Annotated in this window: 38 protein-coding genes and 2 tRNA genes; 24 read left to right on the plus strand and 16 right to left on the minus strand. The window is 69.8% G+C overall.

Annotated elements, in window-relative coordinates; genetic code table 11:
- Positions 1 to 420: 420 nt before the first annotated feature.
- On the minus strand, positions 421 to 1,044 hold the full coding sequence (locus tag EYW49_RS19205) for a MarC family protein (protein ID WP_131311249.1): 624 nt from the start codon (positions 1,042 to 1,044) through the stop codon (positions 421 to 423).
- Positions 1,045 to 1,294: 250 nt separating this feature from the next.
- Here EYW49_RS19205 and gyrA point away from each other — a divergent pair, with 250 nt between their 5' ends.
- From gyrA to EYW49_RS19220, 3 genes are all read left to right on the plus strand, one after another.
- Complete coding sequence (gene gyrA / locus EYW49_RS19210) at positions 1,295 to 3,943, plus strand: DNA gyrase subunit A (protein WP_407695490.1); 2,649 nt, start codon at positions 1,295 to 1,297, stop codon at positions 3,941 to 3,943.
- Between the two features lie 185 nt (positions 3,944 to 4,128).
- Positions 4,129 to 4,626, plus strand: a complete 498-nt coding sequence (gene coaD, locus EYW49_RS19215) for a pantetheine-phosphate adenylyltransferase (protein ID WP_407695491.1) — start codon at positions 4,129 to 4,131, stop codon at positions 4,624 to 4,626.
- A 95-nt stretch (positions 4,627 to 4,721) separates the two neighbouring features.
- Positions 4,722 to 5,282: a peptidylprolyl isomerase gene (locus tag EYW49_RS19220; RefSeq protein ID WP_131311252.1), complete on the plus strand. Its 561-nt coding sequence runs from the start codon at positions 4,722 to 4,724 to the stop codon at positions 5,280 to 5,282.
- 399 nt (positions 5,283 to 5,681) lie between these two features.
- On the opposite strand, the gene EYW49_RS19225 is transcribed toward EYW49_RS19220, so the two are convergent.
- A complete protein-coding gene (locus EYW49_RS19225; RefSeq protein WP_131311253.1) occupies positions 5,682 to 6,740 on the minus strand; it encodes a GGDEF domain-containing protein in 1,059 nt (352 codons plus the stop codon).
- A gap of 244 nt (positions 6,741 to 6,984) precedes the next feature.
- On the minus strand, positions 6,985 to 8,721 hold the full coding sequence (locus EYW49_RS19230; RefSeq protein ID WP_131311254.1) for a DEAD/DEAH box helicase: 1,737 nt from the start codon (positions 8,719 to 8,721) through the stop codon (positions 6,985 to 6,987).
- A 303-nt stretch (positions 8,722 to 9,024) separates the two neighbouring features.
- On the opposite strand from EYW49_RS19230, the gene EYW49_RS19235 reads away from it, so the two are divergent.
- The 6 genes from EYW49_RS19235 (at position 9,025) to EYW49_RS19260 (ending at position 14,369) form a co-directional block, all read left to right on the plus strand.
- Entirely contained in the window at positions 9,025 to 9,729 is a 705-nt protein-coding gene (locus tag EYW49_RS19235) for an alpha/beta fold hydrolase (RefSeq protein ID WP_131311255.1), read from the plus strand.
- A 243-nt stretch (positions 9,730 to 9,972) separates the two neighbouring features.
- A complete protein-coding gene (locus tag EYW49_RS19240) occupies positions 9,973 to 10,350 on the plus strand; it encodes a hypothetical protein (RefSeq protein ID WP_206365509.1) in 378 nt (125 codons plus the stop codon).
- A 198-nt stretch (positions 10,351 to 10,548) separates the two neighbouring features.
- Positions 10,549 to 10,836 (plus strand): Asp-tRNA(Asn)/Glu-tRNA(Gln) amidotransferase subunit GatC, encoded by a 288-nt coding sequence (gene gatC / locus EYW49_RS19245; RefSeq protein ID WP_131311256.1) that lies wholly within the window; start codon positions 10,549 to 10,551, stop codon positions 10,834 to 10,836.
- A gap of 55 nt (positions 10,837 to 10,891) precedes the next feature.
- Entirely contained in the window at positions 10,892 to 12,382 is a 1,491-nt protein-coding gene (gene gatA / locus EYW49_RS19250) for an Asp-tRNA(Asn)/Glu-tRNA(Gln) amidotransferase subunit GatA (RefSeq protein WP_131311257.1), read from the plus strand.
- Between the two features lie 128 nt (positions 12,383 to 12,510).
- Entirely contained in the window at positions 12,511 to 13,353 is an 843-nt protein-coding gene (locus tag EYW49_RS19255; RefSeq protein ID WP_131311258.1) for a hypothetical protein, read from the plus strand.
- A 293-nt stretch (positions 13,354 to 13,646) separates the two neighbouring features.
- Positions 13,647 to 14,369, plus strand: coding sequence for a response regulator (locus EYW49_RS19260; RefSeq protein WP_131311259.1), 723 nt, complete (start codon positions 13,647 to 13,649; stop codon positions 14,367 to 14,369).
- Here the strand turns inward: EYW49_RS19260 and EYW49_RS19265 are convergent.
- Complete coding sequence (locus EYW49_RS19265; RefSeq protein ID WP_131311260.1) at positions 14,336 to 17,452, minus strand: PAS domain S-box protein; 3,117 nt, start codon at positions 17,450 to 17,452, stop codon at positions 14,336 to 14,338. The two genes, EYW49_RS19260 and EYW49_RS19265, sit on opposite strands and share 34 nt — an antisense overlap.
- A gap of 249 nt (positions 17,453 to 17,701) precedes the next feature.
- Between EYW49_RS19265 and EYW49_RS19270 the strand changes: the two genes are divergently transcribed.
- Together EYW49_RS19270 and EYW49_RS19275 are read left to right on the plus strand one after the other, a co-directional pair.
- Positions 17,702 to 18,265: a MerR family transcriptional regulator gene (locus EYW49_RS19270; RefSeq protein WP_131311261.1), complete on the plus strand. Its 564-nt coding sequence runs from the start codon at positions 17,702 to 17,704 to the stop codon at positions 18,263 to 18,265.
- A 368-nt stretch (positions 18,266 to 18,633) separates the two neighbouring features.
- Entirely contained in the window at positions 18,634 to 22,365 is a 3,732-nt protein-coding gene (locus tag EYW49_RS19275) for a bifunctional diguanylate cyclase/phosphodiesterase (protein ID WP_131311262.1), read from the plus strand.
- A 9-nt stretch (positions 22,366 to 22,374) separates the two neighbouring features.
- Here the strand turns inward: EYW49_RS19275 and EYW49_RS19280 are convergent.
- Positions 22,375 to 22,450 (minus strand) — tRNA-Leu (locus EYW49_RS19280).
- Between the two features lie 322 nt (positions 22,451 to 22,772).
- Between EYW49_RS19280 and EYW49_RS19285 the strand changes: the two genes are divergently transcribed.
- A complete protein-coding gene (locus EYW49_RS19285) occupies positions 22,773 to 23,150 on the plus strand; it encodes an argininosuccinate lyase (RefSeq protein ID WP_131311263.1) in 378 nt (125 codons plus the stop codon).
- A 52-nt stretch (positions 23,151 to 23,202) separates the two neighbouring features.
- Here EYW49_RS19285 and EYW49_RS19290 read toward each other — a convergent pair whose 3' ends face one another.
- The gene (locus EYW49_RS19290; protein WP_131311264.1) at positions 23,203 to 24,066 is read right to left on the minus strand and encodes an SDR family NAD(P)-dependent oxidoreductase; all 864 of its coding nucleotides are present in this window, start codon (positions 24,064 to 24,066) and stop codon (positions 23,203 to 23,205) included.
- Between the two features lie 475 nt (positions 24,067 to 24,541).
- On the opposite strand from EYW49_RS19290, the gene EYW49_RS19295 reads away from it, so the two are divergent.
- From EYW49_RS19295 to EYW49_RS19315, 5 genes are read left to right on the plus strand one after another with little or no spacing between them, the layout of a single operon-like run.
- Positions 24,542 to 24,787 carry an acyl carrier protein gene (locus EYW49_RS19295; RefSeq protein ID WP_131311265.1) on the plus strand — a complete coding sequence of 82 codons (246 nt, stop codon included), beginning with the start codon at positions 24,542 to 24,544 and terminating at the stop codon, positions 24,785 to 24,787.
- Between the two features lie 5 nt (positions 24,788 to 24,792).
- Positions 24,793 to 25,983 (plus strand): acyl-CoA dehydrogenase family protein, encoded by a 1,191-nt coding sequence (locus EYW49_RS19300; RefSeq protein ID WP_131311266.1) that lies wholly within the window; start codon positions 24,793 to 24,795, stop codon positions 25,981 to 25,983.
- Positions 25,984 to 25,987: 4 nt separating this feature from the next.
- Positions 25,988 to 26,965 carry an amino acid--[acyl-carrier-protein] ligase gene (locus tag EYW49_RS19305; RefSeq protein ID WP_131311267.1) on the plus strand — a complete coding sequence of 326 codons (978 nt, stop codon included), beginning with the start codon at positions 25,988 to 25,990 and terminating at the stop codon, positions 26,963 to 26,965.
- A 5-nt stretch (positions 26,966 to 26,970) separates the two neighbouring features.
- Positions 26,971 to 27,960 (plus strand): DUF1839 family protein, encoded by a 990-nt coding sequence (locus tag EYW49_RS19310; RefSeq protein ID WP_131311268.1) that lies wholly within the window; start codon positions 26,971 to 26,973, stop codon positions 27,958 to 27,960.
- A 46-nt stretch (positions 27,961 to 28,006) separates the two neighbouring features.
- Positions 28,007 to 30,466 (plus strand): glycosyl hydrolase 2 galactose-binding domain-containing protein, encoded by a 2,460-nt coding sequence (locus tag EYW49_RS19315; RefSeq protein WP_131311269.1) that lies wholly within the window; start codon positions 28,007 to 28,009, stop codon positions 30,464 to 30,466.
- A 46-nt stretch (positions 30,467 to 30,512) separates the two neighbouring features.
- Here the strand turns inward: EYW49_RS19315 and EYW49_RS19320 are convergent, their stop codons facing one another.
- The 3 genes from EYW49_RS19320 to EYW49_RS19330 form a co-directional block, all read right to left on the minus strand.
- Positions 30,513 to 31,508 carry a CorA family divalent cation transporter gene (locus EYW49_RS19320; protein ID WP_131311270.1) on the minus strand — a complete coding sequence of 332 codons (996 nt, stop codon included), beginning with the start codon at positions 31,506 to 31,508 and terminating at the stop codon, positions 30,513 to 30,515.
- Positions 31,509 to 31,669: 161 nt separating this feature from the next.
- On the minus strand, positions 31,670 to 32,506 hold the full coding sequence (locus tag EYW49_RS19325; protein ID WP_131311271.1) for a glycosyltransferase family 25 protein: 837 nt from the start codon (positions 32,504 to 32,506) through the stop codon (positions 31,670 to 31,672).
- 110 nt (positions 32,507 to 32,616) lie between these two features.
- Positions 32,617 to 32,702 (minus strand) — tRNA-Leu (locus tag EYW49_RS19330).
- Between the two features lie 279 nt (positions 32,703 to 32,981).
- Here EYW49_RS19330 and EYW49_RS19335 point away from each other — a divergent pair.
- Entirely contained in the window at positions 32,982 to 34,145 is a 1,164-nt protein-coding gene (locus EYW49_RS19335) for a vWA domain-containing protein (protein WP_131311272.1), read from the plus strand.
- Between the two features lie 275 nt (positions 34,146 to 34,420).
- Here EYW49_RS19335 and EYW49_RS19340 read toward each other — a convergent pair whose 3' ends face one another.
- From EYW49_RS19340 to EYW49_RS19360, 5 genes are all read right to left on the minus strand, one after another.
- Entirely contained in the window at positions 34,421 to 34,771 is a 351-nt protein-coding gene (locus EYW49_RS19340) for a hypothetical protein (RefSeq protein WP_131311273.1), read from the minus strand.
- Between the two features lie 70 nt (positions 34,772 to 34,841).
- Positions 34,842 to 35,348 carry a xanthine phosphoribosyltransferase gene (gene gpt / locus EYW49_RS19345; protein WP_131311274.1) on the minus strand — a complete coding sequence of 169 codons (507 nt, stop codon included), beginning with the start codon at positions 35,346 to 35,348 and terminating at the stop codon, positions 34,842 to 34,844.
- A 2-nt stretch (positions 35,349 to 35,350) separates the two neighbouring features.
- Positions 35,351 to 36,133 carry a competence/damage-inducible protein A gene (locus EYW49_RS19350; RefSeq protein ID WP_131311275.1) on the minus strand — a complete coding sequence of 261 codons (783 nt, stop codon included), beginning with the start codon at positions 36,131 to 36,133 and terminating at the stop codon, positions 35,351 to 35,353.
- 120 nt (positions 36,134 to 36,253) lie between these two features.
- Positions 36,254 to 37,447, minus strand: a complete 1,194-nt coding sequence (locus tag EYW49_RS19355; protein WP_131311276.1) for an FAD-dependent monooxygenase — start codon at positions 37,445 to 37,447, stop codon at positions 36,254 to 36,256.
- Between the two features lie 72 nt (positions 37,448 to 37,519).
- Positions 37,520 to 37,777 (minus strand): zinc-finger domain-containing protein, encoded by a 258-nt coding sequence (locus tag EYW49_RS19360; protein ID WP_131311277.1) that lies wholly within the window; start codon positions 37,775 to 37,777, stop codon positions 37,520 to 37,522.
- A 253-nt stretch (positions 37,778 to 38,030) separates the two neighbouring features.
- Here EYW49_RS19360 and EYW49_RS19365 point away from each other — a divergent pair, with 253 nt between their 5' ends.
- The gene (locus tag EYW49_RS19365) at positions 38,031 to 38,792 is read left to right on the plus strand and encodes an alpha/beta fold hydrolase (protein WP_131311284.1); all 762 of its coding nucleotides are present in this window, start codon (positions 38,031 to 38,033) and stop codon (positions 38,790 to 38,792) included.
- A 10-nt stretch (positions 38,793 to 38,802) separates the two neighbouring features.
- On the opposite strand, the gene EYW49_RS19370 is transcribed toward EYW49_RS19365, so the two are convergent.
- The gene (locus EYW49_RS19370; RefSeq protein WP_228259686.1) at positions 38,803 to 39,633 is read right to left on the minus strand and encodes an enoyl-CoA hydratase; all 831 of its coding nucleotides are present in this window, start codon (positions 39,631 to 39,633) and stop codon (positions 38,803 to 38,805) included.
- Between the two features lie 152 nt (positions 39,634 to 39,785).
- Here EYW49_RS19370 and cysE point away from each other — a divergent pair, with 152 nt between their 5' ends.
- Together cysE and EYW49_RS19380 are read left to right on the plus strand one after the other, a co-directional pair.
- Entirely contained in the window at positions 39,786 to 40,607 is an 822-nt protein-coding gene (cysE, locus tag EYW49_RS19375; protein ID WP_131311278.1) for a serine O-acetyltransferase, read from the plus strand.
- A gap of 140 nt (positions 40,608 to 40,747) precedes the next feature.
- Entirely contained in the window at positions 40,748 to 40,960 is a 213-nt protein-coding gene (locus tag EYW49_RS19380) for a DUF3126 family protein (RefSeq protein ID WP_131311279.1), read from the plus strand.
- 10 nt (positions 40,961 to 40,970) lie between these two features.
- Here the strand turns inward: EYW49_RS19380 and EYW49_RS19385 are convergent, their stop codons facing one another.
- On the minus strand, positions 40,971 to 41,624 hold the full coding sequence (locus tag EYW49_RS19385; protein WP_131311280.1) for a hypothetical protein: 654 nt from the start codon (positions 41,622 to 41,624) through the stop codon (positions 40,971 to 40,973).
- A gap of 133 nt (positions 41,625 to 41,757) precedes the next feature.
- On the opposite strand from EYW49_RS19385, the gene EYW49_RS19390 reads away from it, so the two are divergent.
- The 3 genes from EYW49_RS19390 to EYW49_RS19400 form a co-directional block, all read left to right on the plus strand.
- Positions 41,758 to 42,087: a DUF6949 family protein gene (locus EYW49_RS19390; protein ID WP_131311281.1), complete on the plus strand. Its 330-nt coding sequence runs from the start codon at positions 41,758 to 41,760 to the stop codon at positions 42,085 to 42,087.
- 98 nt (positions 42,088 to 42,185) lie between these two features.
- Positions 42,186 to 42,713, plus strand: a complete 528-nt coding sequence (locus EYW49_RS19395) for a gamma carbonic anhydrase family protein (protein WP_131311282.1) — start codon at positions 42,186 to 42,188, stop codon at positions 42,711 to 42,713.
- A gap of 283 nt (positions 42,714 to 42,996) precedes the next feature.
- Positions 42,997 to 43,202, plus strand: a 206-nt coding sequence (locus tag EYW49_RS19400) for a transposase (RefSeq protein WP_131310539.1), incomplete at its 3' end; no start/stop codon positions are given.

Consider the following 43,202-nt stretch of genomic DNA (forward strand, 5'->3'; position numbering starts at 1 on the left):
CCGTTCGGCGGGCGGCCGCGGCGGCTACGGCGGCGGTTCGGGCGGCGGCGCGCCGCGCGCCGTCGGCGGTGGCCGGTCGGCCGGTCCGACCCCGCCGCCCTCGGGCGATCTCGACGACGAAATCCCGTTCTGAGCGGGCGGTGCGGCCTTCGCGTCGGCGGATCGAGACGGCGGGTTGAGCCGGCGGGTCGAGACGGAGTCGGAAAACGGATCGATCGTCGCGCGCGGTGATCGATCGAGCGAACGTGAACCGGCGGGCCGACCGATGTCGCGCGGCGCGGGTGAGCGTGGGGCGGTCGGTGTTCTGTGTCCGCCGGGATCTTGCGACTCTGCGGCGGGGGCGGCCCGCGGTCGAGCCACGGCCGTGCCGCGGCCTCGGCTCCGGGCGTCGCTCGCGCGCCGGCTTCCGGCGCGTCGGCCTCAGGCGAGCACGACCGCCTTGATGCCGTCGGCGACGAACTGCACCGCGAGCGCTGCGAGCAGCAGGCCGAGCAGCCGTTCGATCACCACCCGACCGGTCTCGCCGATCCGCCGGTCGATCTGTTCGGCGGCCACGAACACCGCGAAGGCGATGCCCATCACCACGCCGATCAGGCCGAGGAAGGCGCCGAGCGCGGCGAGATTCGGCGCCTTGGAGGCGGCCAGGATGCTCGCCGAGATCGCGCCGGGACCGGCCAGCAAGGGAATCGCCAGCGGGAAGGCGGCGATGTCGCGGATGTGGTCGCGGGTCACCGCCGTCTCGGCGTCGCTGGCATCGCGCGGTCGCTTCTGCGAGAACACCATCTGGAAGGCGATGTGGAACAACAGCAGACCGCCGGCGATACGGAAGGCGGCGAGTGAAATCCCGAGAATCGCCAGCAACTTGCCGCCGATCAGCGCGAAGAACAACAGCACCCCGCTGGCGATCACCGTCGCCCGGACCGCCACGTACATCCGGTCGGCACGGTTCGATCCGGCGGTCAGCCCGATGAACAGCGGCGCCAGGCCGAGCGGGTCGACGGTGACGAACAGCGTGACGAAGGCTTCGAGCAGATAATCGAACATCGACGGCGACCGGGTTGCGGGGCAGGGCGGCGCGACCCTATCACGAAGTCGTGCGCCGAGACCCCCGCGTTCTGGATTCCTTGGGGAAATCGGCCTGCGGATTGGCTTTCCCGAGCGGAATCGCCTATAGAGACGGATCGCGCGAGCGCTCCCGACCACCAGAGAGAGACCGCATTTGTCCGGCCGAGACGAGACCACCCGCGGCGGCGACGACGCCTCCGACATCAAGCCGATTTCCATCGCCGACGAGATGAAGCGCAGCTACCTCGATTACGCCATGAGCGTGATCGTCAGCCGTGCGCTGCCCGACGTCCGCGACGGCCTGAAGCCGGTCCACCGACGCATCCTCTTCTCGATGAACGAGATGGGCTACGATTGGAACAAGGCCTATCGCAAGTCCGCCCGCATCGTCGGCGACGTCATCGGTAAATACCATCCCCACGGCGATCAGTCGGTCTATGACGCGCTGGTGCGTATGGCGCAGGACTTCTCGATGCGCCTGCCGCTGGTCGACGGCCAGGGCAACTTCGGCTCGGTCGACGGCGATTCCGCGGCGGCCATGCGGTACACCGAAGTCCGCCTCGCCAAGGTCTCGCGCCAGTTGCTGGAGAACATCGACGAGGACACCGTCGACTTCCAGGGCAACTACGACAATACCGAACGCGAACCGGTGGTTCTGCCGGCGCGCTTCCCCAATCTCCTGGTCAACGGCGCCGGCGGCATCGCCGTCGGCATGGCCACCAACATCCCGCCGCACAATCTCGGCGAAGTGATCGACGCGACCATCGCGCTGATCGAACGCCCGGAAATGTCGGTCGAAGACCTCACCGAGATCATCCCCGGCCCCGATTTCCCGACGGGCGCGATCATCCTCGGCCGGGCCGGCATCCGCTCGGCCTATGCCACCGGCCGCGGCTCGGTCACCATGCGCGGCCGCGTCCGCGTCGAGACCATCCGCGGCGGCCGCGAGGCGCTGATCATCTCCGAGATTCCCTATCAGGTGAACAAGGCCTCGATGGTGGAACGCATCGGCGAGCTGGTGCGCGAGAAGAAGATCGAAGGCATTTCGGAAGTCCGCGACGAATCCGATCGCGACGGCTACCGGGTGGTCATCGAACTGCGCCGCGACGCCATGTCCGACGTGGTGCTGAACCAGCTCTACCGCTTCACCCAGTTGCAATCGACCTTCGGCGTCAACATGGTGGCCCTCAACGCCGGCCGCCCGTTGCTGATGACCCTGAAGGACATGCTGGTCGCCTTCGTCGCCTTCCGCGAGGAGGTGATCGGCCGCCGCACCCGCTTCCTGCTCAACAAGGCGCGCGACCGCGCCCACGTCTTGGTCGGGCTGGCGATCGCCGTCGCCAACATCGACGAGGTCATCCGGCTGATCCGCGCCGCGCCGGATCCGGCGACCGCCCGGGCCCAGTTGATGGATCGCGCCTGGCCGGCCCACGACATGGCCCCGCTGGTCGAACTGATCGCCGATCCGCGCCACGTGATGGGCGCCGACGGCACCTATCGGCTGTCCGAGGAACAGGCTCGCGCCATCCTCGACCTGCGCCTGCAGCGCCTCACGGCCCTGGGTCGCGACGAGATTTCCGACGAGTTGAACAAGCTCGCCCTGGAGATCGCCGACTATCTCGAGATCCTCGCCTCGCGCGAGCGCATGCTCGAGATCATCAAGACCGAGCTGCAGCAGGTCCGCGACGAATTCGCCACCCCCCGCCGCACCGAGATCCTCGACGTCGACGGCGACGTCGACGACGAGGACCTGATCGCCCGCGAGGACATGGTGGTCACCGTGACCCACGCCGGCTGGATCAAGCGGGTGCCGCTGTCGACCTATCGCGCCCAGCGCCGCGGCGGCAAGGGACGCTCGGGCATGGCGACCAAGGACGAGGATTTCGTCGTCCGGCTGTTCGTCGCCTCGACCCACGCACCGATCCTGTTCTTCTCCTCGCGCGGTCAGGTCTACAAGACCAAGACGTGGCGGCTGCCGCTCGCGGCCCCGCAGGCCCGCGGCAAGGCGCTGGTCAACATGTTCCCGCTCGAGCAGGGCGAGCGCATCACCTCGATCCTGCCCTTGCCCGAGGACGAGGAGAGCTGGGCCGCCCTCGACGTGATGTTCGCCACCACCGGCGGCACCGTCCGGCGCAACAAGCTGTCCGACTTCGTCCAGGTCAACCGCAACGGCAAGATCGCCATGAAGCTCGAAGAGGGCGAAGGCATCGTCGGCGTGGAGACCTGCACCGAGACCGACGACGTGTTGCTGACCACCGCCCTGGGCCAGTGCATCCGCTTCCCCGTCCCCGACGTGCGGGTGTTCAAGGGCCGCGATTCGATGGGCGTGCGCGGCATCGCGCTGGCCGAGGACGATCATCTGATCTCGATGGCGGTGCTGCGCCACTTCGACGCCTCGCCCGAGGAGCGCTCGGTCTATCTCAAGCAGGCGCGTCTGGTGCGCGGCGAGATCGAGGCCGATCCGGCCATCGACGCGCTCGACGAGGAGCCGGTCCAGACCGACGGCCAGCTGCCGCCCGATCGCTACAACACCATGTCGGCCTACGAGCAACTGGTGCTGACGGTGTCGGAGAACGGCTTCGGCAAGCGCACCTCGTCCTTCGAGTATCGGACCACCGGCCGCGGCGGCAAGGGCATCGTCGCGATGTCGACCGGCCCGCGCAACGGCCGTCTGGTCGCCTCGTTCCCGGTGGAGCCGGCCGACCAGATCATGCTGGTCACCGACGGCGGTCAGCTGATCCGCTGCCCGGTCGAAGGCATCCGCATCGCCGGCCGCTCGACCCAAGGGGTGATCGTGTTCGATACCGCCGAGGCCGAGCGCGTCGTGTCGGTCGAGCGCATCCGCGAGGACGACAGCGACGAGGGCGTCGAGGCGTGACGCCCCGCGCGCCGCGGCGCGCGGGGGCGAACGCCGTGGCCGTCCTCGGCTCTTCCCGTTCGGTGGCGGCCCGAGCCTTGTCGCAGCCGGGCCGGGCGGGTAGGGAAGGGCGGTGCCCGAGGTTGCGCGTCCGCGTCGCCCGCGGCGGTTTTCGGGCCGACGGCGGCCCCCGAGGTGACCCGATGATCCGAACCGTCTTCTATCCCGGCTCCTTCGACCCGGTCACCAACGGCCACGTCGACGTGCTGTCCCAGGCCCTCGACCTCGCCGATCGGGTGATCGTGGCGATCGGGGTGCACCCGACCAAGCCGCCGATGTTCGACTTCGACACCCGCGTGGCGATGATCCGCGAGGCGGTGACCACGCTCGGCGTCGCCCAGGACCGGGTCGACGTGATCGCCTTTTCCGATCTTCTGGTCGCCGCCGCCGCCCGACACGAGGCCAAGGCGCTGATCCGCGGCCTGCGCGACGGCACCGATCTCGATTACGAAATGCAGATGGCCGGCATGAACGGCGCCATGGCCCCGACCATCCGGACGGTGTTCCTGCCCGCCTCGCCCCATGTCCGTCACATCACCGCGACGCTGGTCCGCCAGATCGCCGCCATGGGCGGCGACGTCTCGGCCTTCGTGCCGGCGAGCGTCGCCGCGCGCCTCGACGCCCGCTTCCGCCCGGCGTCCTGAGCGCACCCCGTCGCCTCGCTCTCGACACCTTGGCGAGGTCGTACTCACCACGGCGCGGCACCCGCCGAGCGCCGCCACAACCCGGGAGACCGCACTTGCTCCGCAGAACCCTTCTCGCCGCCCTCGCCGGCGCGCCGCTTATCTCCGTCGCCGCCGAAGCCGCCGGGCCGGCCGTCGCCGATCCCGAGAACACCCTGATCCTGCAGCTGAAGGACGGCCCGGTGGTGATCCGCCTGCGGCCGGATCTCGCGCCCAAGCACGTCGAGCGCCTGAAGACCCTGGCCCGCAAGGGCTTCTACGACGGGCTCAAGTTCCACCGGGTGATCGAGGGCTTCATGGCCCAGACCGGCGACCCGCGCGGCGACGGCACCGGCGGCTCGACGCTGCCCAACCTGCCGGCCGAGTTCAACCCGATGCCGTTCACCCGCGGCGTGCTCGGCATGGCCCGTTCGTCGAGCCCCGCCAGCGCCAATTCGCAGTTCTTCATCATGTTCGCGTCGGCGCCGTCGCTGAACAACCAGTACACCGCCTTCGGCGAAGTGGTCTCGGGGATGGAGTTCGTCGACAAGATCAAGCGCGGCTCCTCTGCCGCCAACGGCGCGGTGACGGACCCCGACGTGATCGTCAAACTGCAGGTCGCCGCCGACGCCAAGTGACGGCGGGCGATGCGGCGCGGCGCGAAGGGGGGCGGCGGGAGTGGCAGCCCGGAGCTCGAACCGGGCTGCGCCGAAGACGTCTGAGCGGGAGGGGGACGAGGCCGAGGCCGCCCGCTCCCGTTCCTTCTCCCCTCGCGGGAGAAGGTGGCCGAAGGCCGGATGAGGGGGTTGGGCCTCTCGTCGTCGTCGTGGGAATGGGTGATTTCGAGGGAACGCCGCTGCGCCGCGCCCCCTCATCCGCCCCTGCGGGGCACCTTCTCCCACGAGGGGAGAAGGGAAGGGCGCTGCGCGCCGGGAGAAGGCTCGGAGCGCGGTCGCTTCCGACGATCGGGCGTCGCCCTGACGCGCTCCGTTTCCGCCGATCGCCGGTGCGCCTCGGATCTCCGTCGAATCCGCCGCTCAGGCGACCCGCATCGCGGCGATCACGTCTTCATGGCGTTCGGTGCGCACCAGATTGCGGCCGCCGCGCTTGGCGGCATAGAGGCTCTGGTCGGCCCGCTCGACCAGCGACGAGCCGGTGTCGCCGCGCCGCCATTCCGAGACGCCGATCGAAATGGTGATCCGCCCCAGCACTTCGCCGGTCGAACGCTTGATCAGCTCCTTGGAGAACACCGCCTCGCGGATGTATTCGGCGATCACCGCCGACTGCTCCAGATTGGTGCGCGGCAGCAGCACCGCGAACTCCTCGCCGCCGTAGCGGCAGGCGATGTCCTGGCCCTTGATGTTCTGCTTGACCGCCAGCGCCACCAGCCGCAGCACCTGATCACCGGTCTGGTGGCCGTAGGTGTCGTTGAAGCGCTTGAAATGGTCGATGTCGGTGAACAGCACCGAGAACGGCACGTTGGTGTGCTGCGCTTCGGCGATCAGCCGCTCCAGCGACTGGTCGAAGTGCTTGCGATTGGCGAGCGTCGTCAGTTCGTCGACCAGGCTCTCGTAGCGGATCGCCTCGAGGCTCTCCTGCAGTTCGGCGATCTGGCGGCGCGACACCGCGAGCTGGCTTTCGAGCTGGCGGTTGGTCGCCTCGGTCTTGCGGGTCTCCTCGATCAGATTGCCGACGATCACGTCGACGGCTTCCGTATCGCGGGTGCCGACCAGGGCCTGACGGGCGACGCCGAGGGACGAGGTGTAGTTCGACGCCGTCTTCATCGACGACTCGATCATGCCGCTGACGCCGTTGATCTCTTCGGACAGCCGGCCGCCGACTTCGTCGATCCGCTCGCCGATCCGGGTCGGGGCGATGAACTGGTCGTAGACCTTGTTGACCTCGGCCAGCGTGATCTTGCCGCGCTGGCGGATGATCTCGTTGATGGTCTTGTTCAGCGCATGGTTGAAGCCCGCAGCATACGTGTACCACAACTCGTAGTTGCGCGGATAGGCCGGGATTTCGTTCTTGCGGAGATGGCCCACGGCATTGTCGCCGTAGACGATGGTCCGCTTGAAATCGTCCCGGTCGCTCATCTGACGCCTGCCCCCACCGTTTGGATTTCACGCCCGCCAACCACGGAAACGCGCACCGCGTATTGTTCGACTTTGCGTAAAATGCGCCGGGATCGTTTAACCCTGGGTAAACAAGCGGCGCATCGCCGCACCCCGGGGCTGAAATTCCGAACGGTTCGAAACGCTTGGGGGGCCCGCGAATCGCGAAAACGCGCCCTCCCGAAGGAGGCGCGTTCTCAGGTCGAATCGTAAAAGTCGAAGGCGGTCAGTCGGTGCTGCGAGTGGTGCGGACCGGTCGCAGCAGGAACGCCGGCAGGTGATCGCCGTGCCCGGAGATCGGCCCTTCGTCGCCCGCCTCTTCGCGCCGATCGCGTCCCGGCGAACGATCGCCGGCCCGCACCGGAGCCGCTTCGTCGCCCATCCGCGGGGTCTTGGCGCGCTCGGGTTGCGCCGGACGCTCGTTGCGCTGCGGACGCTCGCTGCGCACCGCGCGTTCACCACGGCCCTCGCGCTCGCCGCGACCCGCCTGGGCCGGCCGTTCGCCGCGGGGTTCCCGCTCGGGCCGTGCTTCGCGTTCCGGACGCTCGCTTCGCGCTTCGCGCTCCGGCCGCGCTTCCCGTTCGGGGGCCGCCACGCGCGGCGTCTCGGTCTCGAGCCGGGTCGGACGCACGCTGCGCACCGCATCGGGTCGCGCGGTGCGTTCGCCACGCGGCGCTTCGCTGCGCGTCGGCCGCTCGGCCGGAGCCTCCTCGCGTCCGCCGCGCGGAGCGCCGCCCGCACCGGAGCCGCGTCGGCGATCACCGCCACGGCCGCCGCCGCGCGAGTCGCGACCCTCTTCACGGGCCGGCCGCGGCCGGTCGTCGTGGGGGAGCTTCGAGACGTGCTCGCCGAGCCACTCGATCTGATCGCCGGTCAGCCGCTCGATCGCCGCGAGGTGCTTGAGATCGAGATCGGTCACCAGGGTGATCGCCAGACCCGAGCGCCCGGCGCGGCCGGTGCGGCCGATGCGATGGACGTAGTCCTCGGCGTGGACCGGGACGTCGTAGTTGTAGACGTGGCTGACGTCGGGAATGTCGAGCCCGCGCGCCGCCACGTCGGAGGCGACGAGCAAGGTCAGCTTGTTGCCGCGGAAGCCCTCGAGCATCGCCGTGCGCGCCCGCTGGTCCATGTCGCCGTGCAGCGCCCCGACCGAGAAGCCGTGCTTCTCGAGGCTGCGGAACACCGTCTGGACGTCGCGCTTGCGGTTGCAGAAGATGATCGCGTTCTTCAGGTCCTCGGCCGAGCGGATCAGGCCGCGCAGCACGTCGCGCTTGTCGCCCGGTTCGCGACCCGAAGCGATCAGGCGCTGGGTCACCGTCTTGACCACCGAGGCGGGCTTGGCCGCCTCGATGCGCACCGGATTGCGCAGGAACAGATCGGCGAGGCGCTGGATCTCGGGCGGCATGGTCGCCGAGAACATCAGGGTCTGACGTCCCGGCGGGATCATCTTGCAGATCTTCTCGATGTCCGGGATGAAGCCCATGTCGAGCATCCGGTCGGCCTCGTCGATGACCAGGATCTCGACCCCGGACATCAGCAGGCGGCCGCGCCCGAACAGATCGAGCAGCCGTCCCGGCGTGGCGATCAGCACGTCGGTGCCGCGATCGAGCTTCTTCAACTGGTCGTCGAAGGACACGCCGCCGATCAGCAGCGCCACGTTGAGCTTGTGGTTGACGCCGTACTCGTTGAACTTTTCCTCGACCTGAGCGGCGAGCTCGCGCGTCGGTTCGAGGATCAGGGTGCGCGGCATGCGCGCCCGAGCCCGGCCCTGCTCGAGGCGGGTCAGCATCGGCAGCACGAAGGACGCGGTCTTGCCGGTCCCGGTCTGGGCGATGCCGCAGACGTCGCGCATTTCCAGAACGATCGGGATCGCCTGTTCCTGGATCGGAGTGGGCGTGGTGTAGCCGGCAGCGGTCACCGCCGCGAGAACTTTGTCGGAGAGTCCGAGTGTGGAGAAGGTCATGTTTTCCGTCACTGCCGCGCAGGTTCCGGAGATCCGCGTCCCACGACGACCACGTTCGGGTCGTCTCCACGGGATGGCGCCGGTCGCGCGCAGAATCTTTTGAGAAATCCGAGTTTTGCGGCTGCAACTTAGTCGACGGGGCCAAAAAGTCAACGCACTTCGCCGTGGGCGAGGTTCTTCCGTCAGATTTGCCCGTGTCGTCGGCGATGTATAGTGGTCCGGTGTTGCGCGGACTTCGCGACGCCGACGTCTCGCGTCAGCATAGCGCATTTCGACCGTCCCGGCTCGCAGAGAGAGAACGTCATGACCGCATCGGCTTTGTTGCTCGTTCCGGGGCTGAATTGCACGGCTGCCTTGTGGCGTTCGCAGATCGCGCCCCTGTCGGCGCTCTGTCCGGTCGGGGTCGCCGATCATCGCGGCGTCGACACGATGGGGGGAATCGCCGCGGCGATCCTCGCCGTCGCGCCGCCGCGCTTCGCGCTCGCCGGCCTGTCGATGGGCGGTTACGTCGCGCTGGAGATCTGGCGCACCGCCCCGGAGCGCGTCGAGCGCCTCGCGCTGCTCGACACCCAGGCCCGCCCCGACGGCCCGGACGCGGCGGAAAACCGTCGCCGCCAGATCGCCATCGCCGAATCCGGGGGCTTCGCGCGAATCGCCGATCTGCAACTGCCGAAGCTCCTGGCGCCCGCCCATCAGGGCGATCCGGACCTCGTCGCCGTGGTCCGCGCCATGGCTGCCGACACCGGTGCGGAAGCCTTCGTGCGCCAGCAGCGGGCGATTCTCGGGCGGATCGACAGTCGGCCGACGCTTGCCACCATCACCTGCCCGACCACCGTGGTGGTCGGCGCCGAGGACGCCCTGACCCCGCCCGACCTCGCCCGCGAGATGGTCGCGGCGATTCCCGGCGCGTCCCTCGAAATCATCGACGGCGCCGGGCATCTGTCGCCGCTCGAGGCCCCCGATGCGGTCACCGCCGTGCTGCGGGCCTGGCTCGCCGCCTCCGAGTAGCGCTCGCGCGGGCCCGTGCGGGTCGTTTCGTGACAGGCTCGCAGGACTTCGTTCATCGCGTCCGTAATTCTACCCCGGCCACGGCCTCGCGCGCTTGACCTCGGGGCATCCGATGCCGCCTCATTCGCCGGTCGGCGACGCAGCGTCGCGGCGAAGGGGGATTCGTGCGTCCGGTTCCTCGGGCCACGGAGGTGTTTTGGGAAGCGATCACCCGAGGGGGGTCGCGAGCAGGGGAGGTTCGGCATGAAGTCGGTTCTTTTGGCGTCGATGATCGTGTTGGGTGCGACGGTCGGTTTCGCGGGCGCGGCGAGCGCGGCGGAAGCCAAGCAGGATTTCACGCTGGTCAACAAGACCGGCTACGACATCGATGCGGTGTTCGTTTCGCCCAGCAAGTCGAACGATTGGGAAGAGGACGTGCTCGGCAAGGATCTGCTCGAGGACGGCGCGGTGTGGGACATCAAGTTCCACCGCTCCAATCGCACCTGCAAGTGGGACCTCAAGGTGGTCTATTCGGTCGATTCCTCCGAAGCGGTGTGGGGCGGCATCGACCTCTGCCAGGTCTCCAAGATCACCATCCACTACAACAAGAAGTCCGATACCACCTCCGCCGAGTTGGAGTGACGCGGCCCGCCGCGCCCCGCCCGAGGCCTTCCGGCCCGGCGGGGCGCGCGCCCTCGTCGGGGGAGACGATCACGCGACGCGCCGCGCAATTGCGTCGGCTTCCGCCCGGATGCTAGAAACGGTGTCGCTGCGCCTCGCCGATCGTCCCGGTCGGGGGCGCCGGCCCGTCCCATCCGTTCGTCGTCCCCCGAGGTTCCCATGTCCGTCGATCGCTCGACCGTCGTCCGCGTCGCCCACCTCGCGCGCATCCGCGTCGCCGACGAGGAGGTCGACAAGCTCCAGGGCGAACTCAATTCGATTCTCGGTTTCGTCGAGCAACTCGCCGAACTCGACGTCTCCGACGTCGAGCCGCTGACCTCGATCGTTCCCATCGCCATGAAGAAGCGCACCGACGTCGTCACCGACGGCGGTATTCCGCAGAAGGTGACGATGAACGCGCCGCTCGCCGAGGACGATTTCTTCGTCGTCCCCAAGGTCGTGGAGTGATCCGGCGCCCCGCCGCCGATCGCCTCCTCCCGCCCTCACCCTTGGATCGCCGCCCGTGACCGACCTGACCGCTCTCTCCATCGCCGAGGCCCGTGACGCCCTCGCGCGCAAGGACTTCACCGCCGTCGAACTGACCGAGGCCTATCTCGCGGCGATGGCCGCGGCGCGGCCGCTCAACGCCTATGTGCTCGAGACCCCGGAGCGGGCGCGGCTGATGGCCGCCGCCTCCGACGCGCGGCGCGCGAGCGGTGAGGTCGGGGCGCTCGAAGGCATCCCGCTCGGCGTCAAGGATCTCTACTGCACCGAAGGCGTGCGCACGACCGCCTGCTCGCGGATCCTCGACGACTTCACCCCGCCCTACGAATCGACCGTCACCACCAATCTGTGGGCCGACGGCGCGGTGATGCTCGGCAAGCTCAACTGCGACGAATTCGCCATGGGCTCGTCCAACGAGACCTCGGCCTTCGGCGACGTGATCAACCCGTGGCGGCGCAAGCGGCCCGACGGCTCGATCGATCCGACGCCGCTGGTGCCCGGCGGCTCGTCGGGCGGATCCTCGGCCGCGGTCGCCGCTCATCTGGCGGCCGGGGCCACCGGCACCGACACCGGCGGCTCGATCCGTCAGCCCGCCGCCTTCACCGGCACCGTCGGCATCAAGCCGACCTACGGCCGTTGCTCGCGCTGGGGCATCGTCGCCTTCGCCTCGTCGCTCGATCAGGCCGGGCCCTTCGCCCGCACCGTGCGCGACGCGGCGATCCTGTTGAAATCCTTCGCCTCGGTCGATCCCAAGGACACCACCTCGGTCGATCTGCCGGTGCCGGACTACGAATCGGCGGTCGGCCGCTCGATCCGCGGCAAGGTCATCGGCATCCCCAAGGAATACCGCGTCGACGGCATGCCCGAGGAGATCGAGGCGCTGTGGCGCCAGGGCATCGACTGGCTGAAGGCGGCCGGCGCCGAGATCCGCGAGATCTCGCTGCCGCACACCAAATATGCCCTGCCGGCCTATTACATCGTCGCCCCGGCCGAAGCCTCGTCGAACCTCGCCCGCTACGACGGCATCCGCTACGGCCTGCGCGTCACCGGCGACGACATCACCGACACCTACGAGCGCACCCGCGCCGCCGGCTTCGGATCGGAAGTGCGCCGCCGCATCATGATCGGCACCTACGTGCTGTCGGCCGGCTACTACGACGCTTATTACGTCCGCGCCCAGAAGGTCCGCACCCTGATCAAGCGCGACTTCGACATCGCCTTTGCGGCCGGCGTCGATGCGGTGCTGACCCCGGCGACCCCGTCCTCGGCCTTCGGCATCGGCGAGAAGTCGGGCGGCGATCCGGTCGAGATGTACCTCAACGACATCTTCACGGTGACCGTGAACATGGCGGGCCTGCCCGGCATGTCGGTGCCCGCCGGTCTCGACGCCAAGGGTCTGCCGCTCGGGCTGCAGCTGATCGGCCGGCCCTTCGACGAGGAGACGCTGTTCCAGGTCGCCGAAGTGATCGAACAGGCCGCCGGGCGCTTCACGCCGGACAAGTGGTGGTGAGGGCGGGGCGACGCCGCGCCCTCGTCGCGCTCGTCGCGGGACTGGCGTCGTGCGGCGCGGTCCTCGCACAAGGCGCGCCCCCCGGCCCGAAGACCTTTTCGGCCCGTGACGTGATCGAGGGGACCAAGGTGTCGCGCGAGGTCTGCGCACGCACCCCCCGGACGGTCTTCGTCGAGGCCTTCGGCGAAGGCGTCTGCATCCGGTATTATCTCGCCGCCGCTGCGCCGGGGCAGAAGGCCCTGGTGTTCTTCACCGGCGACGTCCTCGGTCTCGACGCCAAGGGCCGTCGCGAGGTCGAACCCGGCTATCTCACCCAGGCCCCCGAATACATCGACATCGCGTCACGGGTGTGGACCGGCCGCCTCGGCGCGCCGGTGGTGTTCTTCGGGCGGATGGGCCTCAACGGCTCGTCGGGCTGGCACGGCGACCGCCGCACCGCCCTCGAGGTCGAGGTGACCCGCAAGGCGTTGGACGCGATCAAGGCCCGCGAGGGCTTCACCGGCTTCCACCTGATGGGTCAGTCGGGCGGCGCGATGCTGGTGCCGGCGATCGCCGCGGTGCGCGACGACGTCGGGTGCGCGGTGATCGCCTCGGGCCCGATGGATTTCCGCGCCTTCACCGCCCGCTACGGCATCACCTTCCGCGAGCGGGGGCCGCGCGCCCACTACGACCCGATGGCCGACGCCGCGCGGGTCGCGGCGACCACCACCGGGACCGACCCGACTCGCGTCTTCCTGCTCACCGATCCGACCGACACCGCGGTGCCGGCGGTGTTCCAGGCGCCCTTCGCCACCGCCATCGAACGCGCCGGCGGCCACGTCACCCGGATATCCACAGGCGGACGCGGTGTCGAACACCATGCGCTGATCGAAAAGGGGCTGTTCGTCGCCGGCGAATGCCTTTCCGGCCGCAGTGATGCCGAAATCGTGGCGCATTGGGCGGGAAAATCCGGCGACGACCTGCCGCGGTGAGAAAATCGACGAGCGCGTCGCCTGCCGCGACATCTCTGCGGTCATCGGCCGCGGCGGATCGACCGAGACCGACGCTGCACTCCGCCCGACGAAGCCGTTGCGGCGCTTCTTCTCACTCTCCCGCAATTCTCGCAGTTCACGACTTTTGCAACCCGTCTAAACTGCGGATTTACAATACCTGTCTTCATTCGCTTGATATCGGTTGTTCGGAGGGCTGTCGTCGGGATTCGACTTTTGAAACGGCCGGCGAATCCTCTAAGCTGTAGTGATCGAACGAGACTGGAAATGTCAGTGTGACCGCCAAACGAATTCTAGTCGTCGACGACGATGAACAGATCAGGAGCATCCTCCGGTCGCTGCTCGAACGCGAAGGCTTCGAGGTCGCGGAAGCGCGGAACGGCGAAGAATTGTGGGAAGGACTGCGGGTCGGACTGACCTCTCTGGTGACGCTCGATCTGAATCTTCAGGGGGAAGACGGTCTCGCCCTGGCCCGTGACGTGCGGAGTCGGCTCGATGTGCCGATCATCATGATCTCCGGCAAGTCCGACGACGTCGACCGCATCGTCGGATTGGAACTCGGGGCCGACGACTACATCACCAAACCCTTCAATCTGCGCGAGGTTCTGGCCCGCATCCGCGCCGTGCTGCGCCGCTACGAGCCCAACCACCGGCCGGTGTCCGAGGCCGCGCCCGACCGCGAGCTCCTGACCTTCGACGGCTGGTCGCTCGACGCCGCCTCGCGGGTGGTGACCGACCCGGCCGGCGCCGCCGTCGACCTGACCACCGCCGAATTCAATCTCCTGGTGCTGTTCGTCGAGCGCCCACGCCGCGTGTTGTCGCGCGATCTGATCCTCGATCTGCTCAAGGGCGCCGAATGGTCGCCCTTCGATCGCTCGATCGACACGCTGGTGGCGCGTCTGCGCCGCAAGATCGAGGGTGACCCCGACCATCCGGCCCTGGTCAAGACGGTGCGCGGCGTCGGCTACGTGTTCTCCGCGGACGTCGGCCGCCGCTGAAGGTCGCTGCCGTCGAGCGCCTCGGCTATCGCCCGCGCGAGATCGGCTTGAGAATAGGGTTTGCGCAGCAGCGCGAATTCGAGCGGCGCCGGTCCGTCGCCGCGGGCGATCGCCTCGGCGAAGCCCGAGGTCAGCAGGATCCGTCGATCGGGCATCTCGGCCCGCAGCCGCCGCGCCAGATCGAGCCCGGACAGGCCGCCCGGCATCATGATGTCGCTGAACACCAGATCGATCTCGGGCCGCTCGGCGAGCATCTCGAGCGCCGCCGCCGCGTGATCGGCCTCGATCACCTGGTAGCCGAGCGCCAGCAGCCGCTCCCGGGTCACGCGCGCCACCTCCGGGTGATCTTCGACCACCAGCACCGTCTGGCCCATGCCGCGCCGCGGCAGGCTCGCCTCGATCGGCCGCACCGGAATCTCGCCGCACTCGGCCCGCGGCAGGTAGATGTTGATCGTCGTGCCGCGGTCGACCTCGCTGTAGAGCGTCACGAAGCCCCCCGACTGCCGCACGAAGCCGTGCAGCGTGGCCAGCCCCAGGCCGGTGCCGCGCCCGATCGCCTTGGTGGTGAAGAACGGCTCGAAGGCCCGCGCCTTGACCTCCGGGGCCATGCCGACCCCGGTGTCCGACACCGACAGACGCACATAGGCACCGGGGAGCTGGTTCGGATCGGCCGGCAGAGTGGCGGCGTCGAGGTCCATGTTGCAGGTGTCGATGACGATGCGTCCGCCCGCCGGCATCGCGTCGCGGGCGTTGAACACCAGATTGAGCACGGCACTCTCGATCTCGGTCGGGTCGATGCGGACGTGCCAGAGATCGCTGGCGAAATTGGCGGTGACCGAAATCTGCGGGCCGACCGAGCGATGGACCAGATCGATCATCGCCGCGACCCGTTCGTTGAGGTCGGTGACCGTCGGCTCCAGCCGCCGCTGGCGCGCGAAGGTGGTCAGGCGGTGGTTGAGGTTGGCGCCCGATTCGGTCGCTCGCAGCGCTTCGGCGATGTAGCGCAGTCCCGCCGGCTCCTGCGGCAGCAGCTCGAGCAGCTGCAGGTTGCCCGAGATCACCGTGAGCAGGTTGTTGAAGTCGTGGGCGATGCCGCCGGTCATGCGGCCCAGCGCCTCCAGCCGGCGCGACGCCTCCATCTGTTTCATCGCCTGTTCGGTGGTGCGCTGGTCGGTGACGTCGCTGACCGTGCCCCAGATCTCGGCGGTCCGGCGATCGGTGGTGCGGGGATTGGCGGTGAGCGACAGCCAGGCGAGGCGTCCGTCGCCGTAGTTCGCCCGCACCACCAGCGGCGCATCCCCGCGCGTGCCGTCGCCCTGCCAGCCCGGGCGGAGGAAGGCCGGTCGCTCTTCCCAGCGGAACAGGGCCGCGATGGTCGCCACCGGCGCCGTCTCCTCGACCGCGAACAAGGCGCGGCTGCGCGTGTCGCAATGGACCAGGCCGCTGGCCACGTCGATCCACCACACGCCGAGACCGGCGGCGTCCAGCGTCTGGCGCAGTTCCTGGTCGCGCTCTTGCAGGAGGCGCTCGGCGCGTTTGCGGCGCGTGATGTCGGTCATCATCAGACTGACCGCGGTGACCCGTCCCTCGGCGTCGCGGATCGGCGCGGCCTGATAGGCGACGTCGATCGCCGTGCCGTCGCGCCGCCGTCGCACTCCTTCGCCTTCCATCGCCACGCCCTCCGCGACGACCCGGGCGTAGATCTTGGCGCCGTGCTCCGGATCGTCGGGGAAGGAGAGGAAACCCGCCTTGGACCCGATCGCCTCTTCGGCGGTATGGCCGAACATCGCCGTCGCCGCGGTGTTCCAGGAATCGATGATGCCGTCCGGCGTGCCGCCGATGATCGCCGCCGGCGAGGCCATCACCACCGTCGCCAGCCGGGCGTTGGTGCGCTCGGCCTCCAGCCGTTCGCTGATGTCGCGATGGATGATCGTGAACAGCGGTCCGCCGGCGGAATCGATCCGCGAGATCGAGGCCTCGATCGGGAATTCGCTGCCGTCGAGGCGCCGGGCGGCGATGGCGATGCCCCGGCCCATCATCCGCGACGCCCCCGGCCCCTGGGCAAAGCGACGGAAACCCGCGTCGTGGGCGACACGGTGACGCTCGGGGACGAAGGTCGACAGCGACATCCCCAGCGCCTCGGCCTCGCTGCAGCCGAACATCCGCTCGGCGGCGCGGTTGAACAGCACGATCTTCTGTTCGGCGTCGACGGTGACGATCGCGTCCAGGGCGCCGGCGACGATCGAGGCGAAGCGTGCCCGGCTCTGGTCGAGCTCGGATTCCACCCGCCGCCGTTCGGTGATGTCGGCGAGGGTCACCACCACCGCCTGGATCTCGCCGGTGAGCGGATCGCGGATCGGTTCGGCGTTCTCCGACAGCCACACCATGCCGTCGCCGGCCATCACGCCGATCACCACGTCGTGGCAGGGCAGGCCGGTGGCCAGCACCCGTTCGACCGGGATCTGATCGCGCGACAATGGCCGTCCGTCGGCGCCGTAGAGGGTGCGTTGGACCAGCGGGCTGTCGAGCGCCGTCAGCTCGGCCTCGCTGTGGGCGAGGATGCGCTCGGCCGACGGATTGCACGAGACGATCTTCGCCTCGGTGGAGAACACCAGCACGCCCTCGTGCAGGGCGGTCACCACCGAACGATAGCGCGCTTCGGAGCTGACCAGGCTTTGCCGCGAGCGGCGGTGGTCGCGGTCCAGGGTGGTCTGGTCGGCGGCGGCGATCAGGCTGACCACCAGCCCGGTGGCGACGAAGGAGCCGAGATAGACCATGTCGCCGAGGTTTTCGAGCCACAGCGACCCCCGCGGCGCGAACAACAGCAGGTCGGCCGCCACCGCCGCGAGCGCCGTCGCCATCAGACCGCAGCGGAACCCGCCGAGCAGCGCCGCCACCGCCACCGCGAAGTGGAACACCACCAGCCTCGGCACCGGATCGCCGATCGCCTGGCGCAACAGCGTCGCCGTTCCCACCAGCGCCACGGCGAAGGCGAGGCCGCGCAGCGGCGTTGCACAGGCCCGCCGCATCTGCCGCAGGGCGTCGCCGAGCCGGCCGATCACTTCGGACGCGACGTCGCTCACGGGGGAAGGGGGCGTTCTACCCGGATCGGACACGGAGCGAAGCCTCGTTGGCGGGAGATGGGCCGCGTCACAGCGTCATCCGTCACCGCCGCGACTGCAAGTGAAAACGAAGTTTCGCGTCAGAAGTGCTGACATTTCATTTTTCGCGTCACCAAACGTCACACGGTGTCACACGGGCGGCATACCGCGGCGGAAACGATTTGATTGAATGGCGTCATCAGAGGGCCAGGGCAAACCGAGGAGACGGCCATGTCGAACGTCATCATCAAGAGCTTTCCGCAATCCCATGTCGACGTCGCAGCGGCCTTGCCGTCGCTTCATGCCGGTCTCGACATCGGTTCCTCGACGTCGCGCCGCTCGCTCGGTGAACGTCGACTGACCAAGAACGCCCGCATGATCGCCATCATCGCGGAACGGCTGTCGTCGGTGATGGCCTTCGGAACGCTCGAGGACGCCGACCTCTATACCATCGGTCAGCTCTCCGATTACCTTCAGGTGTCGCTGCGCACCTTGCGCTTCTACGAACAGTCCGGCCTCCTGCGGCCGCATCGCGACGGCATGAAGCGTCTCTACACCCGCGACGATCTCGATCGGCTCAAGGTGATCGTGACGCTGCGCGAGATGGAGGCCTCCCTGACCGCCATCAAGACGCTGATGTCGACCCTGGTCGAGAGCGGCGACGAGAAGTCGGTGATCGGCGAGATCGACGCGATGCTCGACGACCTGACCCGCGGCAATCGCCAGCGCATCGAGGAACTCGAGCGGGTCAATCGCCGCATCGCCGAGACCCTCGGCCGGCTGCGCGCCAACTGACCGTCGCCGGGAGTGCCTGCGTCCGACATCGTCGAACCTTCGCCACCTCCCCGGATCCGCCCGATCCGGGGAGGTGTCGTTCGATGTGTGATGTCTTCGTGGCGAAGGTCGCGATGAAAGCTTCTAGTGCGATCACCGGTCCGGGCGACGGTGTAGACGAAATGCGAAGATCAAATCCAACATGGCCAACGCGATGGTCTTAATGACTTTGCAATGACCATGGTCCGATATTGAGATCTAAGTCGGAATGTTTCGAAGTGGGCGTCTACCGCGGATCGGTGATTGTCCGCATGAGACGTGAGAGCGCCGTACCATTGACGCGACGTCCTGGTACTCCGGCTCTCGGCTCTGGGAAGGTCATCCTCGGCATGAAGTCGGACACGGGTCATTCCTTCATCCTTCGAGCGGTTTCCGGCTATGCGATCCTGTCCGCGGCCTGGATCTACTTTTCCGATCGAATGCTCGCCGCGATCGTCGATGCGTCGACCTTGGTCGCTCTCGCGACCTACAAGGGTCTGTTCTTCGTCGGTGCCACTTCGATCCTGCTCGCTCTGGTGTTGCGCCACGCCCAACGCCTGCCCGACGAGTCGGTCGTCCCGCGGGGCCGGATCGGTTGGATGCCGTTCGTGGCGCTCGCCGTCGCGATGCTCACCCTGACGGTGATCGGCGGCGTCGCCTTTCGCGCCGAATCCACGGCGTTGCGTCACACCGCCCTGCACCAGGTCGAAGCCCTCGCCGAACTCGAAGTGGAGTCGGTGGCGCGCTGGCTCGAGGAACGCCGCAGCAACGCCGAAGTCGTCGCCGCCGATCCGGCCCGTCGCGAGGTCCTGACCCGGTGGATCCGCACCGGTGCGCCCGACGATCGCCAGCATCTGGTCGACGCCTTCACCGTCATTCGTGCCAGCTACGGCTTCGCCGCCACCGCCCTGGTCGAGCGCGGCGGCCATCTCATGCTCGGCGACCCGGCGGCGATCTCGGAGCACCCCGACTACGTCGCCGCCCTGCAGCGCGCCGCCGACGGCGGCATCACCTTCCTCGATCTCCATCGCCGGGCCGACGGCAGCCTGCACCTCGGCTTCCTGGTGCCGATGTACGGCACCGGCGCCGACGCCGGCCGCCTGCTGGCGATCGCCGTGCTCGACCTGCGGCCCGAGGACGATCTCTATCCCTATCTCGCCAAGTGGCCCTTGCCGAGTTCGACCGGGGAGACCCTGCTCGCCCGCGTCGATGGGCGCGACCACCTCGTCTATCTGACCGAGGCGCCCGGCCGCACCGGCCATGCACTGGAATTGCGTCGCCCGCTCGACGATCCCGACCTGCCCGCCGCCCGCCACATCCGTAGCGGCGAGCGCAGCATGTCCGGCGTCGACTACCGCGGCGTGCCGGTGCTGGCCGCCGCCTTCACCGTGCCGATCTCCGGCTGGACCCTGGTCGCCAAGATCGACGAGGACGAGGCGCTCGGCGATCTCCACCGCCTCGCGGTGGCCACCGCCGCGTCGATCGCCGTCGCCGGTCTCGCCTGTCTGGGCCTCGCCTTCTTCGTGTGGCAGCGCCAGCGCCTGCGCATCGCCCTCGGAGAACTCGCCCAGCGGCGTCGCGTCGAAGCCGCCGAGGACCGCTACCGCGCGACCTTCGAAGAGGCGCCGATCGGCATCGCCCATGTCGGGCTCGACGGGCGCTGGCTGCGTTTCAACCGCACCTTCGCGGCGATCGCCGGCTTCCCCGAGGATCGCCTCGCCGGCATGACTCTCGCCGAAGTGCTGCATCCCGACGATCGCGCCGAGGTCGCTGCTTCGATGGGTCGCCTCGTCCGCGGCGAGGTCGACTCGGTGACCTCGGAACGTCGGATCTTCCGGATCACCGGCTCGATCGCCCATGTCGCGATCACCGCCTCGCTGGTCCATGACGCCGTCGACGGCTCGACCTACGTGCTCGCCATGGTCGAGGACGTCTCGGCCCGTCGCGCGGCGGAGGAACGCCTGCGCGCCAGCGAAGAGCGCTTCGATCTCGCCATGCGCGGCGCCAACGACGGCCTGTGGGACTGGAACCTCGAGACCGGCGCGGTCTATTTCTCGCCCCGTTGGAAATCGATGCTCGGCTATCAGCCGCACGAGATCGCCAACCACATCGACAGCCTGCAGGGCCTGTTCCACCCCGCCGACGCCGCCGCCGACGCGGCGCGCAACCGCGACATCTTCGAAGGCACCCGCGATTCCTACGCCTGCGAGTTCCGCCTGCGGGCCAAGAACGGCGAATGGCGCGACATCCTCTCGCGCGCCTTCGTGGTGCGCGGTCCCGACGGCCGGCCCAAACGCATGGTCGGCACCCATGTCGACATCACCGACCGCAAGCGCGCCGACGCCGAGATGCGCCAGGCCGCCGCGGTCTTCACCAATACCCAGGAGGGCGTGGTCATCACCGACCCGAACGGCAAGGTGCTCGCCGTCAATCCCGCCTTCACCACCATCACCGGTTGGCCGGCCGACGAGATCGTCGGGCAGCCGATGTCGCGGTTGCGCTCGGGCCGCCAGGACGCCGCCTTCTATCGCCAACTGTGGGCGACCCTCGCCACCGTCGGTCACTGGCAGGGCGAAATCTGGAATAGCCGCCGCAACGGCGAGATCTATCCGGAATGGCTGACCATCTCTTCGGTCTACGACGATCTCGGCGAGGTCACCCACCGCCTCGGCACCTTCACCGACATCGGCCGGTTGAAGCAGTCCGAAGCGCGCCTCGAACATCTCGCCCACCACGATCCGCTGACCGGTCTGCCCAACCGCATCCTCCTCGCCGACCGCCTGCGCGAGGCGATCGCCGCCGCGGCGGCGGTCGATGGGCGCGGTGCGGTGTTGTTCCTCGACCTCGATCGCTTCAAGAACGTCAACGACAGCCTCGGCCACGCCGCCGGCGACGAGCTGTTGCGGATGATCGCCGCCCGCCTCGCCGAGGACCTGCCCGAAGGCGCGATGCTGTCGCGCTCCGGCGGCGACGAGTTCGTCGCGCTGATCCCCGATGTCGAAGATGCCGCCGCGGTGGCGGATCTCGCCCGTCGCTGGGTCGTGCTGCTCGATCAGGCCTTCGTGCTGCCGGGCGGGCAGGAGATCTACATCTCCACCAGCATCGGCATCGGCGTCTTCCCCGACGACGCCCGCGAACCCGCCGAGCTGCTGCAACACGCCGACGCCGCCCTCTACGAGGCCAAGGGCGCGGGCGGCGCCACCCATCGCTTCTATACCCACGTGCTGACCGCGGCAGCCGCCGACCGGCTCGAACTCGAGGCCGGCCTGCGCCGGGCGCTGGAGCGCGGCGAGTTGGAACTGCACTATCAGCCGCTGATCGACGCGGTCGACGGCCGCATCCACGGCGTCGAAGCCCTGGTGCGCTGGCGCGATCCCGTCCGCGGCCTGATCCCGCCCGACCGCTTCATCCCGACCGCCGAAGAGACCGGATTGATCATTCCGATCGGCGAATGGGTCCGCCACGCCGCCTGCCGTCAGATGCGCCAGTGGCGCGACGCCGGCCTCGACCTGACCACCATGGCGGTCAATCTCTCGCCGCGCGAGTTCCAGCGCTCCGACATCGTCCGCCGCATCGCCGAGGTTCTGGAGGAATCGGGCCTGCCGCCCCATTGCCTGGAGATCGAGATCACCGAGACCGCGCTGCTCGAGCAGGGCAGCGAACTCGACCGCCGCCTCGCGGCGCTGAAAGCCCTCGGCGTCCGCCTCGCCATCGACGACTTCGGCACCGGCTGGTCGTCGCTCGCCAGCCTGCGCCGCCTGCCGCTCGACAAGCTCAAGATCGATCGCAGCTTTGTCCAGGACGTGCCCGCCGATCCGGTCTCCACCGAGATCGTCGCCACCATCGTCTCGCTCGGCCGGACTCTCGATCTCGAAGTGCTCGCCGAAGGCGTCGAGACCGTCGAGCAGTTCGAGGCCCTGCGCGCCCAGGGCTGCAGCCAGATGCAGGGTTTCCTGTTCGCCCGGCCCTTGCCGGCGGTCGAGATCCCGATCCTGTGCGGCCGCGGCCTCGAACCGCTGCCCGGGTTCACCCCCGGCGCGCCGCGGGCGATCGTCGCCCGGGTCGCGGCCCGGCTGAGCTGACGGGGGAGGTGGTGCGGCGGGCGGGACTCGAACCCGCACTGACGGACACCTAAAATCCGTGCCTCTACCGTTGGGCTACCACCGCGACCAGTGTCGGTCTGTAGCATCAGGACGCGCCGCCTTCAAAGCCGCATTCGTCGCCCAGCCCCACGGAAGCGCCGCGGCATCCGGTTACGACGCCGCCCCCGGCCGCGATCGCCGCCCACTGCGCGCCCGATCGCCAATTCGCCGCGGCGCCGACGGCGTTTTCGTCCTTCGCCCGGCTTGACCCGACCGGTGCCGTCGGGGCCTACTCCCCCGACGGAAGGCGTTCATGCGAAAGGCGGAACGCGCCCGCTCCCGGGGAGGGGACGCCCGGGAGAACCCGCCCGGCAACCGGGCCGGCGGCAACGACAGGGGGAAATTCGATGAAGGCAGTCGTTTGGGCATTCGGTCTCGCCATTGCGGCGATGAGTGTGCCGGTGACCTCCGCCGTTGCGGCCGAGGCCAAACAGAATTTCGTTCTGGTCAACAAGACCGGCTATGAGATCAACGCGGTCTTCGTATCGCCCGCCAAGTCGAACGACTGGGAAGAGGACGTCCTCGGCCAGGACACGCTCTCGGACGGCGAATCCCTCAAGATCCGCTTCCAGCGCTCGGCCAAGACCTGCAAGTGGGACCTCAAGGTCGTCTATGCGGTCGACGATTCCAACGCCGTGTGGTCGGGCATCGATCTGTGCACGGTGGCCAAGGTAACGATCCGCTACAACAAGAAGACCGACACCACCACCGCCAGCTTCGACTGAGTCGCGCCGTCGAGCCTCCCCCGCGTCGCTCGCGGCGGAGGCTCGGACGCCCTCAGGAGCCCGCGAGATCGGCGAGCGAGGCCTTGAAGGCCTCGGCATGGTCCGGGTGCCAGCGCGACAGGGGCGGACGATTGTCGATCACGTCGCCCGCCGCCCAGGCGATGCGGCGGCGATCGAGTTCGCGCGTCGTCTCGCCGTCCGGGCACAGGATGTAGAAGTCGCCGGCCTCCAGACGTTCCATCATGAAGGCGATCGTCTCCTCCGGCGTCCAGGCGCCGGCCGGCTTCTCGACCCGCCCGCGGGCGGTCAGCGGCGTGAACACGAAGCCCGGAATCAGCAGCCGCGCCGAGACCCGGCCCTCGGTGGTGCTGCGCAACTCGTGTTCGAGCGCCTCCGCGAAGGCCTTCACGCCGGCCTTGGCGACGTTGTAGGCGGGATCGCCCGGGGGCGTGGTGATGCCCTGCTTGGAGCCGGTGACGATCACCAGCCCCGGCTTGCCGCCGGCGATCATCCCCGGCACCAGCATCCGGCAGGTGTCGATCACCCCCCAAAGGTTGACGTCGATCACCGCCCGCCAGGTGTCTTCGCCGCCGAACAGGCGCGATCCCGGCTGGATCCCGGCATTGGCCATCACCACGTCGGCGCCGCCCGGCAGCGTCCCGACATGGGTGGCGAGGCGCCCGAGCTCGGCGCGCCGCGACACGTCGGCTACGAAGGTGTCGACCGCATCGCGCCCCTCGGGAGCGGCCGCCGCCACCTGGTCCGCCGCCGCCGCCAGCCGCGCCTCGTCGACGTCGACCAGCAGAACCCGCATGCCGAGCCGCGCGAACTGCGCCGCCGCCGCCAGTCCGATCCCCGAAGCCGCGCCGGTGATCACCGCGAGTCCCCCTGCCGTCGTCGCCGGATGCCGAGCCATCTGTCTCTCCCTGTCGCTGTCGTCGTACGAGCGTTGAGTGCCACGCCGCGCGCCGCCCCGCAATGCGGTCGCTTCGCCGCGCCGAACCGGACGCGCGGGGAGGGGGGCGGGGCCGGGCCGTCGCATGGGGATGTCCTCGAAGCCCAAATCCTCCCGGCGGTCGCATCCTGCCTCCGCCGTCGTCCCCGGCTAGCCCGCAGGGCGAGGAAAGGGGACCCAGAGGCCACGCGCGAAACGCCGATGGCTCGGAGCCTACCCCCCGGGATCCCCTTCCCCTCCGCCGGCAAGCCGGCTCCGGCCGGGGATGCCGGCCGAGAGGCGGGCAGGCGCAGGGGCGATGGACCTGGGGCCTCGCGGGGCGGCCCCGGAAAGGTTCCCATGGGTCACGTCAAGTGAATCGTAATGATGTTGTTTAAGTCGATTTTCGGGAATGCGCGCTACGGTGACCGCCACGAATTGAAGAGGAGGAGTGCCCATGGCCGCTCGCATCCGAGAACTCATCGGCAGTCGCAAGCTCGTACCCGTCGCCGTCGACCAGATCGACGTCGATGCCGATCTCTACGAACTGGGCATGACGTCCTTCGCGTCGGTCCAACTCATGCTGGCGCTCGAAGAAGCCTTCGACATCGAGTTCCCCGAACGCATGTTGAATCGCAAGACCTTCGCCACCCTCGCCGCGATCGACCGTTCGGTCGCCGAACTCACCGGTGGAAGGGCCTGAGCCTCATGAACATCGCTCCCGATCACGCCGTTCTGGCCACTTCCGCCCTGGCCCGTATGGCTCGCGTCGCCGATGAGGTAGCCGCGATCCACGCCGCCGACGTCGACCGCTCCGGCCGCTTCCCGGCCGAGACCTTCGCCGCTCTCAAGGCCGAACGCCTGCTCGGGGTGTGGATCCCGAGCGAATACGGCGGCGAGGGCGCCTCGCTGACCGAGATCGCCGATCTCTGCGCGCGGCTCGGTCAGGCCTGCGGCTCCTCGGCGATGATCTACGGCATGCATCAGATCAAGATGTCGAGCCTGATCCGCCATTCCGACGCCAGCCCCTGGCACCGCGACTACATGCGCGAATGCGCCCGCGATCAGCTGCTGCTCGGCTCGGCGACCACCGAAGGCGGCATCGGCGGCGATCTGCGCAATTCGATCTGCGCCGTCGAAGTCGAAGACGGCCGCTTCCGGCTGGTGAAGCAGGCGACCTGCATCTCCTACGGCCGCGAGGCCGACGCCATCCTCGCCACCTGCCGCCGCTCGCCCGACGCGGCGAGCTCCGATCAGGTGATGGTGGTGTGTCGCTTCGGCGAATACACCCTGCGCCAGACCGTCGGCTGGGACACCATGGGCATGCGCGGCACCCGCTCCGAAGGCTTCGAGCTGGTCGCCGAGGGCAGGGCCGAGCAGATCTTCGTCCAGCCCTTCTCCGAGATCGCCGCCCAGTCGATGCTGGCCATGGCCCACATCGTGTGGAGCGCCACCTGGTACGGCATCGCCGCCGACACGGTGGTCAAGTCGCAGAACTTCGTGCGCGCCGAAGCCCGCAAGCGCCCCGGCGTGGTGCCGCCCGGCGCCCTGCGTCTGGCCGAGGTCACCACCTCGCTGCAGAAGATGAAGGCGATGATCGTCGCCGGCATCGCCCGCTACGAGGCGGCGCTGATCGACGAACGGCTCCTGGAATCGATGGCCTTCATCGCCGAGATGAACAATCTCAAGGTCGCGACCTCGACGCTGGCCGTCGAGATCTGCCAGCAGGCGCTGATGATCACCGGGCTCGCCGGCTATCGCAACGACGGTCCCTTCACGATCGCCCGCAACTACCGCGACCTGCTGTCGGCGGCGATCATGATCAACAACGACCGCATCCTCGGCAACACCTCGAACCTGCTCCTGATGAGCCGGGTCGACACCACGATCGGAGCCTGAGCGCATGAACGCACCGACGCCGCCGATTCGTTCGACCGACCGCGCCGAAGGCGCCTCGACCCCCGAAGCCGCGACGCCCGACGCCGCGACCTTCCTCGATCGGCTGTTCGCCGACGGCGTGCTGATGCCCTCGGGCGTCGACGGCCTCTACGGCCGCTCCGGCGCCTTCGAGGAGGTGATCGAGGGTTTCGAGCGGCTGGTCGAGCGTTTCGCCCGCGCCGACGGGGCGATCAAGGTCCATTTCCCCCCGGCCATGCCGCGGGTGAACATGGAGAAGTCGGGCTATCTCAAGAGCTTCCCCCAGCTCGCCGGCGCGATCCATTCCTTCGTCGGCAACGACGCCGACCACTGCCGGCTGATCGAAGCCCTGACCGAGGGCCGCGACTGGAGCGACCTGCAGTCGCCGACCGATGTGGTCCTGACCCCGGCCGCCTGCTATCCGCTCTACCCGGCGGTGGCCGCCCGCGGGCCGCTGCCCGAGGCCGGCGCGCTGTTCGATCTGAAGAGCTATTGCTTCCGTCATGAGCCGTCGAAGGAACCGACGCGCATGCAGTTCTTCCGGATGCGCGAGAACGTCTGCCTCGGCTCGTCCGAGCAGGTGCGCGCCTTCCGCGAACGCTGGCTGGAGCGCGGCCCCGAGATGATCCGCTCGCTCGGCCTGCCGTGCGAACTCGACGTCGCCAACGATCCGTTCTTCGGCCGCGGCGGCAAGCTGATGGCCCGCAATCAGCGCGACCAGCAGCTGAAGTTCGAACTCCTGGTGCCGGTCAACGACGGCGCCGAGCCGACCGCCTGCCTGTCGTTCAACTACCACCAGGACCATTTCGGCGCCTTGTGGGGCCTGACCCGCGCCGACGGCGAACGCGCCCATTCGGCCTGCGTCGGCTTCGGCCTCGAACGCATCGCGCTGGCCCTGTTCCGCCATCACGGCACCGACACGGCGACCTGGCCGGCGGCGGTCCGCGCCGTCCTGTGGGGGTGAGCCTCGTGATCGATCGTCTCGCCGCCCTCGATCCCGCCGCCCACGTGCCCCATGCGCTCCATGCCGGCGACCGCATCTGGCCGCAGACCAACTGCTGGACCGATCTGTGGATCGAGATCGTCGCCGCGCTCGGTCACGAGCCGGCGGCGGTGCTCGGTTTCACCGTGATGCAGGACTACGAGGGCGATCAGGCGACCTTCTTCAAGGTGCCGAGCGAGGACGTCGAGCAGCTGTGGGGCCTGCGCCTGCTCGAACTCTCGATCTACGACCGTTTCGAGACCCATGTCGCCGAGCAGGTGGCCCGCGGCCGCTTGGTGCTCGCCGAGGTCGACGGCCATTTCCTGCCCGACACCCTCGGCGTCTCCTATCGCGCCACCCACCCCAAGACCACGATCGGCATCACCCGCATCGATCCCGTCGCCCGGCGCCTCGAATATTTCCACAACGAGGGCTTCTTCGCCCTCGACGGCGCCGACTACGACGGGCTGTTCGCCGACCCGGCCGACCCGTCCCGCCTGCCGCCCTACGTCGAATTCGTCAAGATCCCGGCGGAGCCGCCGGCGGTCGATCTGCCGCGCGCCGCGGTGGCGCTGCTCGCCCGCCATCTCGCCCGCCGCCCCGCCGCCAATCCGCTGCGCGCCTGGGCCCGCGACTTCGAACGCCACGCCGCCGATCTGGCGACCCGGCCGCCGGAGTGGTTCCACACCTACGCCTTCGCCCTGCCGCGCCAGTTCGGCGCCAATTTCGAACTGCTCGCCGCCCATCTCGACTGGCTGGGGTCGGTCGGGGAGGGGGGCCTCGAGCCGATGGCCCAGGCCGCCCGCGAGTTGGCCGACGGCGCCAAGGTCTTGCAGTTCAAACTCGCCCGCGCCATGGCCCGCGGCCGCTTCGACGGACTGGTGCCGCTGATCGAGACCCTGGCCGAGGCCTGGGATCGCTGCGTGCCGCCGCTCGCCCGGCGCTTCGAGACCCCGCGCGACCGCATCGCCGCCTGACCCACGAGAGCCGCCGCGCGCCCGCGCGTCGAGGGAGACCCGTCCGATGGCCGACCCCGCGCCCGCGCTCATCCTCGACACCGGTTGGACCACTACCGCCACCCCGCCCGGCGCCTGGGCCACGCCCGCCGACATCGCCCCCGACGGCGTCGAGTGGCTGCCGGCGATCATGCCCGGCACCGTCGCCGGGGCGCTCGCCGCGGCCGGCCGCTGGTCGCTCGACGCGCCGACGCCGCTCCACGATCGCGATCACTGGTATCGCTGCCGCCTCACCGCCCGCGGTCGCCGCCGGCTGATCTTCGAGGGGCTGGCGACCGTCGCCGAGGTCTTCCTCGACGGCCGCCCGATCCTCACGTCGCGCTCGATGTTCCTCACCCACGCGGTCGAGGTCGAGCTTTCCGGCGACGCGGAGCTGGCGATCGTCTTCCGCTCGCTCGCCGCCCATCTCGAATTGGTCCGGCCGAAGCGCGCCCGCTGGCGCACCGCGCTGATCCCCGACCAACGGCTCCGCGCCGTGCGGACCACACTTCTCGGCCACATGCCCGGCTGGTGCCCGGCGGTCGACGTGATCGGCCCGTGGCGGCCGATCCGCCTCGTCGATCCGACCGATCCGGCCTTCGTCGTGCGCGACCTCGCCGCCCGCTACGACGGCATCGACGGCCGCCTGACCGCCCGGCTCGACGTCGCGTCCTGTTCCCCGCCGCCCGCCGCGGCCCTCGTCTGCGCCGGCCGCCGTGCCCCCTTCCGGGCCGATGGCGACGGCGCCCTGGTCGCCGACCTGGTCCTGCCGGGCATCGCGCCATGGTGGCCGAACGGCCTCGGCGAACCCACCCTGCACGACGTCGCCGCCGAGATCGACGGCCGGGTCGTCCCCCTCGGCCGCACCGGCTTCCGCACGCTCAGCGTCGATCGCGACGCCGACGGCTGCGGCTTCGGACTGGTGGTCAACGGCGTGCCGGTCTTCGCCCGCGGCACGGTGTGGACCCCGTCCGATCCGGTCGGCCTGCCCGGCGACCGCGGGGCCCACGCCGCGGATCTCGAACGCCTAGCCGCCGCCGGGCTGAACATGATCCGCATCGCCGGCATCGGTGCCTATGAGACGCCGGCCTTCCACGATCTCTGCGACGAACGCGGGATCCTGGTCTGGCAGGACCTGATGTTCGCCAATTTCGATTATCCGAGCGATCCCGACTTCACCGCGCTCGGCCGCGCCGAGACTGAGCAGGTCCTCGCCCGCCTCGCCCTGTCGCCGTCGCTGGCGGTGGTCTGCGGCGGCTCGGAGATCACCCAGCAGGCGGCGATGACCGGCCTGCCGCCGGCCGCCTGGGCCCATCCGCTGTTCGACGAGGTCCTGCCGAAACTCGTCGCCGCCCGCCGCCCCGACGTCGCCTGGGTCCGCTCGACCCCCGACGGCGGCGCGATGCCCTTCGTCGTCGACGTCGGCGTCGGCCACTATTACGGCGTCGGCGCTTATCGCCGGCCGCTCGACGACGCCCGCCGCGCCCGTGTCCGCTTCGCCGCCGAATGCCTGGCTTTCGCCCATGTCCCCGACGAGGCGACCCTCGACGAGGGGCTCGCGGTGCCCTTTGTCCATCATCCGCGCTGGAAGGACCGCGTCCCGCGCGATCCCGGCGCCGCCTGGGACTTCGAGGACGTGCGGTGCCACTACGAAGCCGAGATCTTCGGCCCGACCGTGCCGGCGCTGCGGCTCGAGGATCCGGCCCGCGCCCGCGACGTCGCCCGCGCCACCACCGCCCATGTCGTCGAATCGACCTTCGCCGAATGGCGCCGGCCGGGCTCGCCGACCCGCGGCGCGCTGGTGTTCCTCCATCGCGACCTGCGCTTCGGCGCCGGCTGGGGCTTCGTCGACGCCGCCGGTCGGCCGAAGTCGTCGTGGTACGCGCTCGCCCGCGCCGCCCTGCCGCTCGCCCTGCTCCTCGCCGACGAAGGCGTCAACGGCCTCGACTGCCATCTCGCCAACGAGACCGCGACCCCGGTCGCCGGCCGCCTCGAGTTGGCGGCGCTCGCCGACGGCCGATTGCCGGTCGCGAGCGGTGCCCGCGACGTGGAGGTGCCGGCGCGCGGATCGCTGAGCTTCGCCGCGACCGAGCTGTTCGGCGCCTTCTTCGACACCACCCGCGCCTATCGCTTCGGCCCGCCCGCCCACGATCTGACCCACGCCCGCCTCGTCGCCGCCGACGGCCGGGTTCTCGCCGAGGCCTTCCATGTCCCCGGCGGCCGCAGCCTCGAGCGCCACGATCTGGGGCTCACCGCTCGGCTCGACGGCGGTCCGGGAGCTTGGGAGCTGGTGATCGGCTGCACCCGCGCCGCCCTGTCGGTGGCGATCGACGATCCGGCCTTCGAGCCGGCCGATTCCGGCTTCCATCTCGCGCCGGGCGAACGCCGGGTGCGGCTCGCCCGCCGCCCGACGACCGCGCCCGAGGCGACGCCCCAGGGCCGGGTCCGGGCGCTGAACGGCCGCGACGGCGCCGGCTACCGCCTGTGACGGCGTCGCGCTCCGCAGCGCGCGCCCCCCGGACCACCCTCGCCCGTCAACGCGCCGCCGATCCGAAGCGATGCAGCGCGGTCAGCGCGGCGAGCGCGGTGGCCACCACGATTCCTGCCGCCCACAGCGTGCCGTCGGGCACGTCCTGGAGGAACATGTCCTTGGTGTTCATGCCGAAGAAGCCGGTGACGAAGGTCGGCGGCATCAAGACCACGGTGGCCAGCGACAGCACGTAGAGGCGGTGGTTGATCTGATCCTGGATGCGCGAGCCGATCTCCTCGTAGAGCAGGCGCGCCCGCTCGTCGATCAACACCACGTCCTGGTCGAGCGCCGAGAGATGCTGCGAGCGCCGCTCCAGTACGGCCCGCGACCCGGCCGGCAAATGGTCGCCGGTCTGGGCGTCGAGGCGGTGGAACAATCGCGCGGTGGTGCGCAGGGTGCGATGGATCTGCGCCACCTCGCGCCGCCGCCCGCCGAGCCGCGCCCGGAGATCGGCCTGCACGCCCTTGAACAGCTCGTCCTGGATCTTGTCGACGTCGTCGGAGATCTCGTCGAGCATGTCCTCGATCGCCTGTTCGAAGAATTCCGAGATCGCCCCGAACAACTCGATCGGCGAGCGGAACCCGCGCCCGGCGAGCATCGCGCTGCGCATCGCCGCCATCGAGCGCAGCGGATGGTTGCGCGTCGTGACGATGTAGCGTTCGGTGACGATGAAGCGGAAGCGGTCGACCTCGGGACTCTGGCCGTCGAGATCCTGCTGGAAGTCGGGCATCACCCCGGCCAGCGCCGGCGACACCACGGTGACGAACAGGTGGCGATCGCGACTGACCAGCGTCGCGGCCGCCTCCCGCGGCATCCCCGGCAGGGCCGCGACCAGCGGTTCGACCCGGAAGTCGGGCAGCGCGAAATGCAGCCACAGGAAGCCGTCGGCGGGCAGATCGGCGAGCGGCGTGCCTTCGGGGATCGGCGTCGAACGGCCGCCGTCGGCGGGAAAGTGATGGGCCCACACGAGGCCGACGAGGAGCGGGCTGGCGGCGGTCACGGGCGGGCACCTCGGAGCGGGAGACGGCGAGGCATCGCGCGGGCGCTCGGGTGCGCGCCACGTTGCCCACGCCCATCAGGCCGCAGCTCGGTCACGGTTTCATGACCATCCCGGCGAAGCGTCGCGCGCCGCCCCGATCCCCACGTCGCGTGAGGCGCCGCTCAAGCCCCGCCGCGCTCGTCCGGCAGCGGCGCCACCGGCACGATTCGGCTCTGGAGATCGAGGGTGCGTTCGGAAATCGCCCGGCGGGCGAGGTCGATCCAGGTCTTGATCCGGTCACGCCCGCCCTTGCTGCGCCTGCGCAGGCCCCCGAGCACACCGCGATAGCGCGCCTCCGCCCGCCGCCGTCGCCGCTCGGCGAGGTCGAAGTCGGTGTCGGAGGCGAACACCAGATCGGCCTCGTCCTTGACGATGATGTCCTGCACCGCCACCGCCGGCACCACCTGATGGCGCACGAGCCCGGGAAAGGGGGCGACCTTGGGATCGAACAGCAGCGCGTCGATCGACGCCGTCGCCGCCATCGGATCGAGGGTGGCGAAGCGTGCCGCCGTCGCCCGCGCCACCACATAGGCGCCGCCGCCCATGTGCCGGCCCCACAGGCGATGCAGCGCGATGCCGTCGCCGATCGGCCGCGACCGTCGCCCGATCTGGATCGGCCGCAGCGAGGTCTCGAGCTTGATCAGATCGGCGCCGGCCGGGATCCACGACGGATCGGCCAGCAGCGGCCCGAGCGCATCGGTGAACCACAGGTCGTCCTCCATCACCACCCCGTAGGGCGCGTCGCCGGCGGCGATCCGCGCCATCGCCGCGAGATGGGAATGGAAGCAGCCGAGCCCGCCGACGGTGAGGAGCGGATGGACGAGCCCGCGCGCCGCCAGCGCCCGCCCGTCGACCGCCTCGATGCGTTCGAACGGCAGGCCGATCCGCGCGAACTGGTCGGCCATATGGGCGAGCCGTTCGGGCCGGTCGGCGAGATTGATCACATGGCAGGTGAGCATCGGCAGGTCTTCGTCGCTCGAGGGGAGGGCAGGGGTGGCCCGGTCCTGATGGCCCGAGACGGCCGGGATGTCGACCCGAAATCGCGGGGCCGAGCGGTCCGGGTATCGGGTGGTGGCCGCTGTGGGGATCGAACCCACACGGGCGAAGCCCGAGGCATTTTAAGTGCCTTCCGTCTACCAGTTTCGGCAAGCGGCCTCTCATCTCCCTCTACCCGAGCCGACGCGCTCTGTCAGCCCTCTCCCGAGAGCTGCGGCATCCGGCGCCTTCGCCCGAGGGGTGCGACTCCCGGTCGCGACAAAGGTCCGCTTCCGCCTTCCTTACGCCACGTCCCGGCCGAAGAGCGACCGCGATCGGGGTCGAAGCTCCCCTCGATCGCGGGCGCCGACGCCGCCGGGATCGTCGGCCGAGCGGGATCCGTCCTGCCGCCCGCCGCATCCGCCCCAGGGCGACGTCCGCAGGATCGGGGAGGTTTCGATGAACAGATTGATTCTCGTGGCGGGACTGGCGACGGCGCTGATGGTGGCGGCGACTTCGGGACATGCGGAGACCGCGCCGGGCCAGGCGACCGCCGCGACCCGGCCCTCGGGCACCTCGGTCGCGGTGCTGGGTGAACCGGCCCGCGTCGAGGTGGCCTTCGTGCTCGACACCACCGGATCGATGACCGGCCTGATCGACGGCGCCAAGCGCAAGATCTGGGCGATCGCCGACGAGATCCGCAAGACCCAGCCCAATGCCGAGATCCGCATCGGGCTGGTCGCCTATCGCGACCGCGGCGACGCCTATGTCACCGACAAGACCGAGCTCTCGACCGACATCCATGCGGTCTACGGCAAGCTGCTGCAGTTCCAGGCCCAGGGCGGCGGCGATTGGCCGGAATCGGTCAACGAGGCGTTGTCGGTGGCGGTCAACGGCCTCGGCTGGACCAAGGCGCCGGACACCCGCCGGCTGATCTTCCTGGTTGGCGACGCACCGCCGCACATGGACTACGTCCAGGACATCCCCTTCACCGACACCCTGAAGATCGCCGAACGCGAGGGCATCGTCGTCGACGCGCTCCAGGCCGGCAACGCCCCCGATACGGCGCTCGCCTGGAAGACCATCGCCCAGCTCGGCCACGGCCGCTACGTGCAGATCCCCCAATCGGGCGGCGTGGTGTCGATCCCCAGCCCCTTCGACGACGAGATCATCCAGCTGCAGCTGCGCCTGCACCGCACCATCGTGCCCTACGGATCGAAGAAGCAGCAGTCGGAGGTCCGGTCCAAGGCGGCGATGGCCGCCGCCGCGCCGGCCTCGGCGGCCTCCGACATGGCGAGCTACGGCGTGCGCGCCGGTTCGGCCGCCGCCCGCAAGGTGGTGACCGGCGAGGGCGATCTGGTCGCCGACGTGATCGCCAAGCGGGCCGAGGCGGCCAAGGTCGCGCGCGAGGATCTGCCGGCCGAGCTTCAGGCGCTGTCGAAGCCCGAGCTCGAGGCGACGATCGCCGCCAAGAGCGCCGAACGCGACCATCTCCAGAGCGAACTCGCCGCGGTGGTCGCCAAGCGCGACGCCTTCGTCGCCGCCGAACGCGCCAAGCAGCCCGCCGCCAAAGACGGCTTCGACCGGGTGGTGGAAGATCTGGTGCGCGAACAGGTGAAGTGAGGGCGGGGCGATCCGGACGGAAATCGGAGGTCGATTTATCCTCGATGCCGATTCCCGCGGATCGGTCGCGGCTCCCCTCGGCCGTCGTCCCCGGCGAGCCCGCAGGGCGAGGGAAGGGGACCCAGAGGCCCCCCCGGAGAAGCGCCCGAGACTTCCATCTCACCCTCTCCGGATCCCCTTCCCCTCCGCCGGCTCGCGCCGGCTCCGGCCGGGGATGACGGCCGAGGGGAGGGTAGGAGCTTCTGCGACCGCCCGTGGGCGGTCCGGGACGAGCCTCAGGCTTCGTCGCCGCCGTCGGCTTCGAGCGCCGCCTGGGTCTCTTCGATGAAGGACTTGGCGCCCTTCTTGGCTTCGCGCAGCAGATCGGCGATGTCCTTGCCGAGCCGGTCGAGCGCCATGCCGAGCCCGCCCGCCGAGGGCTTCTCGACGCTCATCACATAGCCCGACATGGCGATCGACAGGGCGATCTCGATCAGGCCGAACACCGCGGTGCCCTCGTCGACGTCGTTCTCGTCGAGATAGTCGAGGACCATCTCACGCAGCGCTTCGGCGTGGGCTTCCTGCTCGTCGTCGTAGGATTCGAAGTTGTCGTTGTCGTTGTCGTTGTCGTTGCCGCCGTTGACCATCGGCTCGCCTCTTCTGAGATGCAGTGGGAATGGGCGCCGGGGCCCTCGGGGCGCGACCGACGCGTCGAAGTCAGGCGCCGCCCTCGCGGATCGGCGGCTGGAAGGTCAGACCCATGTCCCAGGGGAAATAGATCCAGGTGTCCTGGGAAACCTCGGTCACGAAGGTGTCGACCATCGGGCGGCCCTGCGGCTTGGCGTAGACCGTGGCGAAATGCGCCTTGGGCATCATCTCGCGCACCACCCGCGCGGTCTTTCCGGTGTCGACCAGATCGTCGATGATCAGCACGCCGGCGCCGTCGCCGCCCGCCAACTCGACGAGATGGGGCGCCACCGTCTTGAGCACGGCCAGTTCACCCTGGTTCTTGTAGTCGTGATAGCTCGCCACGCACACCGTCTCGATGATCCGGATGTCGAGCTCGCGCGCCGCGATCGCCGCCGGCACCAGGCCGCCGCGGGTGATCGCCACGATCGCGTCCCAATGGCCCTGGCCGGACAGCCGCCAGGCGAGTGCGCGGGCGTCGCGATGGAACTGATCCCAGGACACGGGGAACATCTTGGGTTGGGGGGCGGTGGTCATGGTCACCTCGCGGGCATGTGGGAGTGGATGTCGGCGAGCATCGCCTCGATCGCCGCATGGGCGGCATCGAGCGCCTCCTGCGACCGCGAACGCACCACCAGATTGGTGGCGTAGCGGCCGTCGCGCTCATAGGGGTAGCTGCCGATCACGGTGGCGGGATGGGCCTTCTGGATGGCGCCGAGCGGCGTGGCGATGGTGCCTTCGCCGACTTTCGCGTCGATCGACCGCGACAGCATCGGCCGGCCGCCGCCGAGCGTCGGCACCACCTGCTCGACCATCGCCTGGAACACCGACGGCACCCCGGCCATCACATGGACGTTGCCGAGGGTGAAGCCGGGCATGCCGTTGGCCGGCACGATCAGATCGGCGCCGAAGGGAATGCGGGCCATGCGCAGGCGCGCCTCGTTGATCTCGGCGCGACCTGCGAGGCGGGCGGTCAGGATCGCCACGGCGCGCGGATCATGGTCGATGCCGACCCCGAAGGCCGCGGCGATCGCGTCGGAGGTGATGTCGTCGTGGGTCGGGCCGATGCCGCCGGAGGTGAAGACGTGGGTCCACCGTGCTCGGAGCGCATTCAGCGCCTCGACGATGCGGTCGGTGTCGTCGGGCACGATCCGCACTTCGGTGAGGTCGATGCCGACCGCGGTCAGGGCGTCGGCGAGAAAGCCGATGTTCTTGTCCTTGGTGCGGCCCGACAGGATCTCGTCGCCGATCACCAGGAATCCGGCGGTGACGATGCCGTCGTCCGCACGCGGCGCAGGACTCGTCGGGTCGTCCGGGATCATGGCGCCTCTCCAAATGTCGGCAAAGGTCGCGGGCCGACCGATCCGCCCTCGATAGTCCAATCGTCGCCGCCTCTCAAGCGACGCCTGCGCGGCGAGCGGCAATAACGGTGAACTCGTCGCTCACGCCGGCGTCCAGCGCCAGATCCAGGCGACCCGATCGTCGAGGTGCGTCGCCGCACCCATCCGCAGCACCGCGTCGCGGGCCAGCGCCGGCAGATCGCCCATGTGATAGATCGCACCGTTCTTGCGCGCCTGCTCGACGATCGCCCGGGTGCGACCCTTGCGCAGCGTCTCGTAGGCGAGGAAGGCGGCGGCGGTGTTGGGCGCGGCTTCGAGCGTGCGGGCCAGCACCGCCGCGTCCTCGATCGCCATGGCGCCGCCCTGGGCGGCGAAGGGCAAGGTGGCGTGCGCGGCGTCGCCGAGCAGGGTGACCGGCCCCGACGACCACTCGAAGCGCGAATCGAAGCCGCACAGCGCCCATTTGGTCCAACTGTTCGGCAGCCGCAGCAGCGACCGCGCCGGTTCGGGCCAGCGCACCGGCCCGTCGAGGCCGAAGTGCCGGGCGAAGGCGTCGGCGCTGGCCGGCACCGACCAGCTCTCGTCGACCCAGGAATCCTCGACCACCGCGACCAGGTTGAGCTCGCGCCCGGCGCGGATCGGGTAATGGACGAGATGGGCCTTGGGCGACATCCACAGGCCGGTCGACCGCCGCAGGTCCTCGGGGATCATTTCGATCGGTACCGTGGCGCGATAGGCGGTGCGCCCGGCATAGCGGGCCGGCGGGCCGCCGCGGATGCGGGTGCGCACGCAGGAGCGCACGCCGTCGGCGCCGATCAGCCCGGAGGTACGGAATTCGCGCGGCTGTCCCGCCACCGTCGCCAGCACCCGGATGCCGTCCGGTTCGGCCTCGACGTCGCGCAGCCGCGCGCCGAGCACCAGCTCGACGTCGCCCCGCGCCCGCACCGCGGCGGCCAGCACCCGGGCGAGATCGGCGCGGTGGATCACCCAATAGGGCGCGCCGTAACGCTCGGCGATCGCCGCCCCGAGCGCCGTGCGGCCGATCTCGCCGCCCGCCCGGGTCGAATAGACTCGGAGATCCTCAGGAATCGCCGCGAAGGGCGCCAGCGCCGGCCCGAGGCCGAGGTCGATCAGGACGCGGGACGCGTTGGGGGCGAGTTGGATGCCGGCGCCGACTTCGGAGAACCGCGCCGCCTGTTCCAGCACGGTCACACGGTGCCCCGCCCGGGCCAGCGCCAGGGCGGCCGTCAGACCACCGATGCCGCCGCCGGCGACGAGGAGGGAATGTCCCGACATGGTGTCCGATCGAATCGGTCCTGCGTGGGACGGCAGCGGGCGTCGAACGACGGGCATCCCGTCGCGCGACGATCACACCGCGGCGCGCAGGGTCACGGGTTGGTAGAAGGCATCGGCCGGGATGCTGGCCTTCGCTCCGAGCGACGGATCGAGGACGTAGCGGGTGCCGCAGTAGGGGCAGAGCTTTTCCGAATCGCCGCCCATGTCGAGGAAGACATGGGGGTGATCGAACGGCGGCAGCGCGCCGACGCACATGAACTCGCGCGCCCCGATCACGATCTTGTCGAGACCATGGTCGTTGGCGAAGTGAGGAACGGCAGCATCCGCCATGATCTTCCCTCGTCGGTCGGTTCGGAGGCCGGCACCATAGCGACGCCCGCGCCGCGAGGGTAGTGGGAAAAGGGTGGGGTGCCGGTGACCGCACCTGCCGCGACCTCCGGTCACGGGGCCGCGCCCCTGCCCGCGGCCCGCGCGCCGGGCCGCCCCGCGAGCCGCGGGGCTTCCGGCGACGCGTCGCCTCCGCTAGGTTTCCCCGATGAAGATCGTACCCCTCTCCACGTCTCCCGCCCGCGGCGCGCCCGACATGGCGCGTTTCGACTCCGACGGCCTGTCGCTCGCCTATATCGACCAGGGCCCGCCCGACGGCGAACCGATCGTGTTGGTCCACGGCTTCGGCTCCAACGTCCGGGTCAACTGGATCGGCCCGGGCTGGGTCGATGCGCTCGTCGGTGCCGGCCGCCGGGTGGTGGCGATCGACAACCGCGGCCACGGCGCCTCCGAAGGTCCCCACGACCCGGCGCTCTACGATACCGGCACCTGCATGGCCGAAGACGTCCGCCGCCTGATGGACCACCTCGGCATCGCTCGGGCCGACGTCATGGGCTATTCGATGGGCGCCTGGATCACCGGCCACCTCGCGGTGCGCCATCCCGAGCGGCTGCGCTCGGCGATCTTCGGCGGTCTCGCCATGGCGATGATCGACGGGCTCGGCGGTCAGGAGGCGATCGCCGTGGCGCTGGAGGCCGCACGCGACGAGGACGTGACCTCGCCGATCGGCCGCACCTATCGCGCCTTCGGCAAACAGACCGGATCGGACCTGCTGGCGCTCGCCGCCTGCATGCGCGGCTCGCGGCGCACCGTCGACCGCGCCGCGCTCGCCGCCCTCGACCTGCCGGTCCTGGTGGCGGTCGGCACCAAGGATACGGTCGCCGGCTCGCTCGACGAGTTCGTCGCGCTGATCCCCGGCGCGGAAGCTCTGGCGATCCCCGGTCGCGACCACATGCAGGCGGTCGGCGACAAGGTCCACAAACAGGGCGTCCTCGCCTTCCTCGCCCGGCGTCCGTGAGCGCCGCGCCTCAGCGGCCGTGGAACACCGGGTCGCGTTTTTCCAGGAACGCGGTGCGCCCCTCGGCGAAGTCGTCGGAGGCGAAACAGGCGTCGGTGAGCGCCGCGAGGCGCTCGCGTCGGGCGCTGCCGGCGCCGTCGACCACCGCATCGACCGCCGCCTTGGCGGCCCGGATGGTCAAGGGCGCATTGCGGGCGATGGTCGCGGCGAGGTCGTAGGCTTCGTTCTCGAAGGCCTCGACCGGGTGCACCGCACAGACCAGCCCGACCGCCAGGGCCTCGGCGGCGTGCAGCCGCCGCGCCGTGAAGAACAGCTCCTTGGCGCGCTGGCCGCCGACCGCCGCCACCAGATCGGCGACGCAGTCCGGCGGATAGCCGACCCCGAGGCGCGCCGCCGGGATCCCGAACACCGCGTCCGCCGCGGCGATCCGCAGGTCGCAGGCCGCCGCCAGCCCCATGCCGCCGCCCAGGCAGAAGCCGCGGATCATCGCCACCGTCGGCTTCTCGACCCGCCGCACCGCCGCGAAGGCCGCGGCGTTGGCCCCCTCGTAGGCTCGCGCGCAGGCCGCGTCCTTGCGCACCGTCGCGAATTCCGAGATGTCGGCGCCCGACACGAAGGCGAGATCGCCGGCGCCGCGCACCACGATCACCCGCACGTCGGGATGCCCGGCCAGCGCCGCGACCGCCCCCGGGATCGCCGTCCACATCGCCAGCGACACGGCATTGCGCCGCTCCGGATTGTCGACCACCAGCCGGCCGATCGCCCCGTCGACCTCGGCACGGATGTGCGGATCGCCGGTCGGCAGGGAGAGGACGGTGGGGGCGACGGCGGCATGGGTCACGGGAGGATCTCCGAACGGCGGGCGTTCCTTCGGAACGGGCGCGGAGGAAAAGAGTTACCGTATCCGCCGCGACGACGAACTCGTCATTTGGTCGGCCTGGGAAAAAGCGTATGATCCGCCTTCGATCGGGGTCCGCGCCCGAGGGGAGTTCCATGACCAGAGAGTCGTCCAAGGCCGTCCCGCTTCTGTCCAACGTCGATCCGATCTGGAGTCGGGTGCGCGCCGAGGCCGCCGCCATGGGCGAAGTCGAGCCGGCGCTCGCCAGCTTCATCTGGGAGACGGTGCTCAACCACGGCAGCCTCGAGGACGCCATCGTCCACCGCGTCGCCGAACGGCTCGGCCATCCCACCGTCAAGGAGGCGTTGATCCGCCAGACCTATGCCGAGGCGCTCGCCGACGAGCCCCGCCTCGGCGAGATCTTCCGCGTTGACCTCCAGGCGGTCTACGACCGCGACCCGGCCTGCGAACGGCTGATCGAACCGATCCTCTATTTCAAGGGCTTCCACGCCATCCAGACCCATCGCCTGGCCAACTGGCTGTGGCGGCACGGGCGGCGCGACTTCGCCCTCTATCTCCAGAGCCGCGCTTCGGAAGTGTTCCAGGTCGACATCCATCCCCAGGTGCCGCTCGGCCGTGGGCTGTTCTTCGACCACGCCACCGGCATCGTCATCGGCGCCACCGCCGAGATCGACGACGACGTGTCGATCCTCCAGGGCGTCACCCTCGGCGGCACCGGCAAGGAGATGGGCGATCGCCATCCCAAGATCCGCCACGGCGTGTTGATCGGCGCCGGTGCCAAGGTGCTCGGCAACATCGTGGTCGGCCATTGCGCCCGCGTCGCCGCCGGCTCGGTGGTGCTGGCCGAAGTGCCGCCGCGCACCACCGTCGCCGGCGTGCCGGCCCGCGTCGTCGGCGAGGCGCCGTGCAGCGAACCGTCACGGGCGATGGACCAGATGATCCGCGATCCCGCCTGAGGCGGGACGGAGCTCTGCGATCGCCGCGGTGGGCATCCGCCGATCGGGCTTTGACGCGGCCGCCCGCCCATGGCAAAAGCGGGCACCCTTCGGCGACCGTCGCGTCGCCCCCTCCCGTCATCCCATCCGGAGCCCGCGCCGTGGACAAGACCGAACTCGCCAAGCTGCAGGCCTATCTCCGGCGCAAGTTCGAACTCGCCACGATCAGAGTGGTGGCGCGGCCGAAGAAGAAGGATTCCGCCGAGGTGTTCATCGGCGAGGAGTTCGTCGCGGTGATCTACCGCGACGACGAGGACGGCGAGACCTCGTGGAACCTCCAGATGGCCATCCTGGAGATGGACCTCGAGGACTGAGGCCTCCGCCTCACGATCCCGCCCGCCACGCCGCGACTCGCGCCGGCAGGATGTCGCCGAGCCGCCGCCAGTCGGCGAGCAGCGCCAGCGGAAAGCGCCAGGTGATCGCCAGACCGTCGACGACCTCGTCATGGAGGCACACCGACGGCGCCTCGCCGGGGGCGAGCGGATAGCAGCGCGCCACGAAGGGATGGACCGAGCCGGGTTCGAGATAGACCTCCTCGCCCGCATAGCCCGAGGCCGCCGCCAGACGCCGCCCGACCAGTCCGTCCGGCCCCGGCCGCGCCTCGCCCTCGAAGAACCGCCCGTAGACCGTCGCCAGACGCCCCGCCGAATCGAGCCCGTCGCCGCCCGCGGCGATCGTCACATAGACGATGTCCGGGGCGAGCCCGGGCGTGTCGAAGCGTGCCGCCGTCGCCGCCGTCCGCCCCTCCGCCTCCGGCCAACTCAGCGCCAGATCGAGCCGCGGCTGGACGCCGCCGGCGCGCTGGGCGGGGAAGCGCAGGACGTTGCGCGGCAGCATCAGAGCGTGGCCGCCGACCGTCACCGCCAGAGGCTCGCTCGAAGTCTCGGCCGGCGGCGGCGACGCGAGGTCGCGCAGGACCACCAGCCCCACGGCGAGAAGCCCCGCCAGCCCCGCCGCGATCGCCCATCGGATCCGCATGATCGCTCCTCGCCGGCCTGTCGCAAGTTAACCACGGGACCGCATTTCCCGGCCGAATCCGCCGCCGGGGGGCGACAGACCCGAAGGCGCCATGGTAATGCTTAAGAAAGAGTTAACGAGGCGGGTGGCGTCCATGTTGTTCGAGTTGGCGATAGCGGCCTATGCGGCGGCGTCCGGTTTCGTGGCGGCCGGCGTTCTGGCCTCGTTCTATCAGTTGGTGACCGACCGACCGGCGCGCTTCGCCGTCGAGATCGAGTCCTTCGGCAAGGGCGTCGTGGGCGTGCTGCTCTGCGCCATCGCCGGCCCCTTCATCATCATGCGCAACGCCATCCGCGGCCGCATGCTGGAGCGTCGCCCGGTCGGTTGGCTGGTCGCCTCGACCGCCATCGCCACCGGCTGGAGCCTGTGCTCCGGTGTGCTGGTGCTGCAGACGGTGATCGCCATGCGCCAAGGCCTGATCTGAGGTCTCCGAACCGACGGCGCGTTCCATCGGCCCCTCTCCGGGGCCGTATCGACCCGGCGGCCCCTCTCCGGGGCCGCATCGACGAGGAGAGCCCCGCCATGGCGATCTGGATGCTCGACGGACAAGCTCCCGACCTGCCCGAGGACGGATCCGCCTGGGTTGCCCCGAGCGCCGATCTGATCGGCCGGGTGCGGCTCGGGCGCGAGTCGAGCGTGTGGTTCGGCGCGGTCCTGCGCGGCGACAACGAATGGATCGAGATCGGCGACCGCTCCAACGTCCAGGATCTCTCGGTGCTCCACACCGACCTCGGCGCGCCGCTGACCATCGGCGCCGATTGCACCATCGGCCACAAGGTGACGCTGCACGGCTGCACCATCGGTCGCAATTCGCTGATCGGCATGGGCGCGACCATCCTCAACCACGCCCGCATCGGCGAGGATTGTCTGGTCGGCGCCGGCGCGCTGGTCACCGAGGGCAAGGCCTTCCCCGACCGCTCCCTGATCGTCGGCGTGCCCGCCCGGGTGATCCGTCTCCTCGACGACGCCGCGGTGGCGCGCCTCACCCGTTCGGCCGAGGGCTATGCCCGCAACGCCCGCCGCTATGCCGACGGCCTGAAGCCGCTCTGACGCTCCCGATCACCCCGACGAACACCCGTCGTCCCGACGCGAGAACGGGCCGGTATCGGATGATACCGGCCCGTGAGGGCGGACGCGATCGACTTTGGGACGGGTGGGGGGGACGTGATCGCGGCCGTGAGAGTGTCGGTCTCTCTTCTCGTCGAAACGAACCCGGGGCGGGTTCAGTGTGGCGGGAGGGTCGAGACCAGTCCGGGGGGCGGCGGTCTCTCTCTTCCCGACGAGATCGAGCCTAGGTCCTGTTGACGAATAGGATTCCCCTTCGGGTCCAGGAATGATTCAACGTCGCTTTCGGAGGGCGGCGGCGTTGATTCGAGACCTGATGAGCGACGAGGAATGGGCGTTCTTCGAACCCTTCGTGACGAGACGTGGCCCGCACAGCGGCCGGCGACCTCAGGGCCATCGGCGTGTCCTCGACGGCGTCTTCTGGATCGCCCGCACCGGCGCCCAGTGGCGCGATTTGCCCGAATTCTTCGGCAA

Origin of the sequence: Siculibacillus lacustris (assembly GCF_004328075.1) — a bacterium.
Taxonomy (GTDB): Bacteria; Pseudomonadota; Alphaproteobacteria; order Rhizobiales; family Ancalomicrobiaceae; genus Siculibacillus; species Siculibacillus lacustris.

Coding starts and splice junctions, on each gene's coding strand:
- EYW49_RS19270 (WP_131311261.1), top strand. CDS start 17,702: ATGTCGAACGTCATCATCAAGAGCTTTCCGCAATCCCATGTCGACGTC.
- EYW49_RS19350 (WP_131311275.1), bottom strand. CDS start 36,133: ATGATCCCGGACGACCCGACGAGTCCTGCGCCGCGTGCGGACGACGGC.
- EYW49_RS19225 (WP_131311253.1), bottom strand. CDS start 6,740: ATGAGCGACCGGGACGATTTCAAGCGGACCATCGTCTACGGCGACAAT.
- EYW49_RS19235 (WP_131311255.1), top strand. CDS start 9,025: ATGACCGCATCGGCTTTGTTGCTCGTTCCGGGGCTGAATTGCACGGCT.
- EYW49_RS19395 (WP_131311282.1), top strand. CDS start 42,186: ATGGCGATCTGGATGCTCGACGGACAAGCTCCCGACCTGCCCGAGGAC.
- EYW49_RS19205 (WP_131311249.1), bottom strand. CDS start 1,044: ATGTTCGATTATCTGCTCGAAGCCTTCGTCACGCTGTTCGTCACCGTC.
- EYW49_RS19390 (WP_131311281.1), top strand. CDS start 41,758: ATGTTGTTCGAGTTGGCGATAGCGGCCTATGCGGCGGCGTCCGGTTTC.
- EYW49_RS19335 (WP_131311272.1), top strand. CDS start 32,982: ATGAACAGATTGATTCTCGTGGCGGGACTGGCGACGGCGCTGATGGTG.
- EYW49_RS19385 (WP_131311280.1), bottom strand. CDS start 41,624: ATGCGGATCCGATGGGCGATCGCGGCGGGGCTGGCGGGGCTTCTCGCC.
- EYW49_RS19230 (WP_131311254.1), bottom strand. CDS start 8,721: ATGACCTTCTCCACACTCGGACTCTCCGACAAAGTTCTCGCGGCGGTG.
- EYW49_RS19285 (WP_131311263.1), top strand. CDS start 22,773: ATGAAGGCAGTCGTTTGGGCATTCGGTCTCGCCATTGCGGCGATGAGT.
- EYW49_RS19305 (WP_131311267.1), top strand. CDS start 25,988: ATGAACGCACCGACGCCGCCGATTCGTTCGACCGACCGCGCCGAAGGC.
- EYW49_RS19355 (WP_131311276.1), bottom strand. CDS start 37,447: ATGTCGGGACATTCCCTCCTCGTCGCCGGCGGCGGCATCGGTGGTCTG.
- gatC (WP_131311256.1), top strand. CDS start 10,549: ATGTCCGTCGATCGCTCGACCGTCGTCCGCGTCGCCCACCTCGCGCGC.
- EYW49_RS19240 (WP_206365509.1), top strand. CDS start 9,973: ATGAAGTCGGTTCTTTTGGCGTCGATGATCGTGTTGGGTGCGACGGTC.
- EYW49_RS19315 (WP_131311269.1), top strand. CDS start 28,007: ATGGCCGACCCCGCGCCCGCGCTCATCCTCGACACCGGTTGGACCACT.
- EYW49_RS19325 (WP_131311271.1), bottom strand. CDS start 32,506: ATGCTCACCTGCCATGTGATCAATCTCGCCGACCGGCCCGAACGGCTC.
- EYW49_RS19290 (WP_131311264.1), bottom strand. CDS start 24,066: ATGGCTCGGCATCCGGCGACGACGGCAGGGGGACTCGCGGTGATCACC.
- cysE (WP_131311278.1), top strand. CDS start 39,786: ATGACCAGAGAGTCGTCCAAGGCCGTCCCGCTTCTGTCCAACGTCGAT.
- gyrA (WP_407695490.1), top strand. CDS start 1,295: ATGAAGCGCAGCTACCTCGATTACGCCATGAGCGTGATCGTCAGCCGT.
- EYW49_RS19295 (WP_131311265.1), top strand. CDS start 24,542: ATGGCCGCTCGCATCCGAGAACTCATCGGCAGTCGCAAGCTCGTACCC.
- EYW49_RS19365 (WP_131311284.1), top strand. CDS start 38,031: ATGGCGCGTTTCGACTCCGACGGCCTGTCGCTCGCCTATATCGACCAG.
- EYW49_RS19300 (WP_131311266.1), top strand. CDS start 24,793: ATGAACATCGCTCCCGATCACGCCGTTCTGGCCACTTCCGCCCTGGCC.
- EYW49_RS19275 (WP_131311262.1), top strand. CDS start 18,634: ATGAAGTCGGACACGGGTCATTCCTTCATCCTTCGAGCGGTTTCCGGC.
- EYW49_RS19360 (WP_131311277.1), bottom strand. CDS start 37,777: ATGGCGGATGCTGCCGTTCCTCACTTCGCCAACGACCATGGTCTCGAC.
- gpt (WP_131311274.1), bottom strand. CDS start 35,348: ATGACCACCGCCCCCCAACCCAAGATGTTCCCCGTGTCCTGGGATCAG.
- EYW49_RS19340 (WP_131311273.1), bottom strand. CDS start 34,771: ATGGTCAACGGCGGCAACGACAACGACAACGACAACGACAACTTCGAA.